The sequence below is a fragment of the Nocardia sp. NPDC023733 genome (genome assembly GCF_040639775.1).
In the GTDB taxonomy this organism is placed as follows: domain Bacteria; phylum Actinomycetota; class Actinomycetes; order Mycobacteriales; family Mycobacteriaceae; genus Nocardia; species Nocardia rosealba.
The window spans coordinates 516,317-573,987 of record NZ_JBFAAN010000003.1; the positions used below are offsets into that span (position 1 = coordinate 516,317).

At 68.3% G+C, this 57,671-nt stretch carries 49 protein-coding genes and 1 pseudogene (2 of these 50 running past the window's edge); 30 read left to right on the plus strand and 20 right to left on the minus strand.

Features of this window, described 5'->3' with window-relative positions; genetic code table 11:
• Nucleotides 1–983: the 5' portion of a YbhN family protein gene (locus AB0F86_RS17850; RefSeq protein WP_225281549.1), read on the minus strand. It extends 100 nt beyond the left edge of the window; 983 of the gene's 1,083 nt are visible here — the first part of the coding sequence; its start codon is at nt 981–983; its stop codon lies off the left edge, out of view.
• Between the two features lie 4 nt (nt 984–987).
• Entirely contained in the window at nt 988–2,508 is a 1,521-nt protein-coding gene (locus tag AB0F86_RS17855) for an adenylate/guanylate cyclase domain-containing protein (RefSeq protein WP_181699867.1), read from the minus strand.
• Nucleotides 2,509–2,580: 72 nt separating this feature from the next.
• On the opposite strand from AB0F86_RS17855, the gene AB0F86_RS17860 reads away from it, so the two are divergent.
• From AB0F86_RS17860 to AB0F86_RS17880, 5 genes are all read left to right on the plus strand, one after another.
• Nucleotides 2,581–3,819, plus strand: coding sequence for an AI-2E family transporter (locus AB0F86_RS17860; protein WP_181699855.1), 1,239 nt, complete (start codon nt 2,581–2,583; stop codon nt 3,817–3,819).
• The gene (locus AB0F86_RS17865) at nt 3,800–4,981 is read left to right on the plus strand and encodes a DUF5931 domain-containing protein (RefSeq protein WP_356985475.1); all 1,182 of its coding nucleotides are present in this window, start codon (nt 3,800–3,802) and stop codon (nt 4,979–4,981) included. The genes AB0F86_RS17860 and AB0F86_RS17865 overlap by 20 nt, the downstream gene beginning before the upstream one ends.
• Before the next feature lie 8 nt (nt 4,982–4,989).
• The gene (locus AB0F86_RS17870; RefSeq protein WP_356985476.1) at nt 4,990–5,640 is read left to right on the plus strand and encodes a response regulator transcription factor; all 651 of its coding nucleotides are present in this window, start codon (nt 4,990–4,992) and stop codon (nt 5,638–5,640) included.
• A gap of 60 nt (nt 5,641–5,700) precedes the next feature.
• On the plus strand, nt 5,701–6,384 hold the full coding sequence (locus AB0F86_RS17875; protein ID WP_181699860.1) for a DUF1707 domain-containing protein: 684 nt from the start codon (nt 5,701–5,703) through the stop codon (nt 6,382–6,384).
• A gap of 72 nt (nt 6,385–6,456) precedes the next feature.
• Nucleotides 6,457–8,826, plus strand: coding sequence for a DUF2339 domain-containing protein (locus AB0F86_RS17880; RefSeq protein WP_356985477.1), 2,370 nt, complete (start codon nt 6,457–6,459; stop codon nt 8,824–8,826).
• Nucleotides 8,827–11,211: 2,385 nt separating this feature from the next.
• On the opposite strand, the pseudogene AB0F86_RS17885 reads toward AB0F86_RS17880, so the two are convergent.
• The 3 genes and pseudogenes from AB0F86_RS17885 to trmB all read right to left on the minus strand — a co-directional run.
• Nucleotides 11,212–13,611: pseudogene (locus AB0F86_RS17885) on the minus strand (MMPL family transporter); the annotation flags it as partial.
• On the minus strand, nt 13,612–14,334 hold the full coding sequence (locus AB0F86_RS17890; protein ID WP_225281546.1) for an NYN domain-containing protein: 723 nt from the start codon (nt 14,332–14,334) through the stop codon (nt 13,612–13,614).
• On the minus strand, nt 14,331–15,074 hold the full coding sequence (gene trmB / locus AB0F86_RS17895) for a tRNA (guanosine(46)-N7)-methyltransferase TrmB (RefSeq protein WP_225281545.1): 744 nt from the start codon (nt 15,072–15,074) through the stop codon (nt 14,331–14,333). The genes AB0F86_RS17890 and trmB overlap by 4 nt, the downstream gene beginning before the upstream one ends.
• Before the next feature lie 186 nt (nt 15,075–15,260).
• On the opposite strand from trmB, the gene AB0F86_RS17900 reads away from it, so the two are divergent.
• The 3 genes from AB0F86_RS17900 (at nt 15,261) to AB0F86_RS17910 (ending at nt 19,857) form a co-directional block, all read left to right on the plus strand.
• Complete coding sequence (locus AB0F86_RS17900) at nt 15,261–16,355, plus strand: hypothetical protein (protein ID WP_356985478.1); 1,095 nt, start codon at nt 15,261–15,263, stop codon at nt 16,353–16,355.
• Complete coding sequence (locus AB0F86_RS17905; RefSeq protein WP_356985479.1) at nt 16,342–17,787, plus strand: hypothetical protein; 1,446 nt, start codon at nt 16,342–16,344, stop codon at nt 17,785–17,787. The genes AB0F86_RS17900 and AB0F86_RS17905 overlap by 14 nt, the downstream gene beginning before the upstream one ends.
• Before the next feature lie 240 nt (nt 17,788–18,027).
• On the plus strand, nt 18,028–19,857 hold the full coding sequence (locus tag AB0F86_RS17910; protein WP_067497193.1) for a phosphoenolpyruvate carboxykinase (GTP): 1,830 nt from the start codon (nt 18,028–18,030) through the stop codon (nt 19,855–19,857).
• A gap of 54 nt (nt 19,858–19,911) precedes the next feature.
• Here the strand turns inward: AB0F86_RS17910 and AB0F86_RS17915 are convergent, their stop codons facing one another.
• On the minus strand, nt 19,912–20,658 hold the full coding sequence (locus AB0F86_RS17915; protein ID WP_356985480.1) for an HD domain-containing protein: 747 nt from the start codon (nt 20,656–20,658) through the stop codon (nt 19,912–19,914).
• A gap of 100 nt (nt 20,659–20,758) precedes the next feature.
• On the opposite strand from AB0F86_RS17915, the gene AB0F86_RS17920 reads away from it, so the two are divergent.
• Nucleotides 20,759–21,709, plus strand: a complete 951-nt coding sequence (locus AB0F86_RS17920) for a helix-turn-helix domain-containing protein (RefSeq protein ID WP_225281540.1) — start codon at nt 20,759–20,761, stop codon at nt 21,707–21,709.
• 202 nt (nt 21,710–21,911) lie between these two features.
• Nucleotides 21,912–22,091 carry a hypothetical protein gene (locus AB0F86_RS17925; RefSeq protein WP_356985481.1) on the plus strand — a complete coding sequence of 60 codons (180 nt, stop codon included), beginning with the start codon at nt 21,912–21,914 and terminating at the stop codon, nt 22,089–22,091.
• Here the strand turns inward: AB0F86_RS17925 and AB0F86_RS17930 are convergent.
• Complete coding sequence (locus AB0F86_RS17930) at nt 22,088–23,533, minus strand: aldehyde dehydrogenase (RefSeq protein WP_225281538.1); 1,446 nt, start codon at nt 23,531–23,533, stop codon at nt 22,088–22,090. The genes AB0F86_RS17925 and AB0F86_RS17930 overlap by 4 nt on opposite strands.
• A 211-nt stretch (nt 23,534–23,744) precedes the next feature.
• Between AB0F86_RS17930 and AB0F86_RS17935 the strand changes: the two genes are divergently transcribed.
• The gene (locus AB0F86_RS17935; RefSeq protein WP_067497182.1) at nt 23,745–24,041 is read left to right on the plus strand and encodes a hypothetical protein; all 297 of its coding nucleotides are present in this window, start codon (nt 23,745–23,747) and stop codon (nt 24,039–24,041) included.
• Nucleotide 24,042: 1 nt separating this feature from the next.
• Here the strand turns inward: AB0F86_RS17935 and AB0F86_RS17940 are convergent, their stop codons facing one another.
• Entirely contained in the window at nt 24,043–24,834 is a 792-nt protein-coding gene (locus AB0F86_RS17940; protein WP_225281537.1) for a class I SAM-dependent methyltransferase, read from the minus strand.
• 139 nt (nt 24,835–24,973) lie between these two features.
• Between AB0F86_RS17940 and AB0F86_RS17945 the strand changes: the two genes are divergently transcribed.
• Nucleotides 24,974–26,146: a glycosyltransferase family 4 protein gene (locus AB0F86_RS17945; protein WP_356985482.1), complete on the plus strand. Its 1,173-nt coding sequence runs from the start codon at nt 24,974–24,976 to the stop codon at nt 26,144–26,146.
• Here the strand turns inward: AB0F86_RS17945 and AB0F86_RS17950 are convergent.
• Nucleotides 26,136–26,495, minus strand: coding sequence for a hypothetical protein (locus tag AB0F86_RS17950; RefSeq protein ID WP_356985483.1), 360 nt, complete (start codon nt 26,493–26,495; stop codon nt 26,136–26,138). The genes AB0F86_RS17945 and AB0F86_RS17950 overlap by 11 nt on opposite strands.
• 96 nt (nt 26,496–26,591) lie before the next feature.
• On the minus strand, nt 26,592–28,502 hold the full coding sequence (locus AB0F86_RS17955) for a hypothetical protein (RefSeq protein WP_356985484.1): 1,911 nt from the start codon (nt 28,500–28,502) through the stop codon (nt 26,592–26,594).
• 232 nt (nt 28,503–28,734) lie between these two features.
• Here AB0F86_RS17955 and AB0F86_RS17960 point away from each other — a divergent pair, with 232 nt between their 5' ends.
• Entirely contained in the window at nt 28,735–29,916 is a 1,182-nt protein-coding gene (locus AB0F86_RS17960; RefSeq protein WP_356985485.1) for a polysaccharide biosynthesis protein, read from the plus strand.
• A gap of 25 nt (nt 29,917–29,941) precedes the next feature.
• Here AB0F86_RS17960 and AB0F86_RS17965 read toward each other — a convergent pair whose 3' ends face one another.
• Nucleotides 29,942–31,132 carry a DUF3068 domain-containing protein gene (locus tag AB0F86_RS17965; RefSeq protein WP_181698849.1) on the minus strand — a complete coding sequence of 397 codons (1,191 nt, stop codon included), beginning with the start codon at nt 31,130–31,132 and terminating at the stop codon, nt 29,942–29,944.
• A 109-nt stretch (nt 31,133–31,241) separates the two neighbouring features.
• On the opposite strand from AB0F86_RS17965, the gene AB0F86_RS17970 reads away from it, so the two are divergent.
• A complete protein-coding gene (locus AB0F86_RS17970) occupies nt 31,242–32,405 on the plus strand; it encodes an acyltransferase (RefSeq protein WP_356985486.1) in 1,164 nt (387 codons plus the stop codon).
• Nucleotides 32,406–32,483: 78 nt separating this feature from the next.
• On the opposite strand, the gene AB0F86_RS17975 is transcribed toward AB0F86_RS17970, so the two are convergent.
• The 4 genes from AB0F86_RS17975 to AB0F86_RS17990 form a co-directional block, all read right to left on the minus strand.
• A complete protein-coding gene (locus AB0F86_RS17975) occupies nt 32,484–37,067 on the minus strand; it encodes an alpha-(1->3)-arabinofuranosyltransferase family protein (protein ID WP_356985561.1) in 4,584 nt (1,527 codons plus the stop codon).
• A gap of 34 nt (nt 37,068–37,101) precedes the next feature.
• Nucleotides 37,102–37,272: a DUF2613 domain-containing protein gene (locus AB0F86_RS17980; RefSeq protein WP_181698846.1), complete on the minus strand. Its 171-nt coding sequence runs from the start codon at nt 37,270–37,272 to the stop codon at nt 37,102–37,104.
• A gap of 67 nt (nt 37,273–37,339) precedes the next feature.
• On the minus strand, nt 37,340–38,458 hold the full coding sequence (locus tag AB0F86_RS17985; protein WP_356985487.1) for an isochorismate synthase: 1,119 nt from the start codon (nt 38,456–38,458) through the stop codon (nt 37,340–37,342).
• Between the two features lie 57 nt (nt 38,459–38,515).
• Entirely contained in the window at nt 38,516–38,983 is a 468-nt protein-coding gene (locus AB0F86_RS17990) for a universal stress protein (RefSeq protein WP_356985488.1), read from the minus strand.
• A 105-nt stretch (nt 38,984–39,088) separates the two neighbouring features.
• On the opposite strand from AB0F86_RS17990, the gene AB0F86_RS17995 reads away from it, so the two are divergent.
• The 3 genes from AB0F86_RS17995 (at nt 39,089) to AB0F86_RS18005 (ending at nt 42,155) form a co-directional block, all read left to right on the plus strand.
• Complete coding sequence (locus AB0F86_RS17995) at nt 39,089–40,258, plus strand: glycoside hydrolase family 3 N-terminal domain-containing protein (protein WP_356985489.1); 1,170 nt, start codon at nt 39,089–39,091, stop codon at nt 40,256–40,258.
• A gap of 85 nt (nt 40,259–40,343) precedes the next feature.
• Nucleotides 40,344–40,940: a TetR/AcrR family transcriptional regulator gene (locus AB0F86_RS18000; RefSeq protein WP_067497168.1), complete on the plus strand. Its 597-nt coding sequence runs from the start codon at nt 40,344–40,346 to the stop codon at nt 40,938–40,940.
• Between the two features lie 66 nt (nt 40,941–41,006).
• Nucleotides 41,007–42,155 carry a DUF5685 family protein gene (locus AB0F86_RS18005; RefSeq protein WP_356985490.1) on the plus strand — a complete coding sequence of 383 codons (1,149 nt, stop codon included), beginning with the start codon at nt 41,007–41,009 and terminating at the stop codon, nt 42,153–42,155.
• Nucleotides 42,156–42,162: 7 nt separating this feature from the next.
• Here the strand turns inward: AB0F86_RS18005 and AB0F86_RS18010 are convergent, their stop codons facing one another.
• Nucleotides 42,163–44,010 carry a VanW family protein gene (locus AB0F86_RS18010; RefSeq protein ID WP_356985491.1) on the minus strand — a complete coding sequence of 616 codons (1,848 nt, stop codon included), beginning with the start codon at nt 44,008–44,010 and terminating at the stop codon, nt 42,163–42,165.
• A gap of 306 nt (nt 44,011–44,316) precedes the next feature.
• Between AB0F86_RS18010 and gnd the strand changes: the two genes are divergently transcribed.
• The 4 genes from gnd to AB0F86_RS18030 all read left to right on the plus strand — a co-directional run bounded on the left by gnd (nt 44,317) and on the right by AB0F86_RS18030 (nt 47,604).
• Nucleotides 44,317–45,342, plus strand: coding sequence for a phosphogluconate dehydrogenase (NAD(+)-dependent, decarboxylating) (gnd, locus tag AB0F86_RS18015; RefSeq protein WP_356985492.1), 1,026 nt, complete (start codon nt 44,317–44,319; stop codon nt 45,340–45,342).
• Between the two features lie 234 nt (nt 45,343–45,576).
• Nucleotides 45,577–46,278, plus strand: a complete 702-nt coding sequence (locus tag AB0F86_RS18020) for a hypothetical protein (protein WP_356985493.1) — start codon at nt 45,577–45,579, stop codon at nt 46,276–46,278.
• Between the two features lie 23 nt (nt 46,279–46,301).
• Nucleotides 46,302–47,261 carry an alpha/beta hydrolase family protein gene (locus AB0F86_RS18025; protein ID WP_356985494.1) on the plus strand — a complete coding sequence of 320 codons (960 nt, stop codon included), beginning with the start codon at nt 46,302–46,304 and terminating at the stop codon, nt 47,259–47,261.
• A 112-nt stretch (nt 47,262–47,373) separates the two neighbouring features.
• On the plus strand, nt 47,374–47,604 hold the full coding sequence (locus tag AB0F86_RS18030) for a hypothetical protein (RefSeq protein ID WP_225281526.1): 231 nt from the start codon (nt 47,374–47,376) through the stop codon (nt 47,602–47,604).
• A 67-nt stretch (nt 47,605–47,671) separates the two neighbouring features.
• On the opposite strand, the gene AB0F86_RS18035 is transcribed toward AB0F86_RS18030, so the two are convergent.
• Nucleotides 47,672–49,003, minus strand: coding sequence for an acetyl-CoA C-acetyltransferase (locus AB0F86_RS18035; RefSeq protein WP_181698835.1), 1,332 nt, complete (start codon nt 49,001–49,003; stop codon nt 47,672–47,674).
• A 101-nt stretch (nt 49,004–49,104) separates the two neighbouring features.
• Here AB0F86_RS18035 and AB0F86_RS18040 point away from each other — a divergent pair, with 101 nt between their 5' ends.
• The 6 genes from AB0F86_RS18040 (at nt 49,105) to AB0F86_RS18065 (ending at nt 54,165) form a co-directional block, all read left to right on the plus strand.
• On the plus strand, nt 49,105–50,460 hold the full coding sequence (locus tag AB0F86_RS18040) for a 3-oxoacyl-ACP reductase (RefSeq protein ID WP_181698833.1): 1,356 nt from the start codon (nt 49,105–49,107) through the stop codon (nt 50,458–50,460).
• Nucleotides 50,460–51,329 (plus strand): MaoC/PaaZ C-terminal domain-containing protein, encoded by an 870-nt coding sequence (locus AB0F86_RS18045; protein ID WP_356985495.1) that lies wholly within the window; start codon nt 50,460–50,462, stop codon nt 51,327–51,329. Before AB0F86_RS18040 ends, AB0F86_RS18045 begins: the two co-directional genes overlap by 1 nt.
• Before the next feature lie 489 nt (nt 51,330–51,818).
• Nucleotides 51,819–52,274 carry a hypothetical protein gene (locus AB0F86_RS18050; protein ID WP_225281524.1) on the plus strand — a complete coding sequence of 152 codons (456 nt, stop codon included), beginning with the start codon at nt 51,819–51,821 and terminating at the stop codon, nt 52,272–52,274.
• Between the two features lie 121 nt (nt 52,275–52,395).
• The gene (locus tag AB0F86_RS18055; RefSeq protein WP_356985496.1) at nt 52,396–52,803 is read left to right on the plus strand and encodes a hypothetical protein; all 408 of its coding nucleotides are present in this window, start codon (nt 52,396–52,398) and stop codon (nt 52,801–52,803) included.
• A 488-nt stretch (nt 52,804–53,291) separates the two neighbouring features.
• On the plus strand, nt 53,292–53,471 hold the full coding sequence (locus AB0F86_RS18060; RefSeq protein ID WP_356985497.1) for a hypothetical protein: 180 nt from the start codon (nt 53,292–53,294) through the stop codon (nt 53,469–53,471).
• Nucleotides 53,472–53,718: 247 nt separating this feature from the next.
• A complete protein-coding gene (locus AB0F86_RS18065) occupies nt 53,719–54,165 on the plus strand; it encodes an HD domain-containing protein (protein ID WP_356985498.1) in 447 nt (148 codons plus the stop codon).
• 24 nt (nt 54,166–54,189) lie between these two features.
• On the opposite strand, the gene AB0F86_RS18070 is transcribed toward AB0F86_RS18065, so the two are convergent.
• The gene (locus tag AB0F86_RS18070; protein WP_356985499.1) at nt 54,190–54,774 is read right to left on the minus strand and encodes a cysteine hydrolase family protein; all 585 of its coding nucleotides are present in this window, start codon (nt 54,772–54,774) and stop codon (nt 54,190–54,192) included.
• 79 nt (nt 54,775–54,853) lie between these two features.
• Between AB0F86_RS18070 and AB0F86_RS18075 the strand changes: the two genes are divergently transcribed.
• From AB0F86_RS18075 to AB0F86_RS18085, 3 genes are all read left to right on the plus strand, one after another.
• Nucleotides 54,854–55,831 (plus strand): helix-turn-helix domain-containing protein, encoded by a 978-nt coding sequence (locus AB0F86_RS18075; protein ID WP_356985500.1) that lies wholly within the window; start codon nt 54,854–54,856, stop codon nt 55,829–55,831.
• A gap of 30 nt (nt 55,832–55,861) precedes the next feature.
• Nucleotides 55,862–55,984 (plus strand): hypothetical protein, encoded by a 123-nt coding sequence (locus tag AB0F86_RS18080; protein WP_255495422.1) that lies wholly within the window; start codon nt 55,862–55,864, stop codon nt 55,982–55,984.
• Nucleotides 55,985–56,103: 119 nt separating this feature from the next.
• The gene (locus tag AB0F86_RS18085; RefSeq protein ID WP_356985502.1) at nt 56,104–56,442 is read left to right on the plus strand and encodes a hypothetical protein; all 339 of its coding nucleotides are present in this window, start codon (nt 56,104–56,106) and stop codon (nt 56,440–56,442) included.
• 258 nt (nt 56,443–56,700) lie between these two features.
• Here the strand turns inward: AB0F86_RS18085 and AB0F86_RS18090 are convergent, their stop codons facing one another.
• Both AB0F86_RS18090 and AB0F86_RS18095 read right to left on the minus strand, forming a co-directional pair.
• Entirely contained in the window at nt 56,701–57,414 is a 714-nt protein-coding gene (locus AB0F86_RS18090; protein WP_067643721.1) for a helix-turn-helix domain-containing protein, read from the minus strand.
• Nucleotides 57,415–57,532: 118 nt separating this feature from the next.
• Nucleotides 57,533–57,671, minus strand: the end of a protein-coding gene (locus AB0F86_RS18095) for an SGNH/GDSL hydrolase family protein (protein ID WP_356985505.1). The gene runs 1,103 nt beyond the window's last position; 139 of the gene's 1,242 nt are visible here — the last part of the coding sequence; its start codon lies beyond the right edge, outside the window; the stop codon is at nt 57,533–57,535.

A 57,671-nucleotide genomic window follows, 5' to 3' on the forward strand; every position in this document is an offset into this window, starting at 1 on the left:
AGGATGAAACTCACGAACCGGTACACGAACGCGGCGGCGACCGCCTGCGCGGCGGGCAGGCCCGCACCGGCGGTGAGACCGTAGATCAGGGTGGCGTCCACATAGACGATGCCGCCGGGCGCGAACGGAATCGAACCCACCGCCTTGCCCGCGGCGAACGCGATGAGCAGACCGGACAGCTTGGGATCGGCGCCCACCGCGTAACACGCCGCGCCGAGACAGGCCACGTCGGCGAACCGGTGCACCAGCGCCCACACCCCCACCAGCGCGCCGTCGCGTTTGCCCAGGTCGACCGATTCCAACTGCGCCCGGATCTCGGCCAACTTGGCGATGCCGTGGCCGGCGGGCTTCTTCCGTAATCGGTTCACCAGCGCGAGCACCTTGCGCAGTATCGCCTCGAGCGTGCCCGGATGCCTGGCCAGATAATTGCCCGCCACCAGCACCACACCGAGCAGAACGAGGGTGGCGATGAGTTTCACGCCGATGCCCTGACCGACCAGGGCAGCGCCTGCGATACCGAGCAGCGCGAGCCCGGCCGCGGCGACCACACCGGAGAACACCAGCTGCCACGACGCCACGATCGGGCTGGCGCCCCAGCGCCGGGTCTGGCGATAGGTGAAGGCGGTGGAGAACACCTGGCCCGCGGGCAGCGTCAGCGACATGGCGGTGGCGCCGTACACCACCGACACCGACTTGCCCTGGCTCACGTCGACCCCGCCCGCGTGCAGCAGCTGCTTCTGCACCCGCCCGAACCCGCTCATCGACACGGCCTGGGTGAACACGCACAGCAGCACCCAGCCCCAGTGGATCTCGGTGAGCGTGCGCCACGATTCGTGCAGCCGGGGCCACAGGTACACGCCCTCGCCGACCAGCAGCGCGAGCAGGATCGCGCCGAGCACCCATTTCACCCAGCGAAAACGGTTGGGCCGGCGCACGACGGGATGCGCGGCGGGATCGCCTGCTAGGTCGCCGTCGGCCGTCACCATGTCAGCCTAGCGAACGCGACTGTTCTCCCTGGTCCACGCCGGACCTGGCCGCGACCGGCTTCGGCCAGGCCAGGCGGGTTTTTCTGCGTCTGCCACGTAGCTGGACCTCGTCGCCGGTCTCCCAATGGTCTTGCTCGCTTTCCGAGGCGAAGTACAGCGCGCTACCCGAAGCGAGAACGCGGCCGGGGTGCTCTTTGGCCAGTTCGGTGAGTCGCGACGCCTCGTTGACGGGGTCGCCGATCACGGTGTATTCGAAACGATTCGCCGCGCCGATATTGCCCGCGACAGCCAGCCCCGCCGACACGCCGATGCCGACATCGAGGGTGGTCACTTCACGCAGCGCCTCACGCAGCTCGCGGGCGGCGGCCAGGGCGGCGGTCGGTGCGTCGGGGCGGTCGAGCGGTGCGCCGAAGATGGCGAGGGCGGCGTCGCCGACGAACTTGTTGACGAAGCCGTGGTGGCGATCGATCACGTCGACGACCACCCGGAAGAACTCGTTGAGCAGGCTCACCACCTCGGTGGGCGGACGTTCGGCCGCGGCGGCGGTCGACCCCACCATGTCGACGAAAAGCACCGCGACGAAGCGGGTCTCACCGCCGAGTTCGGTCCCGTAGTCCAGCGCGCGCTGCGCGACTTCCTCACCGACGTGCTGACCGAACAGCTCCTGCAGCTTGCGGCGTTTGGCGGCCTCTTCCATCATCCGGTTGAAACCGACCTGCAGCAGCCCGATCTCGCTGCCGTCGTACACCTCCACCTGCACGTCACGCGCGCCCGCCTGCACCCTGTTGATGGCTTGGGACAGCTGACGAACAGGGTCGGAGATGGACGATCCGGTGAGCATCGACAGCGCGAGCGCCTGCAGGATCACCACGCCGCACAGCAGCAGGATGGAGATGGCCAGCGACTTCGCCGAGAACTTCACATCCGAGGAGATCTGGGTGACACACAGCAGCACGATCGCGATGGTCGGCGCGAACGTACCCATTCCCCAGGTCATCGCCATACGCGTACCGACACCGGGGGTGAGGGTGTGGTCGAAGGTGCCCTCGGTGAGCGCCTCGGCCGCGACCGGCCGCAGAATGCGTTCGCCGAGCATGTAGGTGAAGCCGAACACGATGGTGGCGGCCATACATTCGGTGACGATCACCGCGCCCGCCAGCTCCGGCGATTCGGCGATGATGAGCGCGGCGAGGATGGCGCCGCCGATGATCCACAGGATCAGGTGCACGATCGACTGCCGCAACGGCACGTGCAGCGCCGCCATCTGTTCGCGCCTGCTCGGCGGACCACCGCGCATCTGCCAGCGCATCACCGGGCGCAACATGATGGCGGCGGCGATGATGCTGAGCACCGCGGCGGCACCGAACACCACCAGCGGGGCAAGCAGACCCGCTTCGCGCACACCACCCTGATGACCCTCGGGGACCGGCAGGCCGTACTGGATGAACGCCCAGACCAGCACCGCGCCGAAGGCATTGGCCAGCAGTACTGAGGTCAGATACAGCGGCCAGCGCGTTCGCATGGTCTGTTTGACCGCTTCCAGAGGCGCCGACACGACAACCAATCTAGCGTTGCGACCGATAGGCTCTCTCGGGTGACCGTCCAGAAGCCGGATTCCGGGCCCGCGTCCACGCCGTGGCGTTCCGACGCCGAGGCAGTACATCCGCTGGTCCGTAAAACGGCCGCGTGGTGCTGGCGGCTGCTGATCATCTTCGCGGCGCTGATCGCCTTGGGCATGATCGTGCAGAAGTTCGCGACGGTCGTCATCCCGCTGGCCATCGCGCTGCTGGCGGCCGCGCTGCTCGCGCCGCTGGTCGACTGGATGCAGCGGGTGGGGATTCCGCGCGCGATCGGCGTGTCGGTGGCGCTGATCGGGTCGATCGGGTTGCTCGCCGGGATCATGACCTTCGTCGTCGAACAGTTCGTCGACGGTGTGCCCGCGTTGTCCAACGAGGTCACCAACAGCGTGCACAAGGTGCAGGACTGGCTCATCAACGGGCCCGCGCACCTGAGCGACCAGCAGATCCGCAGTGCGGGCGACACCATCGTGCGCACCATCCAGGACAACCGCGAAAGCCTCACCAGCGGTGCGCTCACCACCGCGACGACCATCGGTCACATCCTCACCGGCGCTTTCCTGATCCTGTTCATCCTGATCTTCTTCCTCTACGGCGGCGATCAGATCTGGAACTTCATCACCCGGGTGGTGCCCACACCGCATCGCGAAAAGGTGCGCACCGCAGGCGAACTGGGCTTCGGCACACTCGTCGGTTTCGTGCGGGCCACCGTGGTCGTGGCTGGTGTCGACGCGATCGGCATCGGTGCGGGGCTGGCGATTCTGCACGTTCCGCTGGCGCTGCCGTTGGCGTCGCTGGTGTTCATCAGCGCGTTCATCCCGATCATCGGCGCGGTCGTGGCCGGGTTCGTCGCCGTGTTCATCGCGCTGGTCACCAAGGGTTTCGTCACCGCGCTGATCGTGCTCGGCATCATCATCGCGGTGATGCAGCTGGAAGGGCATGTGCTGCAGCCGTTGCTGCTCGGGCGTGCAGTGAGCATCCACCCGCTGGCGGTGGTGCTGGCGATCACCGCGGGCCTGGTGGTCGGCGGGATCGCGGGCGCGCTGCTGGCCGTGCCGCTGATCGCGGTGGGCAACACCGCGATTCGCTATCTGCTGGCCGACACCCCCGACGAGGCGTACGGCGAGCTCGCCGGTGCCAGGGACGGCGGCCTGTTCGATGCCGAGCCCGACAAACCCGAGCCGGGCCGGTTCGACGTGACCGCGCGGTTGCGCAAGGCGACAGACGAGTCCGGCGATGCGGACCCACACAGCTGAGCTGAGCTCGGCCGACGCGGCGACCGCGCCCCTGTGGCGGGCCGCCCAGGCATTCCGGCTGGTCACGTTGCTGTACGCGATCGGTCAGCAGATCGCGTCGGTGCCCTACTACCAGCATCCACGGCTGAGCTGGGTGCTGATCGCGCTGATGGCGATCTGGTCGGGTACCTCGGCATTGATGTTGTCGCAGTGGTACTTCCCCGAGGCGACCAGCCGGATTCGCGGATGGGTCGTCGTCGGCGACCAGGTGGTGACGGTGCTGCTGATCGCCTCCACCCGGCTCGTCGCCGACTACGACTGGTATCACGGGCATCAGACCCTGCCGACCACGCTGTGGATCGCCAACTCGGTGATCTCGATGGCGATTCTGCGTGGACCCGTCGCGGGAGTTGTTGCAGGGCTGGTGATGTCGGCCGTCGTGGTGACCGTGCGTGACCAGTGGGGCCAGGACGTATGGGGTGATGCGACCGCACCTGTGCTGGTGTCGGTGGGGTTGGCGCTCGGATTGGCGGCCAATACGGCGCGGCGTGCGCAGGGGCAGCTCGAACGGGCGCTGCGGATGACCGCCGCCGCGCAGGAACGCGAGCGCTTGGCGCGCGAAGTGCACGACGGGGTACTGCAGGTGCTCGCCTACATCAAACGGCGCGGCGGCGAGATAGGCGGGGCGGCAAGCGAACTCGCTCAGCGGGCGGGCGAGCAGGAGGTGGCGCTTCGGGTGCTGCTCTCCGAACAGGGTGACCGGGCCGATTCCGGCGCGGCCGAGGTCGACCTGCGGCCGTTGCTCACCGCACGCGCGACACCGAAGGTCTCGGTGGCCACGCCCGGCGACCCGGTACTCGTCGGAAGGCGTGTCGCCCAGGAGATTTCGGCCGCGGTGGCGACGGCTCTGTCGAATGTCGAATTGCATGCCGGTGCGGCGGCGAAAGCCTATGTGCTGCTGGAGGACACCGGTGACATGCTGGTGGTGAGTGTGCGCGACGACGGTGTCGGCATCGCGCCGGGCAGGCTGGCCGAAGCGGCTGCCGAAGGTCGGATGGGTGTTTCGCGCTCGATCGTCGGGCGCATCTCGGCGCTCGGCGGCACGGCCGAACTGCTGAGCGAGGACTTCGGCACCGAATGGGAATTCCGGATCCCGCGCCACGCGGCGCACCGAGCGAGCTAGGAGCAGCGATGGGCGACATCAGCGTGATGGTGGTCGACGACCATCCGATGTGGCGCGAGGGCGTGTCGCGCGACCTCACCGAGGCCGGGTTCACCGTGGCCGCCACCGCCGACGGGGTCGGCACCGCCACCCGCCGCGCCGCCGCCGTGCAACCCGACGTGGTGCTGATGGACATGCAGCTCACCGACGGCAACGGGGCGACCGCCACCGCCGAAGTGCTGCGCGTATCACCGCACAGCCGGGTGCTCGTGCTCTCGGCATCGGACGAACGCGACGATGTGCTCGAGGCGATCAAAGCCGGGGCCAGCGGATATCTGGTGAAAAGCGCGTCGGCCGCCGAACTCATCGACGCGGTGCGCGCCACCGCCGCCGGTCAGCCGGTGTTCACGCCCGGCCTGGCCGGGGTGGTGCTCGGCGAATACCGGCGCATGGCCACCGCACCCGCCGAACCCGACCAACCCCACCGGCCGTCGCTGACCGACCGCGAGACCGAGGTGCTGCGGATGGTCGCCAAGGGGTTGTCCGCCAAGCAGATCGCCGCGCGGCTCAACCTTTCGCACCGCACCGTCGAGAACCATGTGCAGGCCACGCTGCGCAAACTTCAGCTCGCCAACCGGGTGGAACTCACCCGGTACGCCATCGAACAGGGCCTCGAGTAGGACACGGAATTGGGGGTTTGCCCTGATGCGCGGGTCGGTGTTCCTGGCTAGCCTCGAAACATGGGTGGTCCCGATTCCCTCTTCGCTCCCAGCGCCTTCGTCCCCGGCACGCCGACGGCGGGCCCGGTCGGCGATCGTGACCTGCGAGTATCCGATTCCGAACGCGAACACGTCGGCCAGCTGCTACAGCGCGCCGTCGGCCTCGGCATGCTGTCGCTCGGCGAGTTCACCGAGCGGATGGACACCGCGCTCGCGGCCAAGACGCGCGGCGAACTGAACGCCGTCCTCGTCGACCTGCCCGGCATGCGGATCGCGGGCGCACCCCAACCGGCCGCCATGCCGAAACCCCGGCACACCCCCGTACCGGGCGGCACCAACCCGGCCGTCATCCGCAGCAGGCTGTCCAGCGTGCAGCGGCGCGGGCCGTGGCAGGTGCCGCCGAGACTGCACCTCAACGGCCTGATGTCCGGGGTCACCCTCGACTTCACCTCGGCCGTGATGCAGACCCAGGTCGTCGAAATCCAGGTCGACGACTACTGCACGAGCCTCACCCTGCTCGTCCCCGCCGCCGCGACCGTCGACCTCAACGGCCTCACCCTCATCGGCTCCAGCGCCAACAACCGCGTCCGCACCGGCCCACCCATCGGCCCACTGCACCTGGTGGTCCACGGTCGCGTCCGCTTCGGCTCGGTCACCGCCAAGTACCCCCTCATGGTGCAGTGGCGGCGGTTCCTCGGGCAATGATCAGGTAGGAACCACCCCCATCCGGGTGGTTCTACTCATGCCCGGCGACCGTGGTGAGCGGACCATGGGCCTATGAACGCCATCGATCCTGCGCTGGTCGCACGCCTGTCTGACGAACTGACGACCCTCGGGGTGCGGTTGGGCCGTGTCGGGGCGGATCTGGGTGTTCTGCGTGAACAGTTGACCCTGCCTGGGCAGTCGCCGACTTGTGCCGGGCGATCGACTGGTACGCAGGCCGGCGTGGCGTCGGGTGGACGGGAATCCGCCGGGTGGTTGCTCGCGCAGGCTCGTTTGACGGCGGCTCGTGGTGGGCCGTCGAGGGAGAGCGAGGTTCGGCCGGGTTCTGGTACCGGCGATGGTGCCGATCGGGCTGGGTGGGGCGCGGTAGGCCATCCGGCCGGGCAAGGGCACGGAGGGTGGGAGAACGCCGCCGGAGGTCTGCCGGCGCAAGATCCGTCGAGCCCCGGTGGGTCCGCCGTCGGATCCAGCCCGCCTGAATCGAGGGCCGGTGCGATCGTGTCTGCGTCGGCTGGTTCGGCGTCATCCGTATCTGCAGGACAGGGCGCGGGGATACCCGGGTTTGCCGTGCAGGGCAATGTGGCGTCCGGGCCTGCGGTGCCGGGGCATGGGGTGGCTGGTTCCTCGTCGCCCTGGGATTCGGTGGCGAGCGGGGCCGAGGCGGCTGGATTTCCAGCGCCAGGGCTTGCTGTGCGAGAGTCGGCGACGGGTTATGTACCTGGGACGGGGACGCACATCCAGTCGCCGCACGGTGCTTGGACCGGTTGGGGGCCGGGCTTCGGGCAGCGTGGGCCGGTGGGGGCAGGGCGGGCGCCGGCAGAGCCTCAGGTTGCGTGGTGGCAGCGGGAAGGGGTGATTGCTCGGGTGTTGGCGGTGGCTGGGGCCGGGGTCACCTTGATCGGGGTGTTGATGTTGTTGGTGCTGGCCGCTCAGGCAGGGTTCTTCGGGCCGATGGCGAGAGTTGTTGCGGGTGGGGTGTTTTCGGTGGCGCTGGTCGGTGTGGGCTGCCGGGTGATGGGCCGAGCCGGTGGGCGGGTCGGCGGTTTGGCATTGGTTTCCACCGGCATCGCGGGCTTGTACCTGGATGTTGTTGCGGTGACCGGCTTTTATCGTTGGGTGCCGGGTGGGGTCGGGCTCGCGGTGGCGTTGGTTGTGGCGCTGGTGGGGCTCGGGCTGGCGATGCGGTGGCAGTCGCAGCCGTTGGCGGTGGGGGTTGTGGTCGGGGCGGCGGTGTTGTCGCCCGCGGTGGCGAGCGAGTTGATGCTGCTCGCGTTTCTCGTGGTGTTGCAGGCCGCCGGGGTGCCGGTGCAGCTGCGGCGGGACTGGCCGGTGCTGCATGTGGCGCGGACCCTGCCGGTGGTGCTGGCCGCGCTCGGATTGATCGCTGTCAGCAGCTTCGAGGCGGGGATTGCCGGGGAGGAGGCAGCGCAGCGGCAAGGGCTGCTGATGGCGGCGATCGCGTGTGCGGTGGTCGGGATCATCGGTGCTCTGCTGACGGTGCGGCATCGCGCCGGGGACATCACCGCCAGTGTGACCATCGCCCTCACCGCACTGCCGGTACTCGCCGCGGCGCCGCTGTTCGACCGAGCGGTTTCCGCATCCATCACCGGTATCCTGGCCTGCGTGCTGCTCGCAGTGGCCGCGACCGCGCTGCGACCGGACATGGCCGTGCGGCTGAACATCCCACGTCATACGGCGCTGGTCTCGGCGCTCACCGGTGCGTTTGCGCTGCTGCAGACCTGCACCACGGCGACCGGCGACAATCCGCATTTCCTGCCGACCGCGCTGTTCACGGCCGCGCTCGCGTTCCTCGGTGTCGCCGCAGCCGGCCGAAACCGGGTCTGCGCGGGACTCGGCGTTGCCTTCGCCCTGCTCGGCGGACTGGTGCTGTTCGCGATCGCCGACCCGGAAACCCTTGCGGCGCAAAGCCTCGCGATCCGCCATCTCGACGGCGCCACGGTGCTCGCCGCACTACTCGGCCTCGGCACCGCCGCGATGGTCGCCTGGACCGTGCGGCGACTGCCCGGCGGGAACGACGCGCTCATCACCGGAACATGGGTCGCCGTCAGCCTCGCCAGCCTGTACTTCGTCCTGGTCGCGACGGTGTCGACGGGTGTATCCCTCAGCGGCACACAGGGTTTCCTCATCGGCCACAGCATCGCGACCATCATCTGGATGGCAGCCGCGACGACCGCACTCTTCGTCGGCCTACGCAACCTCCGCACCGCCCCTGCCGTCGCTAAAGTGTGCCTGGCCTCCGGCCTCCTTGTGGTCGCGGCGGCCCTCGCCAAACTCTTCCTCTTCGACCTGGCCACCCTCTCCGGCCTCATCCGCGTCGCGGCCTTCCTCGCAGTCGGCACCCTCCTGCTCCTCACCGGCACCCGCTACGCCCAAGCCTTCGCCACCCCCGACCACAAGCCCTGACCCCGCCGAACCCCCACCTACCGCGCTCCCAACCACTCGACATCACCCCGCGCCCACTTGGTCAGGCGATCATCACGCTCTGGTGGCGGGAGCCACTCGCACGATGCCGCCACCAGAGCGTGGTGATCAGTTGTCCGGATCTCGCGGAGCTATCGGGCCACTCGGCCCCGGCGGATACCCGCTGGTTCGTCGTCGATCACCACGCTCATGGGGCGAGCGTGGTTCTCACGAGCCAGTCGGCGTCGGATCATGAGGATGTGCCGAGGAGACGACTCCGGCCACGGTGATCCCGGAGGGGCCGTGGCCGGAGTTCTTGTCGGAGGGGGCTTACGGAGTCTCGTCGTTGCGGCGGCGGAGGAGTTCGTTGACGCTCACCGTGCGGCCGTCGTCGCCGTGGTGGCGGCCTTCGTCGACCGGAGTGCTGCCGCGGCGGGAGGAACGAAGTTGCGCCATCCAGTTCTCGATCTCCGTGCGGGTGTCCGCCTGGGGATCGTCCTCCGGAGTTGCCGTCGAGCCGTTTTCCGAGGAGGCCGCACCGTTCGCGTCCGGGGCGGGCGGTGACGACGGTTCTGCCGCATCGGAATTCGGGATCGGAGTGAATCCGGGCGGCGCTTGCCATCCACCTGCCGTCTGCGAGCCTTCACCGGTCGCGTGACCACCGGTGGCGCCCTGGTCGCTCGCCTCGTCGGCTGCGGTGAAGGGGGCGGTTTCGGGATCGTCGTTCGCAGGAGTCACCGGCTCGGCCGGACGCGATTCCGGCGACGTGGCCTCCGCGGCAGACACCGGCGTGAATCCGGGCGGTGCGACCTGAGGATGCAGAACGTTCGGCGAGCGGCTCGTATCCGATTGTGCCGCAGACTGTTCCCGCGCGGCAGGGTCCTGCGGCGTACGGCTCTCGGCCGATTGCGCGTTGTCCGGGGAACCTATTTGCGCGGAACGTCGCGCATTGTCGATCGACGCCCACATCGACGACGCACCGGCCGACATCGGCGGCTCCGCTGCCTCGGCGGTCGGCGCATCATCCGGGACACCGTCGGTCCACGGGAGTTGCTGTGGGTCGACGGGAACCGGAGTGCCGAAGACGTTCTGGGCAGCCGGGGTCTGCGGTTGCGCGTCGCGTTCGTCGGGCGCGGGGCGGCGCATCGGGAGATCCGGGAATTCCGGAAGGTCTGACGCAGGCTCGGCGGCCTGCTGCGCATCCGCGCGGTGAGCACCGGGAGTCGCGGTCAGATCGGGCTGGGGCGGAACGAAACCCTGCGGACGTGAGTCCGGTTGGCGTGCAGCATCTTCCGTAGCGGGTCGGCTGATCCGGTCAGCGGCGGGTGCCTGCGGTTCCGGTGCATCCTGCGATGCGCGACCCGCGTCCTCGCCGGTTCGCGGGAGCGGAGTGAACCCGTTGAAGGTTCCGCCCGCCGGGAAATCGGAAGGACGCGACACCGGATGCGGTGTCGGCGGGTGCGTGATGCTGGGCGGTGGCGTCACCGGAGGCGGCGTGTTCACGATGCCCGATGGCGGTGTCACGGGAGGCGGCGTGTTCACGATGCCCGATGGCGGTGTCACGGGAGGCGGCGTGTTCACGATGCTCGGCGTCACCGGCCGCGGCGTGTCGGTGCTCGGCCGAGCGGGCGCGACGATGCTCGGTCGGGATTCGGGTGTGCCCGTGGGGAATTCATCACCGACAGGCGTGCCGGGCGTCGAGATACGAGGCGTCGTCGGGCTGTATCCCGCAGGCGGCATGACTCGCTCCGAACCGCGCGGCGCGGGCCCGCTGCCCCTGGAATCGGGCAGGTCGAGACCGCCGATCACACCATCGACGGGGCCTGCCACATCGGCCGGTCCGGAACCGCCGATCACGCCGTCGGCACCGAATTCCGCACGGCCCGAATGGTTCTCCGCGGCTGAATCGACGGGTGTCGAGCTCGGGTAGCTCTGATCGTCTCCGGCAGCCGAGTCGTGGGCGGGCGTGCCGGGACCTGTGCCGAAAGCCTGGTGGTGGGAACGGTTTCCAGCTGCCGGATCCACAGGCGCGACCGCACCATGATCCGGCCGGATCGCAGTCGACTCCCCGGAAGCGCCTGTATCCCCACGTCCCGATCGGAACGCGGTCGGGTCCCCAGGGGCGCCTGTTTCCCCATGTTCCGATCGGAACGCGGTCGGCTCGCCAGGGGCGGCCGTACCCCCACGGTTCGACCCGTCTTCGGGCGATCCGGTAGACATGCCCGAATCCCCACGGCCAGGACGATTTTCGCTGCCCTGCTCAGGGGCGGGGGAATCCGGCTTCACCGCAGGCAGCATCTGCGTCGGCTCGTCGTCGGCGCCGACAGGCTTCGCCGAACCGGGCTGCACAACCGGCAGCACCCGCGTCGGCTCACCCGAAAGCATCGACGCGCGCGGCCGCGTGGGATCCGGCGACATCGGCTTGCGCGGCCGAGCCGGTTCGGCGGACTCGGTGATCTTGTCGATGCGCTGAGTCGGCGCCTCGGCCTCGATCTCGGCCACCGTGCGCGGACGACGCGGTGTCTTGGCCAGTTTGGCGTCGGGGACGGAGACCATCTGCATGGTCGGGGGGTCGGTGATCGGGGTGGTTTTCACCAGGTCGACGACCGCGCCCTTGTCCGGGCGCTCGTCGTCGAGAATGGGCTCGCCAAGGCCGACCTTCTCCTGGATCCGCTTCATCCACTTGGGCGCCCACCAGCAGTCGTCGCCCAGCAGCTTCATGATCGCGGGCACGAGCAGCATGCGCAGGATGGTCGCGTCGATGAACAGCGCCGCGATCATGCCGTAGGCGATGTACTGCATCATCACCAGATCGGAGAACGCGAACGCACCGGTGACGACCAGCAGGATGAGCGCGGCGGCGGTGATGATGCGCCCCGTCTGGGCGGTACCGATGCGTACTGCCTCGGTGGTCGACGCACCTTGCGCGCGGGCCTCGACCATGCGCGAGAGCAGGAAGACCTCGTAGTCGGTCGACAAGCCGTAGATGATCGCGATGATCAACACCAGCACCGGCGCACTGATCGGTTGCGGAGTGAAGTTCAGGATGCCGGACCCGTGACCGTCGATGAAGATCCAGGTCAGGATGCCGAGCGTGGACCCGAGACCGAGTGCGCTCATCACGGCGGCCTTGATCGGCAGCACGAGTGAGCCGAAGGTCAGGAACATCAGAATCGTGGTGACAAGCAGCACCAACGCGATCATCAACGGCATGCGATCGAGCAGCGCGTCGATGCTGTCCTTCATGATCGCCGGCTGGCCGCCCACGTACATCTGCACGTTGTCGGGGGTTTCGATCGCCCGCAGGTAGTCGATGGTCTGATTGGCTTCGTCGGAGTCGACGAGCGTCGCCGAAGTCCGGTAGATCGTTTTGTCGGTGGGGGCCGTGGACGGCACCCCGAATGGACCGACCAGCCCGGGAGCCTTGTTCGCGGCCTTCCAGGCGGCGCCGATCGCGTTGGTGTCTTCGCCGACGAACACGATCTCGATCGGATCGGTCTTCTTCATCGGGAACACCTCGTAGAAGTGTTCGAGCGCCAGACGAGTCTCGTTGTCGGGCGGCAAGTACTTCTCGTTGATGCCGCCGAAGGCCAAGTCCTTCACCGGGATGATGAGCAGCAGCAGACCGATGGTGATCGGGATGGCGATCTTGAGCGGATGCTTCATCACCCACCGGGTGAGGTTGCCCCAGAAGCCGTTCTCGATCTCCTCCGCGGTTTTGTCCTTGCGGAAACGCTTGAGACCGAGCATGTCCACGCGCGGACCGAGAATGGCCAGCATCGCGGGCAGGATGGTGATGGCGGTGAGCGCGGCCAAGGTGACGGTCGCGATGGTGCCATAGGCGATGGACCGCAGAAAGCCCTGCGGGAACAGCAGAATGCCGCCGAGGCTGGCCACGATCATCGTCGCCGAGAACACGACGGTCCGACCGGCCGTCATCACCGAACGCCGTACGGCGGCACGCGTGTCGTAACCCTCGGCCAATTCCTCCCGGAACCGGCTGACTATGAAAAGCCCGTAGTCGATCGCCAGACCGAGACCGATCATCGAGACGACGCCGGTGACGAATGAATTCACCTCGGTGACATGAGTCAACGCCATGATGATGCCGTTGGCGCCGAGGATGGTGAGCCCGCCGATGATCAGCGGAAGCGCGGCCGCGACGATGCCGCCGAAGATAAAGAACAACAGCACGCCGACGGCGGGAATCGCCAGCAATTCCATGCGTTTGGTGTCGTGCGCGATCGTGTCGTTGAGCGTGCCCGCCATGCCCTGCAGACCGGAGACCTCGGTGTCGACGCCAGGAACGTCGAAGGCGTCCTTGGTCGCGCGGTAGCTGCGCAGAGTCTCGGTGTCGTTGTTGCCCTTGAGCCGGATGGCGGTGAAGGCGTGCTTCTTGTCCTTGGACCCGAAGGTCGACGGCACGGTGGGCACCTTGCCGTCGATACGCCAGTACGCACCGACGATACTGTCGATCGAATCCGGGTATTTCGCCGTCAGACCGGCCAGATTTTCGACAATCTTCTGGCTGAATTCCGGGTCGTCGATCGTTTTGCCCTCGGGGGCGTTGTACATGACGACGATGTCGGAATCGTGGTTACGGCCCCACGCCCCATCGGAAATCCGCGCTGCCTGCGAGGATTCCGAATTCGGATCGTCCAACCCGCTGGAACTGAGGTGGTCCTCCAGCCCGAAGCCGAAACCACCGAGCGCCAACAAGGCGGCCCCGACCACACCGATGACGGCGAATCGGAACCGATAGACCAGATCGCCCCAGCGGGTGAACACTTAAGCGACTCCTTGACCAGGGCGAGATGTGAGTAGCGCAGAAAGCGGCCGGAAGGGCTGCAACCATGCGCCCTCGTCGGGCAGCGAATCGAGGCTCACCCGCGGTAGCGGTTCCCGGAAAACTCCCGGGATGTCCTCGAGGTCGACGAACTCGAGAGTATCGGAAGTGACAGCCCAACTCGCGTGCTCACGGAATCCGAGCACGTGAGCTGGGGTTCCCTTGGCGGCGATGGCTTCCAGTGGTTCGCGGAAGGCTTGGCCGTCGGCGGAGGCGACCATGATGCCTGCCAGTCCGCCGTGCCGTGCCCGCATGGCGATGTGGGCGAGCATGTCGGCGTCGACGTCGGAGTCCTCGTCGATCTTCGGCTTGGCGAAGACCGCGAAACCCACGTTGCGCAATGCCTCGACCCAGGGGCGGACCACGTCGGCGGTGCCGGGGGCGATATTGGTGAAGACGGTTGCTTCGGCTTCGATGCGGGTTTTGGAACCCACCGACAGCTCGGCGGTCTTGGCGAGCAGCCAGCGGCCGAGCGCGTCGAAGCGGGGACGATAAGCGGCCGTGGGACGTCCACCGAGAATGGCGCCGAGTCCCATGTCGAGGTTCGGCGCGTCCCAGACGAGCAGGACACGCCGGACATCGGGCCCGGAACCGCTCAACGCCTCGGCGCCGGCACCTGACTGATCGAGTTCCGGCATCTCGGGGGCGATCTCACTCACGCTCATCTCTCGATCTTCCCCCATATGAACTCGTTGATGACGCTTCCGGCACGCAGGCCTTTGCCCTCGAACTTGGTGACCGGCCGGTCGAAACCGATCGGCGCGGTGTCGCGGTTGGCCGCGCTGTCGCCACCTGTGGTGTCGTTCAGGCCGGTGAGCAGCGGTTCCTGTGAGCCTACTTCGAGAATGTGTTCGGCGTAGTCGGCGTGGTCGGTCGCCACGTGCAGCACACCGCCCGGCTGCAGCCTGCTCGCGATCAGCGCGAAGGTCGGCGCCTGCAGCAGCCGGCGCTTGTGGTGGCGGGCCTTGGGCCACGGGTCGGGGAAGAACACGCGCACACCGGTCAGCGACTCCGGGGCAACCATGTTCTCCAGCACGTCGACGGCGTCACCGCGCAGCAACCGGATATTGCCGATCTCCTCGCGTTCCACCTGCTGCACCAGCTGGGCCAGACCCGGTTTGTAGACCTCGATGCCGATGAGGTTCAGGTGCGGCTCGGCCTTGGCCATGGCGGCCGTGGCGGTGCCGGTTCCGCAACCGATCTCGATGACCAGCGGGGCGCTTCGTCCGAACCAGGCGTCGGCGTCGATGGGCTCGTTGGACACGTCCCGGCCGATCACCGGCCAGGTACGTTCCCAGGAGGCCTGCTGGTTGGGCGTCAATGCCCCTCGGCGCGAGCGGAAGCTCGTCACGCGGGGGTAGAGCCGGGATCCGGTGGTCGAGCGGCGGCCCGCTTCGTTCGGCATCTCCGAGAGCTTCAGGTGCTCCGGGGCAGTGGACGGCGGCCCGGGAACCGACTCGACAGGGTGGTTGGCGGCGTCGTTCACGTCGTCCATTGTCCAGCATGCGCCGAGTTACGTCGCAGCCGCCTCACGCCGGATCTGACAGAATGCCCTCCGAAAAGGGGGTGCGCGCAAATGCCGACAGGGACCATGACCGCACAGACACGGCCGTCCGACCAGCTCGATCAGCTGATCTCGGACCTCGGCGCAGGCGGGGGAACCGACCCGGTGATCGCCGAGCGGCTCGTCGAGGCAGTACACCGCAGACGTAGGCCGCTGCGGATCCAGGTGGCGGGGCGCGCGCTCAGCGGCCGGACCACCGTCCTCGCGGCGCTGGCACTGCTGTCCGCGCAGGAGACCGACCCGGTCGACCAGCCCGAGCTGCCCGATCCGGTGCTCGACGGTGATCTGGTGGTGTATGTGCTGGCAGGCGCGCCGCAGGCGGCCGATTTGCGGGTACTGGAAACGCTGCCCAGGGACCGCAGCATCGTGGTGCTGAACAAGGCGGACGCGATGGGTGCGCGCTGGGGCGACGCCGTGGCGGCCGCCGAACGGTTCGCCCGTGAGCTGCGCTTGCCGGTGGTTCCGGTGGTCGCCTCGCTGGCGGCGCGTACCCGCGCGGGCAGTGTCGACGCGGCTGATCTGAGCGATCTGCGCAGGCTCGCGGTGGGCCCGGACGTGCCGTCGGTGCTGGCCGCTGACCTTTTCATCGGTGCCGGTTCCGATCAGGACGCCCGCAGGCGCCTCATCGAGAACTGGGACCTCTACGGCGTGGACTGCGCGCTCACCGCGCTGCGCGCCGACCCGGATCTCACCTCCGCCGCGCTGATCCAGATCCTGCACTCCGCAGGCGGCATCGACCCGCTGCACCGGCTGGTCCACCGCCGCTACGAGCAGGTCGAAGCCGTGCGCGGGGGCGAACTGCTCGACGAGCTGGTCCGGCTGGCCGCGCGCGCCGTCCCCGGTGACGGCGGGCGCGCCCGCGCGCTGATCGAGCAGTACCTGGCCGGTGACGAGGCCTTGTGGATCGGTTTGTGCGCGGGTCTGGCCTGCCCGCAGGTCGCCCACCTGGCCGCCGGATATCCCTCGCCCGCGCCCGGCGACGCCGACGAGGCGCTCTCGCGCGCCACCCGCTGGCGGGCCGTGGTGTCGAGCGATATGCCGCCCGCCGCCCGCCGCGCCGCCCTGCGCGTGCACAACGGGTACATCAGAGCCTGGGAGCGGATGAGCAGTGCCGGACTCTGACGAGGCCGCACTGCCCGCCGACGTCGACGCCGTCATCGAACGATGGAATCCGCAGGGCAAGGCGCTGCTGCGGGCGATGGCCGGTTCCGGCGCCGCCGCGAGCGTGCTGTTCTACGCCCCCGACGACGCCAACACCACCCTGCTGCGCACCGAACTGGCCCGCTTCGAACCGCGCATCGACCTGATCGACCCGGCCACCCCGACCACCGAACCCGCCCCGGCCCTGATCCTGTTCGACGCGGGCAGCGTGATCGGTGCCGACCTGCTCGCCCTCATCGACCGCCTGCGCGGCGCGGGCGCCCCGATCCTGCTCGCCATGAACGGCTTCCACGCCTACCAGGACTGGCGTGCGATGCGCGAACGCAGCCTCGCCCTGCTCGCCGCCCGCGGCAGCGACGACCTCGACATTCTCGCCGTCTCGGCCCGGCTGGCCGCCGCCGCCCGCACCGCCGACGACTCCGCCCTGCTCGACCGCTCCGGTCTCGGCGCCCTGCACGCCGCCCTCGCCGCGGCCACCGCACAGACCCCGGTCGACGGCGCCCGACGCCGTGCCGCCGTGCTCGCCCGCGTGCTCGCCGACACCAGGGCGCGCATCGCCGAGCAGATCGCGGCACTGCGCGCGGGCGCCGAGACCGCACGCATCAGGGAGGAACGGGTCGCCCTGCTCGCCGAACGCGACGGCGGCCGCCAGACCGGTCTGGCAGCGGTGCGCAGCCAGGTGCAGCTGGCGCGCGTCGACCTGTCGACCGAGGTCGGGGCCATGGTCCGGGCCCTGCACATGCGCTCACGCACCGAACTCGACCGCTGCGACCGCACCGAACTGCGCGCCTACCCCGAGCGCTTGCAGCAGGCCGCCGGTGAGCTGTCGGCCGCGGTCGACGCCGTCATCGACGAGCGCGTACTCGAGACCGCGCGGCGTGTCGGCACCGCCGCACCCGCCCAGCGCCGCTACGACGCGGCGCCCCGAGTGGGTCCGGAACCCACGCCGAGGCATCGTGGTGTCGAAGATCACCTGGTGATCGCGCTCGGCGCGTCGGCCGGTGTCGGTCTAGGCCGGTTGATCGTCGCGCCGCTGTCGCTGGTGCCGACGCTCGACGTGGCGAGCGTGCCGGTGGCGTTGCTGCTCGGTGCCGGTGCGGCGGCATGGGTGGTGCGTGCGCGCGGACAACTGGCCGAACGCAGTCACATGTCACAGTGGGTGTCGGAGGCGCTGGTGAATGTGAAAGCCCAGCTCGAGCAGCGTGTCGCGGCCGTCCTGGTGGACGTGGAGGCGGAGCTGGCCGAACATGTCGTCCGCGAATCCACGACCCGCGCGGTGGCTGTGGACCGGCGTATCGCCGAGCTCGACACGCTCGTCCGGCGCCTCGCCGCCGAGCGGCCTGCACAACTTTCCGCTTGCGAACGCGATATCGAGACACTCGACAAGGTGTGACGAGAACGATTGGTCCACCCGCCGATGGGTACTAGGTTGGGCGAACCCGATTCCTTATCGATCGTCATATCGCGTTAACCTTTAAGCAGGAACCTGGGCGTCCTGCTCCGTGCCAGTCGATGCGCGGCCTCCGTCCGTGTACGGCCCTGTACGCCGTCCATTGGGGTTGTGCGGTGGCTGGTTCGCTGCCGGACGTCTTCCCGCCACGGTGGCGCCCCCGCCCATCTCAGGAGAGTTTTCATGACCTCAGCGACCATTCCTGGTCTTCGTGGATCCGACGGCACCGCGCCGACCGAGCACAGTGAACTGCTCGCCTGGGTACAGGAAGTCGCAGAGCTCACTCAGCCTGACCGCGTTGTCTGGGCCGACGGCTCCGACGCGGAATGGGATCGCCTGACCACGCAGCTGGTCGAAGCGGGCACCTTCAAGAAGCTCGACGAGAAGAAGAAACCGAACTCCTTCCTCGCCCTGTCCGACCCCTCCGATGTGGCCCGCGTGGAATCGCGCACCTACATCTGCTCCAAGACCGAGGCCGACGCGGGCCCGACCAACAACTGGGTCGACCCCGCCGAGATGCGCGCCACCATGACCGAGCTGTACCGCGGCTCGATGAAGGGCCGCACCATGTACGTGGTGCCGTTCTGCATGGGCCCGCTCGGCGCCGAGGACCCCAAGCTGGGCGTGGAGATCACCGACTCCGAGTACGTGGTGGTCTCGATGCGCGTGATGACGCGGATGGGCCAGGCGGCGCTGGACAAGCTCGGCACCGACCGTCCGTTCGTGAAGGCGCTGCACTCGGTCGGCGCTCCGCTGGCCGAGGGCCAGGCCGACGTGCCGTGGCCGTGCAGCGACACCAAGTACATCACCCACTTCCCCGAGGACCGCGAGATCTGGTCCTACGGCTCGGGCTACGGCGGCAACGCCCTGCTCGGCAAGAAGTGCTACTCGCTGCGCATCGCCTCGGCGATGGCCCACGACGAGGGCTGGCTGGCCGAGCACATGCTGATCCTCAAGCTGATCTCGCCCGAGAACAAGGCCTACTACATCGCCGCCGCGTTCCCCAGCGCCTGCGGTAAGACCAACCTGGCGATGATCCAGCCGACCATTCCCGGCTGGCGCGCGGAGACCCTCGGCGACGACATCGCCTGGATGCGTTTCGGCAAGGACGGCCGCCTCTACGCGGTGAACCCGGAGTTCGGTTTCTTCGGCGTGGCGCCGGGCACCAACCACAGCTCCAACCCCAACGCGATGGCAACCATCGACGCGGGCAACACCGTCTACACCAACGTCGCCCAGACCGACGACAACGATGTGTGGTGGGAGGGCCTGGAAGGCGACCCGCAGCACCTCATCGACTGGAAGGGCAACGACTGGACCCCCGAGTCCGGCACGCACGCCGCGCACCCGAACTCGCGCTACTGCACCCCGATGTCGCAGTGCCCGATCCTGGCCCCCGAGTGGGACGACCCGCAGGGCGTGCCGATCTCGGCCATCCTGTTCGGCGGTCGCCGCAAGACCACCGTCCCGCTGGTGACCGAGTCGTTCGGCTGGGAGCACGGCGTGTTCATGGGCGCGACCATGGGCTCGGAGCAGACCGCCGCCGCCGAGGGCCAGGTGGGCACCGTCCGCCGCGACCCGATGGCGATGCTGCCGTTCCTCGGCTACCACGTGGGCGACTACCTCGACCACTGGATCGAGCTGGGCAAGAACGCCGACTCGACCAAGCTGCCGAAGATCTTCTACGTCAACTGGTTCCGTCGTGGCGCCGACGGCCGCTTCCTGTGGCCCGGATTCGGTGAGAACTCCCGCGTGCTGGAGTGGATCGTCGGCCGCATCGAGGGTTCGACCGGTGCGTCGTCCACCCCCGTCGGCCACGTCCCCACGGCCGCCGACCTCGACCTGGACGGCCTCGATGTCGACCCGGCCGACGTCGACGAGGCCCTCGCGGTGAACGCCGACGAGTGGCGCCAGGAGATCCCGTCGATCGAGGAGTGGTTCGAGTTCATCGGCGACCGCCTCCCCTCGGGTGTCCGCGACGAGTTCGAGGCCCTCAAGCAGCGCCTCGGCTGATCCCCCCCGAACAACGAACCGCCCGCACCGATCTCCGGTGCGGGCGGTTTCGTTCTATTCGGGGAAAGGCGCGAACCTGACGAACTGGGTGAATCCGGTCGACGTCAGCCAGGCCACCCGCCCTTCGGGGACCGCGGCGGCCTCGGCGGCGAACACCGCGGCGAGGTGCTTCTTCAGCTGGTGGCGCGGGTGCCGGGCGAGCAGTTCGCCGACCCATCGGGGATCGAGGTCGGCCAACCGGTCGCCGAGCACGTCCACCGACGCGCCCGCGGAGACGAAACCACCCGGATCGCCGAGGTCCGCCGCGATGCCAGGGGTGAGATGGGCGGCGATGGCCGCACCGATGATCGCGGCCCGTTCGGCGGAGGCGCCGTGGCGCTGCGCGAGGCCGACCGCGCTCTCCCCGCCGACCACCGCGAAACACCGTCCAGGCGTTGGGGTTTCGAGGGCGATGTCGTGCAGCAGGCAGGAGACGTAGGCGATTTCCTCGTCGTACTCGGCGCCGTCGAGGTCGGCGAGGGCGCGACCGAAGAAGTAGGTGCGGAACGAATGCGCGAGCAATGCCTCCGAAAGCTGTTCGCGCGCATGTAGTTCCGCCTCTCTGGCGAGCCGGGTGTCCGGGAGGCGCACGTCGTCGACGCGTCCGGTGCCGCGCAGGCCGAGTGCCAGGCGCAGCCGTCCCGGCACGAATTTCGGCACGGTGCGCGCGAGTACGGTCAACAGCCGACGGCGCTGCGCCGCGGTGAGGTTTCCGCCGGTGCGCTGTGCCCAGGTCCAGTCGAGGCCTGCCGGATTCGTCATCAGATCTCCCTTGTCGCTTACGTCAAGCAAAGCCGGACCGGAGCGACGGAACGAGTGGCAGACATGCCAGCACTGCCCGGATTCGTGCCAAACTCGTGGAGTGATCTCGGTGGCCGCACTCGCCCTGGACGGCGTGATGACCTACGACCTCGCCTGCGTGGTCCAGATCTTCCGCCACGGACCTGGCCGAACCGGCGAGCCTGCCGGCTTCGACATGCGCACCTGCGGTGTGCGTCCCGGCCCGGTGTGGACGCCGAACGGCTTCGAGCTGCGGGTGGAGCACGGCCTCGAGCTGCTCGCCGACGCCGATCTGATCGTGGTCCCGGGCATCGGCCTGCCGACCATGCCGACCCCGCAACCGGTACTCGACGCCTTGCGCGCGGCCGCCGCCCGCGGCGCCACGATCGCCAGTATCTGTGTCGGCGCCTTCATCCTGGCCGAGGCCGGGCTGCTCGACCGCCGCCCGGCCACCACCCACTGGGGCTACTGCGACGAATTCGCCCAGCTGTACCCGGCCGTGAAACTCGATCCCACCGCCCTTTACGTCGACGACGGCGACATTCTGACCTCGGCGGGCCTGTCCGCCGGATTGGATCTGTGCCTGCACATCGTCCGCCGCGAACTCGGTGCCGCGGCCGCCGCCGACCTCGCCCGCTGGAATGTGGTGCCGCCGCACCGCGAAGGTGGTCAGGCGCAGTACATTCCGCGGCCGATGGCCCGCGTCGCAGCGCACGGTGGTCTGGCGGCCACGCTCGATTGGGCAGCGGCTGATCCCGAGAGCGCGGTGGATGTCTCCGCGCTGGCCGCGCACGCGCTGATGAGCGAACGGACTTTCATCCGCCGCTTCAAGGCCGAGGTCGGCACCACACCGCGTGCCTGGCTCGACGCGCAACGGCTCGGACGGGCCAGGGAACTGCTCGAGCGAACGACGTTCACCGTGGAGACGGTTGCCCAGCGATCGGGCTTCGGAAGTGTGACGGCCCTGCGCGAGCACTTACGTGCGGCCACCGGGCTTACCCCGTCCGCATATCGACGTTCATTGCGTCAGTGACCCACTTTCCCGACGCGGAGTTTCCTTTCGGGCACAAAATAAGACGATTCCCCCGTGTGAATTTCGGGTATCTATTTCGATGACAGAGAGTCGCTGGGGCAAGGGAATCGCCGTCACCTATATTCCCAGTCAGGTTTCTGTGAACGTCGCACCATCCCCCGAGCAAACTCCGTTGAGATCGACGCTGAGAGGTGGTTGACGCATGACCGATCTGGTGATCCGCCCGGAGGACGACACCTGCTCGAGCACACCACTGCACCGGGTGGCAGGTCGCCTGCAGCGAGTCCTGCCACCCGGATGGCGCGTCGACGTGGTCGACCTGCCAGCCAACGGTGAGGTACGGGCCCAGCCGGTGCTGCGGGTAGCGATGCCGGAGGACTAGCCGGTCCAGCCCATCGGCATCAGCACCGACTTCTGCTCGCAGAAGGCGTCCAGGCCCTCGGGCCCGTTCTCGCGGCCGATGCCGGAACTCTTGTACCCACCGAACGGCGCGGTGGGGTCGAAGGCATACCAGTTGATCGCGTAGGTGCCCGTGCGCACCCGTGCGGCGATCTTCGCGCCGCGTTCGATGTCGGTGGTCCACACCGAGCCTGCCAGGCCGTACACGGAGTCGTTGGCGATGGCGACGGCCTCGTCCTCGGTGTCGTAGGGGATCACCGACAGCACCGGCCCGAAGATCTCCTCCTGGGCGATGGTGCTGGAGTTGTCCACGTCGGCGAAGATCGTCGGCTCGACGAACCAGCCGCGCTCCACGCCCTCGGGCCTGCCGCCGCCGAGGACCAGCCGTGCCCCCTCGGCCTTGCCCTTGGCGATGTAGCCCTCCACACGCTCGCGCTGCCGCTCGCTGATGAGCGGGCCGAACTGCACCGACGGGTCGGTCGGGTCACCGGTCTTCAGGGTGCTCACGTGGGCGACGAGCGCGTCGAGGATCTCTTCGTAGCGGCTGCGCGGTGCGAGGATGCGGGTCTGCGCGACGCAACCCTGGCCGCTGTTCATCAGCCCGGAGAAGGCGAGCACGGGAATGCTCGCGGCGAGGTCGACGTCGTCGAGGATGATGGCGGCCGACTTACCGCCCAATTCCAGCGAAACGGTTTTGAGTTGTTCGCCCGCGACGGCCGCGAGTTTCCGTCCGACGGCGGTACTTCCGGTGAAGGTCACCTTGTCGACGCCGGGATGACCCGCGAGGTATTCGCTCGCCTCGGCTTCGGCGGGCAGTACCGAGATCACGCCGTCCGGCACGCCTGCCTCGGTGAAGATATCGGCGAGGATATTCGCGCTGAGCGGGGTGAGTGGCGACGGTTTGAGCACAATGGTGCACCCGGCGAGCAATGCGGGCGCGAGTTTGTTCACCGCGAGGAACATCGGAACATTCCACGCGGTAATAGCGGCGACGACACCGCGCGGTTCCCTTGACACACGGGTAGTTCCGAACGGGCCGACCCGAGTCTCGTTCCAGGGGAAGGTCTCAGCGAGCGAGACTATCGCGTCGAGCGCCGCCACGGCGGGAATTTGGTTGAATGTCAAGGCGCCTACCGTAGTTGCGCCCATCTCGGCCGTGAGTGCGGCGAGCAATTCCGGGGAACGCTGCTCGATGAGCCGCGCGGCCTTGCCGAGCACCTCGGCTCGTTCCAGTGGATCCTTCTTCGGCCACGGTCCGCTGTCGAAGGCGTCGCGCGCCGCGGCGACCGCGGCGTCGACATCGTCCTTCGTTACCGCGGGCACGCTGCCCACGGTCTCCTCGGTGGCCGGTGAGACCACGGGAATGCGGTCACTACCGGCCGGGGTGGTCCACTTGCCGCCGATGAACAGACTGTCGTAGTGCATGAGAACACGTTACAGTTTCGCGGCCGGATTGTCTGCAACACGTTCTACTTTGCCTGGTCGCGGGCACTCTGAAGTGCACGAATTCCAACCCGTCGGTTCGCTTTTCGGGAAAACGCACTATTGCGTTCTCGTGGTGAAAAGGGGATGCTTTAGCTACTGATCAGCTCGCTCGATTCATCGGACCTTTACAGCGAATTGGGGAGACCGACTCATGGCTGTGCAAGTGATCGGCCGATCGTTGATGACCAGCGACCAGACCGACCATCAAGCGAAGAGTGTGGGCAGTGGAGGATGGGTTGTGTCATTCCTTCCGGGCCGCACACTGACGATCGAGCAGGCAACTGCCGCCATTCAGGCCGCTGAGGCGGTCGCGATGGTCGGGGCGCTCGCCGATCAGGTCGGCCTGACCACGTTGGAGACCGTCGGCCTCGCGATTCAGGAATCCCCCTGGGCCAGTGCGTTACCCGAGCCGGTGCGCCGGACGCGGCGATTGAGCTGGCTGGCCTGAATCACCGTTTCGTCGCCACCACAACGAGATTGCTCACGAGTAGCTCGCGAATCACCGGAATCCGAACCAACCACCACGCCCAGCGCGGGTGATAACGAGGGAAAACGGTTCGCACGTCCGCCGGTGTCGTTGCCGCCCAGCGCAAACCGTCGGCGGCGGTGACAGCGAACAGCGACCTGCCGAATCTGTTCTTGGGTTCACGACCGTGCTTACGGAAGTACCTTCGGGCCGCGTACTCGCCGCCGAGGTAATGCCACAGTCCGGTCTCGTGCCCACCGAACGGCCCGTGCCACACCGTGTACGAGTAGACGATGAGCCCGCCGGGCTTGGTCACGCGGACCATCTCGTCGGCCATCGCCCACGGCTCTGGGACATGTTCGGCGACGTTGGAGGAGAAGCACACGTCGAAGGCGTTGTCGCGGAACGGGAGTGCCATGCCCGAGCCGCGCACCGAACCGGCCACCCGCAGGCCGGCGGCGTGCATCTCCGACGGGTCGGGTTCCACCGAGATATAGCGCGCACCGCGTGCGGTGAACTCGTCGGCGAAGTAGCCGGGTCCGCCACCCACGTCGAGCACCACGGTTCCGGTGAGATCGCGGCCGGTGATGTCGGCGTAGAAGTCGTCGATCAGCTCGGCGCTGTCGGTGGCGATGCCGCCGTAGAACCTGGCCGGGTCGGACTGCTCGAACCGGAAGCTCGTCAGCAGGCGCAGGGAGCGGCGCAGCGTGGCGCGACGGGCGAAGCGGGGGGCTCGGCCCGGCTGGTCGGTTCTAGGCAGGGATGCGGTCGGCACGGCAGGAGTTTAGGGGCTCGGCGGCGGCGCATCGCGGCCGTGTGCGGGTTCGGTGGTGATATTGCCGTGTCGCGTGGGCCACACCCGCTAGGGTGGTGGCCGACGTTTGTCCGAAGCCGATCCGATTGCGAGCCCGACCGTGCGTGAAGTCCTCCTGTTGTGCTGGCGTGACACGGGGCACCCACAGGGCGGCGGCAGTGAGCGGTACCTGGAGCAGGTGGGTGCGCAGCTGGCGGCCCGTGGGGTCAAGGTCACCCTGCGTACGGCCGGGTACCCCGGTGCGCCGCGCCGCGAGCGGGTCGACGGTATCGACATCAGCCGCGCCGGTGGCCGCTTCACCGTGTACCCGCGCGCGCTGGCCGCCATCCTCGCCGGTCGGCTCGGTGTCGGCCCGCTGCGCGGTGTGCGGCCCGACGTGGTGATCGACACCCAGAACGGCATCCCGTTCTTCGCGACGGTAACCGGTGTGCCGTCGGTGGTGCTCGTGCACCACGGCCACCGTGAACAGTGGCCGGTCGCCGGGCGGCTGGTCGGGCGGATCGGCTGGTGGATCGAGTCCAAGCTGTCGCCGCGCGTGCATCGCGACAACCAGTACCTCACGGTGTCGCTGCCCTCGGCCGAGGAACTCTCGGTGCTCGGGGTGGACCGCGAACGCATCGCCGTCGTCCGCAACGGTGCCGAGCCGGTGCCCGCCGAGGTCGTCCCCGGCGGCGCGAGCACCCGCGCCACCCACCCACGCATCGCCGTGCTGTCCCGTCTCGTTCCGCACAAGCAGATCGAAGACGCCCTCACCGCCGTCGCCACGCTGCGCGAACGCTTCCCCGACGTGCACCTGGACGTGATCGGCGACGGCTGGTGGGCGCCGAACCTGCGCGCATGCGCCGAGGAGCTCGGCATCACCGACGCCGTCACCTTCCACGGCCATGTCGACGAACGCCGCAAGCACGAGATCCTGTCCACCGCGTGGGTGCACGTGATGCCCTCCCGCAAAGAGGGCTGGGGCCTGGCCGTCATCGAAGCCGCCCAGCACGGCGTACCCACCATCGGCTACCGCAGCTCCCGAGGCCTCACCGACTCCATCGTCGACGGCGTCACCGGCCTGCTCGTAGACGACGCCCCCGCCCTGGCCCGAGCCGCCGCCGACCTCCTCGCCGACCCGGAAACCCGCGCGATGATGGGCGAAAAGGCCCGCGCCCGCGCCCACGAATTCTCCTGGGAACAAACAGGTTCCGGCGTCTACGAAGTCCTCGCCGCCGCAGCCCGAGGCACCTACACCACCGGCCTCGTAGCCCCCTCAACCCTCAATCACTGAACACATCGTCGACCGTCTGCGCCCCGATCGCCCGATCGAGCCATTCACCGAGCTGCGCGCGGTCGTGACACGACACGATCTTGCTTTCCGCCGCAGCGGAAACAGCGATTCCGCGCCGCCGCAGAATTCGAATGATGCTCTCTGAGACGCCCTCTTCGCGCCCCTCTTCGCGAATCCGCTGTGACGTCTCGGAGCGGAAGAACGACAGGTCTACCGACATCAACTTCCTCCAGATTCGGGCGCCTCGCGTACGGCCGAGGCCCAGTTCGACAAGTTCGGCATAGATCTGTGCATCGTCCCCGGTCACCAGCGAGCCGCAGCGCAGCGGCCAGCGCTTCCAGTATCGCACCGATCTCAGGACTCGTGGCGTGGGTTATCGCTGACAGGGCCGCCAGAGGTAGGTCTTCGGCAGCCGCTTCGGCAGGGCTCGCCGGATGACGCTCCGTCAGTTGGGGTTTCGGCGGAGGGTGGCTGTGAGGAGCGCGCCGAGGAGGAGGGTGGCCCAGAGGAGGTGGGCGGTGGCGGAGATTCGGCGTTGGGTGGGGGTTGCGGTGTCGGTGGGGGTTGGGTTGGGGACTCGGTAGAGGGCCAGGTCGGGGTCTTCGTAGGTGAGTTGGGTTGTGGTCAGGGTGGATTGGGAGGCGCCGAGGGGGCCGGGGGTGGTGCGTTCTATGAGGATCCAGCCGACGCCGAGGGCGGCGAGGTCGGTGGCGGGGGCGCCTTCGAGTAGAGCGGTTTCGACTGTGCGGGCGCGGTTTCCTTCGCCTGCTACGGCGTAGCCTCGGACGCGGAGTTCGCCTGTTTGGAGGACGTCGTCGGGGAGGATTCGGGGGGCGGGGTCGAGGACGGGAGCTGTTCCGCTGTAAGGGAATCGGCGGAACATGCCTGCGGGGAGCACGGCTACATCGCCCGGTGCGTCGATGTGTTCGACGACCTTCTCCCAGCCTGCGGGGTAGTGGACGGGGCGCATCTCGCCGCCGACGCCCCAGGCCAGGTCGGGGAGAGGGAGAATCAGCAGTCCGATGAAAAGGGTTGCGACAGCGGCAGTTCCGGTTCGTACGCCGTCTTGGCTCGTCGGCGCGAACCTGCGGGCGAAGGTGAGCACGGTGGTGCAGGCGGCCGCCGCACACAACACATACGCGGGCATCGCGAGCGCCACGTATTTCTGGCTGTCGCGCAACAACCCCGCACCGGGCACGTGCACGACCAACCATTCGCCGACCGCGATCCCCCCGCTGGTCGCACCGAGCGCGGGCACGACCACGGCCACCACCGCGATGATCAACAGCGCCCGGTGCCCCCGCGGCCACACCGCCCGCACTCCGAGCGCGACTATCCCGAGCAACAACATCGTGGCGACGAACGCCACCGGCGTTGTCCGGCTGCCCGGAACCGCCTCCGCGTTCCAGATCCCCCCGAGCCCGGCCAGGCTCCCCAACGTCCCCAACCACGGCTCCGCCCGCGCCGCGAACGCCGATACCCCCTCGGGATCCGACGGCTCGGCCCCGGCTCCCAATGCGGTCGCCGTCAACCACGGCGCACAGGTGAGCACCCACAGAACGCCCGCGGGCAGCATCTTCCGCCACCCGATCAGTGCCAGTCCGATGATGGCCGCCAGCAACGACCCGGTCGGCGTCAACCCGGCTGCCGCGAACGCCGCGACCAGCGCAGCCCACGCACCGACACGTGCTCCCGCCCGGGAACGGCGGGCCTGAACATCGCTCCATGCACGTCCGAAGATCGACCCGGACGTACCACTCGCACGTGCCGAGTCGACCTCGCTGAGGCTGCCCGATGATCCTCTGCCGCTGCCGGACTCGGCGGTCGACTCTGTACCACGGGCGAGGCTCGCCTCGGTGTGGCCGTGCCCGTACGACCCGACGCCGACTGACGAATCGACGTCCGGCTCGCGCAGACGCGTTGCCGCCAACGCCACCCAGGGCAATGCCGCATATCCCGCGAGCAGGCTCCAATGCCCTTGGAGAAGGCGTTCGGCGACGAAGGGGTTCCAGAGGGCCAGGGTCGCGGCGACGAGTTGGGGGCCGGTGGTCGCGCCGACGAAGCGGCGGGCGAGGACGGCGGCGCCGTAGCCTGCCGACCACAGGGAAACGATCAGGATGGTTTTGACGAGGATGCCGCCGTCGACGGCAGGAGAGAGGAACGCGAGCAGGGCGTCTTGGGGCACCGCGCGGGGTGCGGCCGCGCCGAGTCCGAGTGCGGAGTCGGTCAGGTAGGAGCGCGGGGTACTCACCGCGTCGCGCAGCAGCAGGTACCCGGAGCCTGCCAGCGGGCCGACGATCACAGCCGTGAGGAGCGCGCAGTACGCGGCAACCCAGAGCCTCGCGCTACCTGTCACATCAGAGCACCCTAGATGCTGCGGGGAGCGCAGCGGGGCCCGCCCTGATCCGGCCTGACCGGAGGGCGCGACGAAGGAGTGCCCCGAACCCGAACGGCTCAGGGTGAGTCCGCTCGGACTCACATTTCGGGGTACCGCCCACCGCATGGGCGACGAGGTGCGACGATGGGGCGTGTCTTCGGTCCGCCGCCCCCCTGTTGTTGCCGATCTGACCTGGGTCACGGCCGGCGCGATGACCGCCAATGTCGCCGGTTACCTGCTGCAGATGTTGGCCGGTCGCTGGCTGGGTGTGGCCGGCTTCAGCGAGTTCGCGAGTCTGCTCGCGGTCCAGTTGTTGTGCGCGGTGCCCGCCTTGGCGATGCAGAACGTGGTGGCGCGCGAAGTGGTGCGCGGTGCCGGTCTGCGCGCGGTGCGGGCGATGCAGTGGCGGTGTGCGGCGCTGGTCGCGGCGGTCGCGGTGGTGCTGATCCCGGTCGTCGCGACGGTGCTGCACGTCGGCGTGCTGGCCTCGGCCGCTGCGCTCGGCGCCGCGCCCGCCCTGGTGATCCTGTCCGGTGAACAGGGAATCCTGCAGGGCGCCAACCAGTTCCGCGCCCTGGCGACGGTGCTCGCGCTGGCGGGAACCGCTCGCGTGGCACCCGCGCTGATCGCGCTCGCCCTCGGCGGCGGTTCGGCGGGCGCCCTGCTCGCCGCGGCGTGTGGACTCGTCGCCGCCGCGTCGGTCGCGGGCCGCATCGTTCGGTCGGCTACCGCGAGCGATTCAGCAGACCTGTCGATCGGTGGGCGAGCCGCTACCGTCGAACCACACGAGCAGGCGATCGGTGTCCTCCCGGTCCTGCGTGCCGTCCAAGTGCAGGCCGCGCTGATGGCCCTGTCCTCGGCCGACCTGATCGTCGTGCGCATCGTCCTCGATGACGCCGACGCCAGCCGCTACTCCCTCGGCACCATCGCCACCAAGATCGCCTTCTGGCTCCCGCAGGCGGTGGGCGTTGTGCTGTACCCACGCATGGCCCAGCCGACGCATTCGGCCCGCGCCATCCGCGACGCCCTGTCGGTGCTGTCGCTGATCGGCATCGTCGCGGTTGTCGGCGCTGCCCTCGCCGCCCCGCTCGCGCCCTTGTTCGCGGGTCAGGACTACGCGCCCATCCAGGGCATGCTGTGGATTTTCGCGCTGCACGGCGCCATGCTCGCAGTCCTGCAGGGCGCGCTGCTGTCGGCGATCGCGGTGGAACGCACCGGCCTGGCGATGGTCACCTGGGTGGGTCTGGCCGTGGAGGTCGCCCTGATGCTCGCCTTTGCCGACAGCATCGGTTCGCTCATCGGCATCGCGGTCTGCGTTGCCGCCGTCACCACGACGATCGTCGCCTTGGTCGTGCTGCGCACCGCGCGAAACGACGACGGCCCCGGTCGGTGACCGGGGCCGTCGTGAACCGCTTGCCTCAGGGGCGTTTGTTCGTGTCGATCTGTTCGGTTGGCGAATCGTAGTCACCGCGCGGGAACTGGGTGGTCGGCGCTTCGTCGCCGTCCCAGCGGGTGGCACCGGTATCGGCGGCCGTGGGCGCAGGCGTCGGCCGGGTGCCACGCGGCGAGGCGTGGGCCGGGGCGCTACCACCACGCAGGCCGAGGAACAGGCCGGCCAGCAGCGCGATCACGCCGAGGATGCCGAGCACGATCGGCACGACGCGCCCGAACAGCGACAGCTTGTCGGTGTTCTCCTTGGCGATGGCCAGCTGCGACTCGACGGTCGACTCGTCGAACACGATGTGCGACTTCAGCGCGGTCACCTCGGGCTTGTCGGCCGTGCGCGCGTAGAACAGGTGGATCGATTCGCCACCCTTGACGACGGTGCCGGTCTCCGGCTCGACCCACAGGTCACGCACGTTGGTGTAGTAGCGGGTCATGGTGACCGGCGCGTCGGCGGGCACGTCGGTGACGCCCCACTTGGCGGCGGGCAGGGTGAGCCGGTTGGTCGGCGACTGCACCACGTCCCAGGTGCTGGTGACCGGCGCGATCATCTGGAACCGGTACACCTTGGTGCTGTTGATCTCGGTCTCTTCGATGAAGTTGGCGTCGAAGGACTTTCGCACGTTGATGTCGAAGTACGGGTACGTCTTCTTCTCGGTGCCGATCGGGAAGCGGTAGCCGATGCCGGTGTGCTGCACCGGTTCCATCACGCTGCCGTCCTTGTTGACGGTGACCGCGATGGAGCCGTTGGGCTCTTCGTCGACCGGCATGCCGGTGGTGCGCGAGATGGTGACGCGGTCGATGGCCGCGGTGAGCAGGCCCGTGTCACCCTGCACATCGGTGCGGCGCAGCGTCTGACCCGCCTGCAGCGTCATCTTGTCGGCGTCGGAGGGCTCCTCGACGGTGACGAAACGTTGCGAGATCAGCGGCACGTTCTTGTTGACAACGGCCGGACCGTCACCGGAGGTCAGCGACTTGGAGTCGAGGACGAGACTGTCCTCGCCCGGCTGGTTCTCCGCGATGGTGGTGATCTCGAGGTCGAGCGGAGTCTTGGCCACCTTGCTCACGGTGTAGGTGGGGATCATGAGCGCGGCAACGAGCAATGCCGCGCCCAGACCCACGAGCACGCAGGCGACCGTCCTTCTGGTACCGGCACTCAGTGCCATGCAAACTCTCCTCGTCGTTCGAACACGGATTGAGCCGACACTAACAGCCCATGACGACGGAAGGCGGCGCTGTGCCCGCTAAATCGCCGACACGGCAGACTGGACCCCGATGACGAGCCCGCACGCCCCCGTTCCGCCGCCGCGCACCTTCATCCCCGCCCTGGAAGGAATGCGTGGGATGGCGGCGCTCGGCGTGCTCGTCACCCATGTGGCTTTCCAGACCGCGGCATCCGGAACACCGGTGCTCGGGCCGATTCTGGAGCGCTTCGACATGGCGGTCGCGGTGTTCTTCGCGCTGTCGGGTTTCCTGCTGTGGCGTCCGCACGCGGCGGCCGCGCACGGGGTGGGTGCGGCGCCGTCGACGGGTCGGTACCTGCTGCATCGTTTCGCCAGGATCATGCCCGCGTACTGGGCCGTCGTGGTGTTCGTGCTCGTGCTGCTGCCCGGCGCCGCGCAGACGGCGAACCTGCGGGTATGGGTGTCGAATCTGTTTTTGCTGCAGGTGTTCGTCCCCTTGACACTCACCGACGGCCTCACCCAGATGTGGAGCCTGTCGGTGGAGGTGGCCTTCTACCTGGTGCTTCCGGTGCTCGCGTTGGCGTTCGTCCGGCTGCGTGGCCCGTCGGCGCGGTGGCGGGTCCCCGCGCTGTGCGCGCTGGCCGCGGTGAGCCTGACGTGGAACCTGTGGCCGGTGCCGACACCCGACGCCATCCACGCCGACAACTGGCTGCCCGCCTACATCCCGTGGTTCGCGGCGGGCATGCTGCTCGCCGAACTGATCTACCGCCTGCGCACCGATGCCCGCTGGCCGAAGCTGCTGGCGAATCAGCCGCTGATGTGGGGCTTCGCGCTGGTCGCGTTCCTGATCTCGGCGACGGAGTTCGGCGGACCGGCCGGTCTGGAACGTGCCGAGCCGTGGCAGTACGCGGTGAAAATGCTGCTCGGGGCGATCATCGGGTTCGGTCTGCTGGCGCCGCTGGTGCTGCGCCCGGCCGACGCGCCACCGCATCGCTGGCTGGAATCGCGCACGGCGGCGGTGCTCGGCCGGTGGTCCTACGGTGTGTTCCTGTGGCACCTCGTCGTGCTCTCCATGGTGTTCCCGGTGTTCAGCCTGCTGCCGTTCAGCGGCAATTTCCTGTATGTCCTCGTGCTCACCACCGCGCTGACATTGCCACTGGCGGCCGCCAGCTACGCGCTGATCGAGGAACCCGCGCGCCGACTGGTCCGGCGCTGGGACAAGCGGAGGGCTGTGAAAGAAACCGCCCGCGTCTGAGCCGGTGAGCGGCATTGTCGGGCGACATCCCGCCTGTCGTACGGCCCGTCCGGCCCGATGGAGTCGGCCGGCCTCAGGTCAGCGCCGGCGAGGAAGTGCGGCGACTCCCACCGCGACAACAGCGATGACCGCGGGTGCCTGCGCCCAGATCGAGCCACCCATATAGGTAACCCCCGACCGCCACGTGCCGGTCGACAACGCCGCCACAGAGACCAACGTCCCGACACCGGCGACCCAGGGCAGCACCCGACTCGTCACAGCGGGCCGGAAGTGACTGCACGCCACCGCGACAACGGTGCACACCACCCCGAACGGACTGGAGACCACCGCCACCGCACCGGCGAGTCCGAGCGCGGCAAGTGGGCGGGTACCCCAGGTGGTCGGTGCGGGGCCGACGTCGGGAACCGGTCTCCGACGCGGAATGGCAAGTAGCACAAGTGGAATCAGTAGCAGCAGGCCACCGAAGATCGCCAGCCGGTACCACCGGTCGTCCGGGAACGACACAGTGATCTCCCCGCTCGTCCCCGCCGGAACAAGCCAAGCCTGCTGCCAACCGTCGACCACGACGGGCTTCAGCAGCTGCCCGTCGGAGGTGTGTGCTTCCCAGCCGACGTTGGTGCTCAACGGCAGTACCAGCAAGCCTGCCTTCGTCGGATCGGCTGCCGGCGAAGCGGGGCCTTCGTGGGTCGCATCGCGGGTGGGGGCTGAACCCCGAGCGCCTGATTCGCTGGTTGAGCTGTCGACGTCGGTCGGGCTCGCTGGCGCGTCAGCCGCACTGTTCTCGTCGATCGGCTCGCTGGGCCCGCCGGCAGTGCTGTTCTCTTCGGCCGGGCCGGCGGGATCGCCCCTACTGCTGTTCTCGCCGCCAGGGCTCGATTCGGAAGAATCGCTTGTCCCGCCGAGGACCGGGGCGGCCGCGAGATCGGGGCGCGGCAGCCGAATTCGGTCGACCGTGAACAGTTCCGTCGGCACGACGGTGAGGTCGGGCTTGCCGGGCAGCAATTCGATATCGGCCGCGTCCAATTCGCAGGGACGTGCGGAAACCGGTGCACCCGAACGGAGTTCGTCGGCGGTCGCGGTGACGGTCGTGTGCACTGCGCGCCCGCCGATGGCGATCACCGGCCCGGCCTCGCAGCCGATGGTCACGAGCCGGTCGCCGGGTGCGCGGGCCGGGTAGTCGGGGCCGAGTACTTCCACTTCGGCGAGACCGGCCGGTTGGGTGAGGACGAAGCCGAGCGCGGTGCGATCGAGCACCTCGTTCCACTGCTGAATGCTCACCTCGACCCGATCGGTGACGGTGGGGTGCAGCGAGATCCGTGCCGGTTCGCCGTGTTCGCGTTCGGGCAGCTCGCGCATCTGCGGCCCGTTGCCGAGGTTCACCAGCACGGAGGTGGCGGTGGCGGGCAGGCCGCCGAGGGCTGTGGTGATGTCGAGCCCGGTCACCAGCGCGGGTTCCGGAAGTTCCAGCACCAGTGTGGGTTTGGCGCCCGCGAGTCCGCGGACGGTGGCTTCCGGTGCGGTCCAGGTGGTTCGGGGGTCGCCGTCGGTGGCGGCGAAGGCGGCGCCGCGCAGGTCGGCCACATCGGCCTTACCGCGCGCGATCGGCCTGGTCGGGTCGGTGAGCAGCGCTTCCAGAGCCGGTCCGGGCCGGGTGCGCACGGTCAGATCGGTGCTCACCCGCATCGGTTCGGGCACCGAAAGCGTCCGCCCGAAGACGCCGGGTTCCTCGGCGGGCAGGCCGAGCCCCTTGCTGCAGTGCACCCGCAGAGGCCCATCGAAACACGCTGTGCGACCGGGGAATTCCTGTCCGAGGTCCCAGCCGGTCACCGTGGTGCCCGCCGGAACATCGGGGAGCACGACTCGATGCCGGATATCGACGCGTACCGGTGCCTCGCGTACCGAATAGTCGTCGAGGGTGAGCTCGCTGATACCGAATTGCCCACCGCGGGTGCCGGTTTCGGTGCGCGCGGCGGTGATCATCACCCACTCGGTGCGGCCCGCGGGCAGGGCGACGGTGACCGGCGCACCGGGTTCGGTGATCCGGGCCGACACCGTCCCACGCGATGTGCGCACCTCCACCCACTTCACCGGATCGCCGAGCGCGGCGGCGGTCGTGGTGAACTGCAGCGAACCGCTGGTGATCGGCTTGTCCAGATCCAGCCGGAGCCACTGTCCCAGTGCGGATTCCGCGCCGTTGCTGATCCATGCGGTGCTCGGATCGCCGTCCACGGCGGCGGCGGTGGAACTGCCGGGCGCCGCGCCGCCGATCTGGGTGGCGTCGGCCGCCGAACTCGAGGTGGTCACCTTCGCACCGGACCACTGGCCACGGACGAGTTCGGTGCCGTCGACGGGGTAGTCGGGGACGAGGTTGTGGGTTCGGCGAGCGTCGTCCGGAGCGCGGACAGCGGAGTTGTGGTTGTCCACCCGCCCGAAATCCGATTCCCGGTCCATGGGTGTGTCGGTCAGCAGCACCGGTTCGGCCGGGAGTCCGGCGCGCGCGGCATCGGCTTCGAGAAGCACTGGGGCGCTTGCCCCGTCACGACGAACACGCTCGAGCACCTCGGGTCCGCCGCGCACGACGGGCACCGAGTCGAGTCCCACCGTGTAGGCGCCGGGGATCGAGTCGGGCGCGCCGGTGCCGCTGCGCACCTGCGTCGGCGTGCCCGGCGTCGCGGGGTCAACCCGGTAGATCTCGATGGCCGGGTACGACGGCAGCAGGTCGTTGTCGACGACCAGCCCGGCGTCGTCGGCGCGCGGTCCGATGGGCGAGCCGAATTCGGCGACCTTGGTGAGCCCCGGCGAACCCTCGATGGCCTGGTGCGCCAGCATCGGCCGGGTCGAGCGGGAGGTCTCCGGGTCGAGGTCGTTGCGCAGCACCACGATTCCGATGCCTTGGTTCGCCAAGGTGGTGGCCAGCCCGGTCGACGGTCGACCGTCGGCGATGAGCCGCTGCACCGAATCCATGGCGCGGATGGTGCCCGGCGGATTCAGCGGTACCGAATCGCGCACGGCCCACGGGGTACTCGCCAGCGCCTGCAGTGGTTCGTCACGGGTGAGTCCCCAGATCTGGCTGCCGAAGGGCGCCCCGGGGACGACGAGTGCACGGGTGTCGGCGGCATTGTCGGCCAGCCATCGCGCGGTGTCGGTCCAGTAGGCGGGCACCCGGTCGTAGGCGCCCCGCGGGGCGAGCCTGCCGGTCCACGCCAGCGAGGTCGCGAGGGTGAGCGCGGCCAGAACCAGGGCCGCCACGGCCACGACACGATCGCGCTCGGGATGGGCGAAAGCATTGCGCCACACCGGCATCGGCACCGACGCGGGCAGCGGCACCCGGCCGAGCAGGTGCGCGAGCCCGACCACCAGCGGCAACCGGATCAGCGGCTCGAGCTTGTGCACATTGCGCAGCGGCGCACCACCGGAGTCGAGGAAGATCCGCACCGATTCCGCGAACGGCCCACCGAGCGTGCCGACATACCCGGCGCAGATACCCGCCAATCCCACGCACAGGATCAGCACGAACCGCCCGCGATACGGCATCGACGACCGCGCGAGCCCCGCCATTCCCGCCGCCGCGAGCAGCCCGGTGGCGAGCACCGCGGCGGGCTGGGTCACCAGCACGGCCCCCGCGATCCGCTCGGGCGACACGAACGGCGTCCAGCTGTCGGTACCGCGCAGCACCTCGCTCAGCGCCGCCCACTGTGTGGTCACCCCCGACGACTCGATGTAGTCGAGGAACGGCGGACTCACCTTCCCGAGCAGCAGCAGCGGCACCACCCACCAGAACGTGGCGAGCACGAGCAACGGAATCCACGCCCGCGTGAACCGCCACCACCGCCGATTCGGCCGGTAGGAGGCCCACCACAGCGCGGCGGGCAGGAACGCGGCCACCGTCGCGACAGCATTCACCGACCCCATCAACGCGAGCGCGAGCGCACTGCCGGCGGGCGAGAGCATTCCGCCGCGTGTGGGTCCAGACGCAACCGAGCCGCGACCGACCCGCACCCCTCGGCCACGCAGGCGACCGACTTCGCCGGGCTCGGCGTTCCCGACCGCGCTCGCCGCAGTGCCGGTGGTGACAGGCTCGACCACGCTGTCGTCCGGCGCGTTGTGGCCTGGACTGTCGGGCCGCGGACTTTCCGGCGCCGTGTCGACCCGCGTGGACTTACCGCGCAGTGCGACGCCGAGCGCGGCGGGCGCGAGCAGCACCCACGGCGCCAGCATCATCGGCAGCGTTTCCGAGGAGATCGACCCGAGCGTGGTGAGCACCCGTGGCGACAACGCGAACGCGACACCCGCGATCACCCGCGACCCGCGCGCCCCGATACCGAGCGTTTCGCAGAGCTTGACGATGCCCCAGAATCCGGCGAGCAGCAGCAGCGCCCACCAGACGCGCTGGGTCACCCACGCGGGCACATGCAGCAGGTGACCTGCGGAGAAGAACGCGCCGTGCGGGAAGAAGTAGCCGTAGGCCTGGTTCTGCACCTGACCCATGGGCGCCTGGCTGCTCCACAGGTGCGCGGCGCGCGCGAGGAAGCCGAGGGGGTTCTGGGCGAGGTCGTATTTGGTGTCGGCGACGGTGAGGCCGGGCGCCTGCGCGAAGGTCAGGACGAAGGCGGCTACGACCGAGCCGACGAACCAGCGCCAGCCCAGTGGCGCCTTGTTCAGGTGCCCCGAGGGGCGCGACGCACGGGCCTGCGCGTCAGCGGCTGCCGTATTCAGGAGCGTTGAGCAGCGAGGAGTCCTTGTCACCGCTGCGGTCGATCGAGGGAGCCGAGTTCTGCTGCACCGCTGCCGTGATTGCGAAGACGGCGATCGCGCTCAGCAGGGCGCCGCCGACCGCGCTGGCAACAGCCGGAACAGCAAACTTCATCGCGCACTCCAATACGTCGACGTCGGGGCCTGTCTGGTGGCCAACCTAGCAGGTGTGCGCCGGTAGGTCAGCGTTCGGGCAGTTCGCAACGCAGGGCGGCGAGCAGAGTGCGGAATTTGGCGGTGGTCTCGGCCAGTTCCTCGGCCGGATCGGAGTCGGCGACGATCCCGCCGCCCGCGCTCGCCCGCAGGACGCGCCGGTCGGCCGACAGTTCCCCGCCCCGGATGGCGACCACCCATTCACCGTCGCCGTTGCTGTCGCACCAACCCACGGCCCCGCCGTAGAAACCGCGCTGTTCGTCGGCGGTGACGGCGTCGAGCGCCGCGGCGAAGGGGGTGCCGTTCACGGCGGGCGTCGGATGCAGCAGCAGCGCCAGCTCGAGCGCGGTGGTCGACGGGTCACGCAACACCCCGCTGATGGGGGTGGCGAGGTGCCAGACCTGTTCGGTGCTCAGCAGTTCGGGCCCGTCAGGGATGTGCAGTTCAGCGCACACGGGCGCCAGCTGCTGCCGGATCCACTCGATGACGAATCCGTGCTCGTCGTTGTTCTTGCTGCTGGACAACAACTTACGGGCCTGCGCCGCGTCGGCTTCGGCATCGGGCAGGCGCGGCAACGTGCCCGCGAGCGGATGCAGGCTCACGCGATCATCGTGGCGCGTGACCAGTACCTCGGGCGTGGCACCGAGCAGTGTCTCCGCCGCCCGGCCCGCCACCGACAGGTCGACCGCGTACACATTGGCCGTCGGATGCCTGGTCAGCAGATACCCCGCGAGCACTTCGGGATCCAACGGCTCATCGGCTTCGACGACGACGCTGCGCGCGGCGACTACCTTGCGTAACTCGTCGGCCGGATCGGCCAGCCGTTCCACCAGCTTCCGAACACGCGCCACATGCTCTGCCGCACTGGGTGATCGGGCGACAACGCGCATCTGCGGCAACGGCGGCAGCGCGGCCGGACGCCATGGTCCGGTCGTGTGCAGGGCGGTCTCGGGCTGCCACAGCGCGGCGGGTTCACGGGGATCGAACGGCAACGCGCCGACGACCAACCCAGGTGCCCCGTCGCAGGCCGATCCGCCGTCGCGCCACCCGCGCAGCGCCGCGACCGCCGCCGTGGGATCGGCGAAACGCGCGCGCACCCCCTCGGCGCGCAGCACCGCGTCCGGCCGGGCCAGCAGAAATCGGTTCATAGTGCTTCGACCATAACGCCGGGTACCCACCGCCGAACCGCGAGAGCGACGCAACTCTCAGTGCTCGGGCGGCACCAGGAACACCGGCCGGTGCGCGTGCTTGAGCACCGCCTCGGCCACACTGCTGTGCAGCAGTGCACGTAAGCCGGTAGTACCACGTGTACCTGCGACGATGATGTCCACATCGAGCTCGTCGGCACAGTCGACGATGGCGTTCCAGATGGTTGTCGTGCACTCAACGGTTCGCGCCTCGGCATCGATACCCGCCTGCTTGGCCAGCTGCACGCCCTCGGCATTGATCTTGCGGGCATCGGTGTAGGCGATGTCCTCGATCTCCTCGTCGGGCACCCATTCCGGCTGCATCACCCCGGCGAGCCCGGAGATGCGGGCGGCCTGGCGGACCATCGGTTCCCAGGCGGTGAGCAGAATGGCGCGTTCGGCGGAGAGGAACCGGCCCGCGTACTGCACGGCGCGCTTGGCATGTTCGGAACCGTCGTAGGCGATGAGCATCCGATCGCACGGCATGACGACCTCCTGCGCAGGGTCTTTCCCCCAGGTTACCCGGCCATTTGCCGCTTGAACCGAACCTGACGGCGCCACCGGTTCCGGTCCGGGTCTACCGTGGAGTGCATGCGGAAATCGCCTGTGGTCGTGTTCGCAGTTGTCGCCGCCGTCGCCACCGCGTGTTCGGGAGGGTCGTCGACCGAGACGACCACCGCCGCGAGCAGTAGCGGCACGGCGCCGTCGTCGGAGGCCGGCGCCCCGGTCGCCACCACCGGAGCCCAAAAACCTTGCGGGGCCGACTATCTCGGTACCTTCTCGCAACGCGAGAAGCTCGCCCAGCTGCTCACCGTCGGCATCACCGGCGCCGACGACGCCACGAATGTGGTGACCACCGAGCAGGTCGGCGGCATCTTCGTCGGTAGCTGGACCGATCCGGGCCTGCTCGATCGCGCCCAGCTCGACGCGGTGAAAGCTCTCGCCAAGGCGCCCCTGATGGTGACGATCGACGAGGAGGGCGGGCGTGTCTCGCGCGCGTCGGCCGTGATCGGTGAGGCGCCCTCGGCCCGGGTGGTCGCCCAGACCCAGACACCCGAACAGCACTACCAGAACACGCTCACCCGCTCGAAGGCGTTGAAGGACCTCGGCATCACGGTCGATTTCGCGCCCGACACCGATGTGAGCGCCCAGCCCGACAACAGCGTCATCGGCGACCGCTCCTACAGCGACGACCCGCAGGTGGTCACCGAGTACGCCGACGCCTACATCCGCGCCTCCAACGAGGTGGGCCTCGGTTCGGTCATCAAGCATTTCCCCGGTCACGGCTCCGGTTCCGGCGATTCGCACACGGGTGCGGTGCGCACGCCCCCGATCGACGAGCTGAAGACCAAGGACCTGGTGCCGTTCCGCAATCTGGTGAACTCCGGCGCCGCCGTGATGGTCGGCCACCTCGACGTGCCGGGCCTCACCGAACCCGACACCCCGGCCAGCATCAGCCCGGCCGTGATGTCGCTGCTGCGCCAGGGCACCGGCTACGGCGCCGCGCCGTTCAACGGCCCGATCTTCACCGACGATCTGGGTGGCATGGCCGCCATCACCGACCGCATGACGATCGCCGAAGCCGTCGAGGCCGCGCTCGTCGCCGGGGCCGACAACGCGCTCTGGATCACCACCGATGCGGTGCCGCAGGTACTCGACCGCTTGGAGCTGTCGGTGTCGAGTGGCAAACTGCCCGCTGATCGAGTCGATGCGTCGGTGCTGCGGATGGCCCGCTACAAGGGTGTCGCACTGGGCTGCTGAGCGGCGTGGCGACTGTGCGGCAAATGGGCACGGGTGGAACTTACCTTGCAGTAAGATGGAGTCTCACCCTGCGGTAGGAGAGTGGATGGCAGGCGGGACGAAGCGGCTTCCCCGGGCGGTTCGCGAGCAGCAGATGCTCGATGCCGCCGTCGAGGTATTCGCGCGCAAAGGCTTCCACGACACATCGATGGACGCGATCGCCGCCGAGGCGAAGATCTCCAAACCCATGCTCTACCTGTATTACGGCTCCAAGGACGAACTTTTCCGCGCGTGCATCCAGCGCGAGGGACTTCGCCTGATCGAGGCCGTCGCGCCCGCGGGCAACCCCAAACTCAAGCCGCACGAGCAGGTGCGAACGGCGCTCGAGGGCTTCCTCGATTTCGTCGACCGCAACCGGCAGTCCTGGCAGGTTCTCTACCGGCAGGCAATCGGTCAGCAAGCATTCGCCGCCGAGATCGAGAACGCCCGCGAGCGCGTCATCGAACTCACCGCGAAGCTGCTGGAATCCAGTGCCAGGCACGCCGAGCCCGGCACCAATTTCGAGGTCGTCGCCGCCGCCGTGATCGGTGCGGGGGAGGCCATCGCCGACCGGGTCGCCGGTGGCCGGATCGAGGTGGCCGAGGCGGTCGACCTGCTCGACGATCTGGCCTGGCGCGGTCTGGCGGGTCGCAAACCCGAGTAGCGGTTGCCCCGGCCGTCGCGACCTGCGATCGTGCTTGTCTGGTAGTTCACGAACGACGGGGTGGCAGTGTTCGGAGTGTTGAAGCCGTGTGCGCACGGTGCGGCGAAGTACGGCATCGATCCGGACCAGTGGCAGGCGCACATGTGCGGGCTGTGTCTCGGCCTGCGCGACGGTCACGGCCAGCTGGCCCGAGCGGCGACCAATACCGATGCGATCGTGCTCAGCGTGCTCACCGAGGCGCAGGCAGGCACGGGTTCTCGGACGAACGCCGCCCCCTGTCCGTTGCGCGGCATGCGCCGGGCCTCGGTGGTCGCGGCCGACGCACCGGGTGTGCAGCTGGCGGCCACGGCGTCACTCCTGTTGGGCGCGGCCAAGATTCGCGATCACGTCGACGACGGTGACGCGGGAGCGTTCGCGCGCCGCCCGATGCGCAAGATCTCCGATTCGTGGGCGACCCGTGCACAACGCCAGGCCGACGCCATCGGCCTGGATGTGGCCCCGCTGCTGACCGCGATCGCCGCACAGCCTGGACTCGAAGCGCGTGCGGCCGAAGGGTGCCTCGAAGACCTCACCGGTCCCACCCAGCTGTGCGCGGCCACCCTGTTCGGTCATACCGCCACCCTGGCCGGCCGCCCGGAAAACGTTGCGGCCCTGCAGGAAATCGGCCGCCACGTCGGCCGCATCGCCCACCTGGCGGACGCGATCGAAGACCTCGACCGCGACCGCGCGCGTGGCCGCTTCAACCCGCTCGACGCGACCGGCACCGACATGCCGCGCGCCTACGAACTGGTCCGCGAGAGCGAGGCGAGCATCCGCCGGGCGGCGGTCGAGGCCGAACTCGACCAGGTGCCGACGGTGCGCTGGGCGCTGCTCGATCCGCTCGCGGCGCTCCTGCGCAACCTGGGCCGCGGGCTCGGGCTCATCACCGGGCACACCTGTCGCGCCTCGGCGAATCACGAGCCCTACCGATTCCCTTCCGCGCCGGAGCAGAAGTCGTCCGGACCCGGCCCGCTGAAGGCGATCGGCCAGATCTGCGGCGTCTACTGCACCGGTGCGGCGTGCTGCGTCGACCACAACAGTCCTTGCGACGGCAGGCGAAAGAAAGCCTGGCGCAAGAAATGCAAGGACTGCTGCGACGCGTGCGAGTGCTGCGGCAACTGCGGCGAGTGCGGCAAATGCTGCGGCGACGGTTGCTGCTGCGACTGCAACTGCTAGGAAAACCTCACTCGCACTTCACGATCGGGATGGGGTCGTACTTCACGGTCCGCGTGTGCCGCGAGATCTGTTGCCCCGTCTTGCGATCGGTGATCACCCGGGTGTCGGAGATGGTGAATCCGGGTGCGCCCTCGGAGGCGATGCAGTCCTTGCCCTTGGGCAGGGTGATCTCGGTCGGCTCCGTCGGCTTGGACTTCTCGCCGGTGATCGACTCCACATCAACGGTTTTCGTTCCCCACAGCCGCACCGTGATGTCGGACCCGGTGGCGACGGCCTGGATGAACACACCGTGTTCGGAGTTGTTGCGGAAGGCCAGGTCGATCGCGCCGTCGAACACCGTCGCCTCGCGCGCGGCGGGGTAGCGCGAGATGTAGTAGCTGTGCTCGGTGTGCCCGGCGTCTTCCATGCCGGCGAAGTAGGCGGCGTTGTACAGCGTGGTGGCGAACTGGCTGATGCCGCCGCCGACCGCCGTGCTCGGCCTGCCCTTGTCGATGATGCCGGACTCGACATACCCTTCCGCAGCGGTGCGCGGACCGGTGAAACCGTTGAGCGAGAACGTATCTCCGGGTTTCACGACGGCACCGTTCACCTTGGCGGCCACGGTACGGATGTTCACCCCGGAGGGTCCGCTGAACCCACCGGTGGTGAATTCGCCGATGGTTTCGTTGATGCCGAGTTTCTCGGCGGCCTCGGTGGTGAGCTTCGGTTCGATGCGCTGATAGACGGCCTCGAACGCTCGCTCACCCGGCTGGGTGAGCAGCGCGGGCAGCTTCTCCAGCGTCTTCGCCCAGTCGATCTTTTCGCCGACCACGGCAGGTACCACCGTCGGCTTCCCGGCGCCGACGGTGAACGTGGCGTCCTTGGGTTCGATCTCGGTGGTCACCACCTGTGGTCCGAGCAGCCCGATCACGGCGTCGTTGTCGATCTGCGGGGCGAGCCCGCCCTTGCCGTCGGGTACGAAACTCAGCACGCTCGCGATCTGCTCGGGCGTGAGGGCCACCCGGGTGTCCTTGGCCGCCAACGTGATCGGCGAGGCGACAGCGGGCGTGGCGATATCGCGCAACGCCGCCTGCACCGCTTCGGTTCGCACCTCCACCGGCGCCGCGACGACGGGCAGATCGAGCAGGCTCACCTCGGCCCAGCGCTCGGTGATGGTGCTGCGCGCACCGTCGATGTCGAGCACCCGGCCCGGGACCGGCGGCACCGCGACAGGCGCACCGTTCTCGAAGCGAACGGTGCCTTCCACGGTGGGGTTGTCGTGGGTGCGGAACGTGCTCAGCTGCTGATCGAGCGCCGCGTTGTCAACGGTGCTGGACACGGGGACCTCGCGCGTCCCGAACAGTGAGACCAATCGGCCGACCGGGTTCAGCGGCTGACCGCCGACGGCGTCCCAGGTGGCGTCCCAGTCGATGCCGAGACCGGCCGCCGAGGGCACCATGCTGGCCTGCACATCGCCGATGCGCACGGGCAGCGGTTGGTCGGCGCGCGGTCCGAGGACGCTGCGCAGCTTGGCGTCGGCCTCGCCCTGATCCATCCCGCCGACCTCCACGCCGGCGATGACGACGCCGCGCGGCACCTCGCCCACGTTCAGCGCTAAGTCGGCCAGGTAGGCGGCGGTGCCGACCGCGAACACGGCACCGACGGCGATCCCGATCCGCTTGACCAGCTGCTGGTCGCCCGGCGGGGTCGGCTGGGGCGCCTGTGGGCGGTGGTCACGGGCGATGGTGCTGATGGGCTGGGTGGGCAGGGCGGTGGTGTCGGCATCGAAAGTGCGATTTGCTTCGAGCAGCTTGCGTAGTCCGACCTCGCCCCGCCCTCGGTCCGCCGGTCGTCCGGCGGTCGACTCGCTGGGCACGGAGGTCCTTCCGTTTCATGGGCCCCGTTGGGTTTACCGGGTGCTCGCCAAGGGTAACGGCCCGGCGCGCACTCGGCAGCCCGGCGAAGTGGGGCAGACAACAGGAAGGCCCCGTGTAGTTGCCGGGTCGGGGGTCTGGCAACTACACGGAGCCGATCTGTTTATCGGCGCCCTCACCGGGGCGTTACAGCCGATTTTCGGCTGATTTCGACCGGGCACACGATGCCGCCGGGCAGGTGGGCTCCGCCGCGCGCGACAATCAGGGGTGAGACTCGCCACCAGGGACCGGACAACGAGGGAGAACTGATGCAGTTGGGAATGATCGGCCTCGGCCGGATGGGCGCCAATATCGTGCGCCGCATCGTGCGTGACGGGCACAGCGCCGTCGGGCACGAGCGCCACCAGGGCCACATCGACGAGCTGGCCGCCGAGCTCGGCGACAGCTTCCGGGGCAGCACCGACCTGAAGGAATTCGTCGGGATGCTCGACGCGCCACGGGTGGTGTGGGTGATGATTCCCGCCGGTGCCACCGGTGCCGCGATCGACGAGCTCGCCGACCTGCTCGAGCCGGGCGACACCATCATCGACGGCGGCAACAGCCGCTACCACGAGGACATCAAGCGATCGAAGGCGCTGGCCCCCAAGGGGATCCACTACCTCGATGTCGGTACCTCGGGCGGCGTCTTCGGTCTGGAGCGTGGCTTCTGCCTGATGATCGGCGGCGAGGACGAACAGGTGCGTGCGCTCGAGCCGCTGTTCCAGTCGATCGCGCCGGGCGTCGATGCCGCACCGCGCACCCCCGGCCGCACCGGTGAGCCGACCCCGTCCGAGCAGGGCTGGCTGCACTGCGGCCCCGCGGGCGCGGGCCATTTCGTGAAGATGGTGCACAACGGCATCGAGTACGGCGCGATGAGCGCCTACGCCGAGGGCCTCAACATCCTCAAGCACGCCGACATGGGCGCCGATCACGGCGGCGAGCACTCGGCCGAGGAGACCCCGCTCGAGCACCCGGAGTACTACCAGTACAAGCTCGACATCCCGGAGATCACCGAGGTGTGGCGGCGTGGCTCGGTGGTGGCCTCCTGGCTGCTCGACCTCACCGCGGGCGCGCTGTTCGCCGACCCCAACCTCGATTCCTTCAGCGGCCGGGTGTCCGATTCCGGCGAGGGTCGCTGGACCATCGACGCGGCCATCGATACCGCCGTCCCGGTTCCGGTGCTGTCGGCCGCGCTGTTCCAGCGCTTCTCCTCGCGCGGGGAGGCCGAATACGCCGACAAGATGCTCTCGGCCATGCGCAAGGCGTTCGGCGGCCACATCGAGCTGCCGAAGTAGTCGTCCGCACCCGGCCTCCCGTCACCACGGGAGGCCGGAGCGGGGCACAAACTTCCGGAGATTACCTGGTCAAACAGGCCTTCAAGAGTAAAACAAGGATGTTCCACAAATATTGGAACGTGTTCTTGTTTTCCAGGACAACTGTCCAATTCCACCGTTACCTTGTCGCCAGAGGGGGAGCACCACTCGATGAGGATTCGCCCCACCCGTCCAGGTGGGGCTTTGGAGGAAATCATGTTCCGGACTTCGCGCACCGCCGCGGGAATCGCCACGACCGCGCTGGTCGTCGCCTGCGCGGGCGTCGCCCTCGGCTCCGGCGTCGCCGCCGCCGACACCACCTGCTCGGTGCGTAGTCACGCCGAGAAGCGCGACGCGAGCACCGTCGGCGTCACCCACGTCTACGACAAGATCGCGAGCGCCGAGGAGATCGGCGTGGGCACCACGGTCACCTACAAGGTGGTCGTCGGGACCACCGGTATCGGCAATCCCTACGTCAACACCATCACCGACTTCCCGCCGAGCGGCTTCGGTGCCCCCGTCAAGACCACTGTCACCGCCTATCACGCCATCGGCGGCCAGGTCACCGAGGATGTGACGCCCGAACCGAACGCGGGCGGCTGGAAGGTCACCAGCACCGGCTGGTTCGTGAACTCGGGCAACCCCGTGACCCTCACCATCACCTACCCGGTCCCGTCCTCGTTGCAGCCCGGTCAGCAGGTGACCAGCGGTGGTGTCGGAGTCGCGGGCACGGTGGGCGTGAGCAACGAAATGCCCAACCTCACCGCGTGTTTCACCGCGCGGGGCGCCAATGCGGGCGAGACGGTGATCGGCAGTCTCGGCGAGAACGGCCTCGGGTCCTCCGACGGTCAGCTGAGCTCCACCGGTTCGGCCACCGACATCCTCTCCGACGTGCTGCGCAACCTGATCGGCAGCTGATGTTCGCCCGGCTGTGTTCGATCGTGGCAGCGATCTCGGCGTCGATCGTGCTCACGGTCGGCACCGCCGGGGCCGACGTCTCCCGCCTCGACAGCGTCGAGCGGCCCGGCCAGCGGCAGCAGACGCTGCACGTGTACTCCGCGTCGATGGACCAGGTGATCCCGCTGCGGGTCATCACACCCTTCGACACCAGCGAACCCCGCCCGACCCTGTATCTGCTGAACGGGGCGGGCGGGGGCGAGGACCTGGCGAACTGGTACGACCAGACCGACATCGTCGAGTTCTTCGCCGACAAGAACGTCAACGTCGTCACCCCCGCCGCAGGCGCGTTCTCCTACTACACCGACTGGCAGCGCGACGATCCCAAGCTCGGCCGCAACAAATGGCAGACCTTCCTCACCGAGGAACTACCGCCGATCATCGACACCACCCTCGGCACCACCGGGGTGAATGCCGTTGCGGGCCTGTCCATGTCGGCCACCGCTGCCCTGAACCTGGCCATCGCCGCCCCTGATCGCTACCGTGCCGTCGGCGCTTTCAGCGGCTGCGCCACGGTCGAAGATCCGATGAGTCGCGCGTTCATCGATCTGGTGCTGGCCCGAGCGGGTGCCGATCCGGTGAACATGTGGGGCCCGCCGGACGATCCCGCCTGGCGTGCCAACGACGCCTACCTCCACGCGGATCGACTGCGCGGCAAGACGATCTACTTGTCCAGTGCCTCCGGACTCCCCGGGCCGGCCGAAACCCTTCCGCCCGGCGCAACTCCCGGCAAAGCCCTCGGCCTGGCCAACCAGATCATGCTCGGCGGCGCCATCGAAGCGGCGGCCAACTTCTGTACTCAGCGGCTGGCCGCTCGCCTCACCGAGTTGAACATCCCCGCGCACACCGTCTTCCGGCCCGCAGGCGCGCACACCTGGCACTACTGGGAACAGGATCTACACGCTTCCTGGCCGTTGCTCGCCGCCGCCATCGGCGCGGAATAGTCAGTTACACAATAAGTTTCGGCGAGTCAAGCCCCCACAAGTTTCGGAAACGCTCTCGCTGAAACCCCCGATGTGACAGTTAGCTCTGCTCAGTTACCCGAGAGGTTCCCCCATGCACCGTCGAATGATCCGAGTCCTCGTCACCACCGCTGCCGTCGCGGGCATCGCCGCGGGCGCCACCTCCCCGGCCCTCGCCGCCCCCGCGCAGCCTGCGGTCATCGCCGAGTCCGGCTCCGCGGGCACCGGTTCCGCCCTCATCGACTTCCCCCTCGGCATCATGAAGCTCATCATCTGCGGTCCCTGGGGCGCTGCCGAGCCGCACCCGAACCCGATGTGCCGCTGACAAAGGCCCGAGAACAACTGCGGCGGCCCCGGATTCCGGGTGCCGCCGCAGCTGTTTCAGCGTGTGACTACCGCTCGATGATCGCGACGACGCCCTGGCCGCCCGCGGCGCAGATGGAGACCAGCGCGCGGCCGGAACCCTTCTCCGCCAGCATCTTCGCCGTCGAGGCGACGATGCGGCCGCCGGTCGCGGCGAACGGGTGGCCCGCGGCGAGCGAGGAACCGTTCACGTTGAGCTTGCTGCGGTCGATCGAGCCGAGCGCACCGTCGAGACCCAGGCGCTCCTTGCAGTAGGCGTCGGACTCCCACGCGGCGAGCGTGCACAGCACCACCGAGGCGAAGGCCTCGTGGATCTCGTAGTAGTCGAAGTCCTGCAGGGTCAGGCCGTTGCGGGCCAGCAGACGCGGCACCGCGTAGGTGGGCGCCATCAGCAGGCCGTCGGGACCGTGGATGTAGTCCACCGAGGCCACCTCGGAGTCCACCAGGTGCGCGAGCACCGGCAGCTTGCGCTCGGCGGCCCACTCGTCACTGGACAGCAGCACCGCCGACGCGCCGTCGGTGAGCGGGGTGGAGTTACCCGCGGTCATGGTGGCGTCGCCCAGCTTGGTGCCGAACACCGGCTTCAGCGTGGCCAGCTTCTCGACGGTCGAACCGGGACGCAGGTTGTCGTCGCGGGTCAGGCCGAGGAACGGGGTGATGAGGTCGTCGAAGAAACCACGGTCGTAGGCGGCGGCCATGTTCTTGTGCGAGAGGTAGGCCAGCTCGTCCTGCGCCTCGCGGGAGACACCGAATTCCTTGGCGGTGATGGCGGCGTGCTCACCCATCGACAGCCCGGTGCGCGGCTCGGCGTTGCGCGGGATCTCGATACCCAGCATCGAGGGCCGCAGCTGCCCGACCAGCTTGAGCCGGTCCTTGTTGGTCTTGGCGCGGTTGGCGTCGAGCATCCACTCGCGCATGTCCTCGCTCACGCCGATCGGCGCGTCGGAGGTGGTGTCGGTACCGCCGCCGATGCCCGCTTCGATGCGGCCCATCGCGATCGCGTCGCCGACGGTCGCCACGGCCTGCAGGCCGGTGCCACAGGCGAGCTGCAGGTCGTGTGCGGGGGTGTAGGGCGAGAGCTTGGAGCCGAGCACGCTCTCACGGATCAGGCTGTGCTCGCCCACGCGCTTGAGCACGGCGCCGCCGACGACCATGCCGAGGCGTTCGCCCTGCAGGCCGAAGCGGCTGACCAGCCCGTCGAGGGTGGCGGTGAACATGTCCTGGTTGGACGCGTGCGCGTAGGCCTTGTCGGAGCGCGCGAACGGAATTCGGTTACCGCCAACGATCGCGACCGGGCGCTGCGTCTTCGCGGTTTTGGCGGTACTTGCCTTGGCCGCCGTCGAGCGGGCTTTGCTTGTCACTCGAGTTCTCCATGGTCTCGTCGGGTGATCGGTTGTCATCCAACTTACTCTGGAGTAAGTTCGTTGTCGACACCGTACCCGCGAATGTGAAGGTAGGAACAGTGGCAGCCAAGAGCAAGGGCGCACCCAACCTCTACGGATCCTTCATCCACTCCGCCCCCGGCGCGTTCCTCGCGAGCAAGCTGGGCCTGCCCCAGCCCGCGGAGCTGCGCCGCTACAAGGCAGGCGAGCCCGCGCTTCCGGGCCCGGTGCTGCTCGGCGGCAAGGGTCGCCTCGCCGAGCCGATCCGTGCCCTGCTCACCGATTACACCATCGCCGACTCGCTCGAGTCCGGAACCAAGTACGGCGCGCTGGTCTTCGATGCCACCGGCATCGACTCCATCGAGAAGCTGTCGCAGCTGTTCGAGTTCTTCCAGCCCGCCATGCGCAGCCTCGCCCCGTCGGGCCGCGTCGTGGTGCTCGGCAGCACGCCGGAGCTGGTCGGCTCGGTCGACGAGCAGATCGCCCAGCGCGCGCTCGAGGGCTTCACCCGGTCCGTGGCCAAGGAACTGCTGCGCGGCGCCACCGCCCAGCTCGTCTACGTGCACCCCGAAGCCGGCTCCTCGGCCACGGGTGTCGAGTCGACCCTGCGCTTCCTGCTCTCGGCCAAGTCGGCGTTCGTCGACGGTCAGGTCATCCGCGTCGGCAAGGCCGATTCCGTGGCCCCCGCCAGCTGGGACAAGCCCCTCGCGGGCAAGGTCGCCGTGGTCACCGGTGCCGCGCGCGGTATCGGCGCAACCATCGCCGAGGTGTTCGCCCGTGACGGTGCCACCGTGATCGTCGCCGACATCCCCGCCGCCGGTGAGGCGCTGTCGGAGACCGCCAACAAGGTGGGTGCCACCGCCCTGGCGCTCGACGTCACCGCGCCCGACGCCGCCGAGCGCCTCGCCGAGTTCGCCACCGAGCGTTTCGGCGGCATCGACATCGTCGTCCACAACGCCGGCATCACCCGCGACAAGCTGCTCGCCAACATGGACGAGGGTCGCTGGAGCTCGGTCATCAACGTCAATCTCGCCGCCCCGCACCGCATCACCTCCGGCCTCGTCGCCAAGGGTGTGCTCAAGGAGGGTGGCCGCGTGATCGACGTGTCCTCCATCGCGGGCATCGCGGGCAACCGCGGCCAGACCAACTACGGTGCGTCCAAGGCGGGCGTCATCGGCATGGTCGACGCCGAGGCGCCGCTGCTGTCGGAGAAGGGCATCACCATCAACGCGGTGGCCCCCGGCTTCATCGAAACCGCCATGACCGCCGCCATCCCCGTCGGCACCCGCGAGGCCGGCCGCCTGATGAGCTCGCTGCTGCAGGGCGGCCAGACCGTCGACGTCGCCGAGACCATCGCCTTCTTCGCCAGCCCGGCGTCGAACGCGGTGAGCGGCAACGTGGTTCGCGTCTGCGGGCAGAGCCTGATCGGCGCCTGATGACCCAGACCATCACGCTCACCGAGATCCCGAGCAACGGCGCGCTGTACGCGAAGGCGGCCCTCGGCGCCGTCCCGCTGCCCGCGCCGCTCTCGGGCCGCAAGCCCGCGCTGCCCGACCGCCGGGTCGCCATCGAGGGCGTGCGGGTGGACCCCGACCACCTCGCCGCCTACTGCCACGCCACCGGCCTGCGCTTCGGCGACACCCTGCCGCTCACCTACCCGTTCGTCCTGGCGTTTCCGCTGATGATGGAACTGCTTGTGGCACGGGACTTCCCGTTCACCGCGGTGGGTTCTGTGCACTTCTCGAACGTCATCGAACGCACCCGGGAGATCTCGGCGGCCGAGCCGTTGGACTTCACCGTGCACACCGAGAACCTGCGCGAGCACCCGAAAGGCCTGCTGGTAGACGCGGTTACGGAGATCCGCGTCGGCCGGGAACTGGTGTGGCGTCAGGTGGCGACCATGCTGCACCAGCAGCGCACCTCGCTGTCCGGCGGTCCGAAGTCCGCACCCCCGCCGGAGGAGGTGCCCCCGCCGCCGCTGCGCGTGCAGCGTGTCGATCAGAAGATCATCAACCGCTACGCCGCCGCCTCGGGTGACCGCAACCCGATCCACGTCTCCGGAATCGGCGCCAAGGCAATGGGTTTCCCCACCACCATCGCCCACGGCATGTGGTCGGCGGCCACCATCCTCGGCACCATCGAGGGCCGGGTGCCCGAAAAGGCCACGTACACGGTCAAATTCGGTAAGCCGATTCTCCTGCCCTCCTCGGTGAACATCTACGCCGAGAAGGCCGGTACCGGCTGGGACCTGTCGATGCTGCACCCCAAGAAGGGTTTCCCCCACCTCACCGCCACTGTGCGCTGAGTTCTTCATTGGCGGAAGGCCGCGTATCCCATTCGGGATATGCGGCCTTTTCCGTTGCGAACGTGGTTATATGGCGGGCAACCAGTAGCTATACAGTGTCAATCAAACCGGTTGCGCGACAATCGTTCTGGCTGATCGTTCTGTTACCGGTCCTACGTGTGACATCAATCATGGTGTACGCCAGGTATTAGCTGGGTAACAAGATGAGTTCGGCGCCGTGACGAAAGATCGCGAGCGCGTGGTGCTTCGGGCCGAATCCGCCTCGGAGCTGCAACCGACCGCTTGTACTGCAGTGTTCAACTTTTCCAGCTGGCATCGAGTTCTGGATTCCGAACGATCGTTCTGAAACCCTCGCACCGCTCTCGGATTATCTCCACCTTGACGGCAAATGTTCAGCATTGCCCTGGCAAGTGCCCCGAAAACAAGTGTCTGCGGAACTGTCCGCCCCCCGTGTTAGAAACTTTCCAGTCGGCAACGCAGTCGGCAATCATGCTTAATACCAAGGGGTTCCACTTCATGAAGAAGATCCGCACGCTCGGTTTCGGCATCGCCCTCGCGGCCGGTATCGCCATGTTCGGCACCGGCGTGGCCTCCGCCGCCGAAGAGCCCGCAACCGGCTCCTCCGAAAGCCTGGCCGCCATCGTAGAGGCCCTGTCGTCCGGTTCGGCCGCTGCGGAGGACCCGACCGATCCGGCCGACATCGCCGAGGAGCCGGCGGAGACCCCGGACACCGGTTCGGCTGACAGCCTGGCCACCATCCTCGAGGCCCTGTCCTCGGGTTCGGCCGGCGCGGAAGAGCCGACCGACCCGGCCGACATCGCCGAGGAGCCGGCGGAGACTCCGGACACCGGTTCGGCTGACAGCCTGGCCACCATCCTCGAGGCCCTGTCCTCGGGCTCCGCCGGTGCCGAAGAGCCGACCGACCCGGACACCACCACCCCCTGATTCATCAGCACGTAGAAAACAAATGCCCCGTCCCGCGACGGGGCATTTGCCATACCGGCACAGCATCGGCCGCTGCGTCAGCCGAACCACTCGATCCCGCAGGAGATGCTCGATGCCAGGAATGCCACTCGACCGCCACGGGACGCTCGACACAGAACTCGGCGGCTCGGTCCTGGCCGAGATGACGGAAGAGGACCTTGTCGCCGAACTACACATCAGCACATCAGGGCGAGGCGAATTCCGCGTCTCCCTGCAGTCGACCTGTCAACCATTCATCATCCCCTCCGACGACACCCTGACACTCGCGGGCCGAATCGTAGACCTGCACGCTGAGCACCAGACCAACCTCGAAGATCTCTGGTACCGCTACTCGAAGTTGCCGAAAGGCCAGTGGAACATGGAGTCCCGCTTCGCATACGGCGCCTCCGAATCCAGGAACTCAACGGCCGCCGTCGACAACCCTCACCGAGCACGGTCTTCGTCGGCAGTGCGTTTCCGGCGCTTCTTCGGTCAGTCCGGCAGCTCATAGGGAAACTCTGGTGTCCGCACCGTGTTTGCCGCGCGCGTTCAGACCACCTCTCGTCGAATATTGCGGGGGCGTGCTCGGATCATTAATCATTCGGAGGATCAGCTGTGTACAAGATGAGGGCATTTGGGTCTGCTGTCGCGGTGGGGCTCGCGTTGACGTTGTTGGGTGCTCAGGCTTCGGCGGTTCCCGGCCTGCCCAGCGGTTCGTCGGAGGCCGTCACACCGACCGCCGAATCGATCAGCGCTGCGTTTCCGCGGTTGGTTCCGCGGAGTGCGGAAAGTGAAATCGGGTACCGGGGTGCGACTTGCTGGCAGACCGATCGCGGATACGTTCCCAGCGCCAATGCGGGTGACCCGGAATTCGGGAACTGGGCGTGGCAGTGGCGGTGTTATGACGGAGGGGATGGCAACGACCCCTTCTATCGGATCTACGCCTACCACTCCTCCGTCGACGTTCAGTCGGTGGTCGCCGGCCTACCGCCGTCATCGATGACAACAGACGTCAATCACGGCCGCGAGTACACGAACCATCAGTACACCGATAACGGAAACAAGATCATCACCACCTTCTCGGGCGACGCCCAACGCGCAACCTTCCTCATGTTCACCGACGGATACGGCACACCGGGCGAGGTCATGAACTGGTGGCGCGATGCCCCGCTGAACTAGAACCCGCTCACCCGGCGGACGCCCGCCGCACAGACGAATTCACCCTTTGCCTGGTTACGCGCTGATCGATATCGGTCAACCTCGGCATCACGCTCGAAAAGGTCGCCGTTGAGCCGCATTCTTCTGCAACATGCTCTGACTGACCCAGGGCTCAGGACGCTGCCCACGCGAGTAGAGGATCTCCTTCGAAACCTCGCGGCTCCACCTCGTCTGGCCGCTCACCTCCGCGCAGTGCACGAGGTGGCGTGTGAGCTGGGTCGACTGGGTCGACAGCCACTACCGAGGCTTGTTGTTCGACCGCGATGCTGTGTTGTTCGGCGCGGTGACACATGACATCGGCAAGATTCTTCATCCCGGCGAGTTGTCCGGGCCGGGCTCGGCCCACGAGCAGGCTGGGTATGAACTGCTTGTGGCGCAGGGCTTTACCGAGGATTTGGCGCGCTTTGCGCGGACGCACGGCTCGTGGGCCACGCCTGAGGTGCGGATGGAGGACCTGCTCGTCAGCCTGGCCGACAAGGTGTGGAAGGCAAAGCGCATTCCTGAACTCGAGGAGTTGGTGGTGCGGCACCTGGTTGTCGCGGAGGGCCAGGCATCTTGGCAGGTATTCATGGCACTCGACGACGAACTCGACCGGATCGCCGCCGATGCCGACCGGAGACTCGCATTCCAGGCACGCTATCCGGTCAGCGCATGACCTCGCGTCGTGCGATCTGGCGGGTTATCCGACGGTGAGGTCGGCTGGCGTCGGGACTACCACTCCGTAGATGTCGCCAATGGTGGCGAGAGCGCTGGCGTGGAGTTGGGGGGCGGTGACTTCGGCGAGGGGGCGGGTGGCGCAGGCGTTGGCTACGACGGTGGGTTTGTTGCCGCGGAGGAAGGCGCCTTCGGCGGTGAAGGTGACGCACATGTGGGTCATGAAGCCGGCGATGACGACGGATTCGTTGCCTGCGGCGTCCACCAGGTCGCCGAGTTCGGTGTCGACGAAGGAGTTGGGGAAGGACTTCACCACGACGGCTTCGTCGGCGGTGGGGGTGAGCTTGGGGTGGATCTGGCCGATATCGGTGGTGATGTCGTAGGGGCTGCCCTCGCCACTGTTGTGCATCACGTGGATGACGGTGGCGCCTGCTTGCCGGGCCTGCTCGAGCAGGTCGGCGGCGGCGTCGATCGCCTGCTCCCAGCCGGTCAGTTCCATGACACCGCGGGTGTAGGTGTTCTGGTAGTCGACCAGGATCAGGGTCGAGGTGGCGAGGGCGGCGGGGGTTTCGTCGAGGCCGCTGAGCTGGCGCAGGGTTGTGGAGGTCATGGGTTCCACGCTATGGCCACGCGGAGATGTCTGCAATGTCATGTAACCTGCAGATTCGGACATCGTCAGGAGGTGGATGGTGGGACGGCTCATTGTGGTGGTGCTGTTCGAGGGGGTCGACCTGCTCGACGTGACGGGGCCGCCCGAGGTGTTCTCGCTGTTGCAGCGGGAGATGGACGAGCCGACCGGCTACGAAGTGGTGCTGGCCGCCGAGACGCTGGATCCCGTCACGACCTCGGCGGGTGTCCGGGTACTGCCCGACGTGACGTTCGACGGGTTGACCGGGCGGCGGATCGACACGATCGTCGTGCCGGGCGCGGTCGAGACCGATGAGCGGCGACAAGTCCGCGCAGTGGTGGAACCTGTCGTGGTCGAGGCGGTTTCGATGATGGCAGCCGGTGCCCGCCGGGTGGCTTCGGTGTGTGTGGGGGCGCATGTGCTCGCGGCGGCGGGGTTGCTCGACGGTAAGCGTGCCACCACGCACTGGTCGACCGCGCACCAACTCGCCGCCGAGCATCCGGCGGTGCGGGTAGACGCAGATCCGATCTATATCCGCGACGACAATGTGTGGACCGGTGCGGGGCTCACCGCCTGTCTCGACCTCACGCTGGCCCTGGTCGCCGACGATTTCGGTGAGGAACTCGCGCTGCGCGTCGCCCGCCAGCTGGTGATGTTCCTGAAGCGGCCGAGCGGGCAGAGTCAGTTCAGTGTTTCGCTCGAGCCGGTCTCCACCACCCGCCGCATCGACGAGCTGCGGCACTACATCGCGGGCAACATCGCGCGACCACTCACGGTGACCGACCTGGCCGAACAAGCGCATGTGAGTGAACGCCAGCTCACGCGGATTTTCCGGACCGAGCTCGGGATGACGCCTGCCGCCTATATCGAGGCGGCGCGAGTGGAGGTCGCGCGGCAACGGCTCGAGACGAGCGACGAAACGCTGCAGCGCATCGCGGCCACCTGTGGATTCAATACCGTCGATACGTTGGCGCGCGCTTTCCGTCGAAGGCTCGACACCACCCCTGCGGAGTACCGGAATCGGTTCCGCATCGGGTGATCACTAAGCTGTCGACTTTACGGTGAATTGATGAGTAACAAGGGGTTTCGGGTGTTCGGTATCGCGGAAGAATGGCCGACGTGGCCGGTTACGACAATGCTGTGGGCGATGACGGGTCTGATACGCCTGCTGACCAGCGGTTCGGGCGCCTGAGCAAACACTCGGCAGCCGTCTTGCCCCCCTTTCAGACGTCTGCCGCGCGAGCCTGACGCGGTGTTAGACATCTTGTGCGGCGGAAATTCGCCGCAAATCTGAAAGATGAGGGGTTCACAATGGCAAAGATTCGTGCATTCGGTGTGGCGATGGTCGCGGCGGCTGGCATGTCGATGATGGGCATGGGGGTCGCGGCCGCCGAGGAACCGGCCACCGGGTCGTCGGAACTGCTGAGCGGGCTCACCTCGGGCACCGCGGAGACCGAGCCGGTCGCGGAGGAGCCGACGGGCTCGCTCGAGGGCCTTGACCTGGCAGCCCTGCTCGCGCTGCTGAGCAGCGGTTCGGGCGAGGCCGAGACCGTGGCGGAGGAGCCCGCCACCGGTTCTGCCGAAGGGCTGGATCTGGCCGCGCTGCTCGCGCTGCTGAGCAGTGGCACCGCCGAGACGCCTGCCGAGTAACAACCCCGGGCCGGGTGCGAACGCACCGACGGGACCGGCCGTCGGTGACGATGAGTTCTTCTCACGTTCATCCGAATTATGTGCTGCGTAATTCGGCACTGATAAGAAGTGACTATTCGTCTAGAAGGAGAAGCATGTTCGACACCCTGGTCCAGATTCTGCCCCTGCTCGCCGCCTTCGCCTCCGGGTCGGCCGGCTGAGCATCGAGGTAGTTCAACGCGGCGCCCGTCGGATTTCGACGGGCGCCGTTTTGTGTGTTTACCGCGACGGGATCATCCGGTACAGCCACCACGGACGGGTGGGGAAGGCCGGGTCGTAGATGCGAAGCAGGTAGCGCCGTTCGACGCCGGTGGTTCGGTCGCGTACGCGGACGTGTCGGCGGGCGACGTCCTGCGGCCGGATCTCGCTGGCCCACACCGCATCCCAATCGGGTGAGACCGCACAGGCGGTGGTGATCGCGGTGACGCGCTGAGTGGGAGCGAGCGGCGACAGCATGCGGAAGGCATGCACCAGCACCTGGGCTTCGGTGGTCCAGTCGAGCAGCGCCTTCTTGGCGGCCGGGTTCAGGAACATCCATTCGAGCAGGTTCACCCCGGCGCCGGTGCCGGGGAAGATGCGCTGGTACTCGGCGTTCGCGGCGAGCAGGTCCATGGTGGGGAAGCGCTGGTAGCAAGCCGGATGGGTGAGACTGCCGAGGTCGGCGAGGTCCTCGGTCGAGGGTGCCGTCGGCGCGGCGCCGGTGTCGACCGACGGCAGACCGAGCACGAGAATGTGCTTTCGGTACCACGGCGGCACATCGAGACTGTCGAAAAGCCGTTGCAGCATCGCGGTATTGGGCACCAACGCCCCGGTCTCGATCTGTGTGACCAGCAGCGGCGCCATCTGCGCCCGAGCCGCGAGCTCCGCCCGCGCCAACCCCGCCGCCAACCGCCGCTCGCGCAAATACACACTGAGCGCAGAACTTTCAGCCATCCCAACCCCCGAGCCTCACCCCGACGACGGTAAAACCAAGAGTACGCCGCAAAGATCACCCGGAAACAACGAAACGGCCCGGAGCTCGAAAGCTCCGGGCCGTGCGGGAGAGATGAACCTAGAGGGTGTTCAGGTCGATTGCGGCGGCCATTGCTCGGTAGCCTGCCGCGTTCGGGTGCTTGTGGTCGCCGGAGTCGAAGGCGGGGTTGAGGCGTTCCGGGTCGGCCGGGTCGGCGACAGCGGTGTTGAAGTCGGCG

Bases quoted from the DNA above. Each gene is read 5' to 3' on its own strand.
- AB0F86_RS18070 (WP_356985499.1), bottom strand. From the start codon at position 54,774: ATGACCTCCACAACCCTGCGCCAGCTCAGCGGCCTCGACGAAACCCCC.
- AB0F86_RS17970 (WP_356985486.1), top strand. From the start codon at position 31,242: ATGACGAGCCCGCACGCCCCCGTTCCGCCGCCGCGCACCTTCATCCCC.
- AB0F86_RS17875 (WP_181699860.1), top strand. From the start codon at position 5,701: ATGGGTGGTCCCGATTCCCTCTTCGCTCCCAGCGCCTTCGTCCCCGGC.
- AB0F86_RS17910 (WP_067497193.1), top strand. From the start codon at position 18,028: ATGACCTCAGCGACCATTCCTGGTCTTCGTGGATCCGACGGCACCGCG.
- AB0F86_RS17865 (WP_356985475.1), top strand. From the start codon at position 3,800: ATGCGGACCCACACAGCTGAGCTGAGCTCGGCCGACGCGGCGACCGCG.
- AB0F86_RS17980 (WP_181698846.1), bottom strand. From the start codon at position 37,272: ATGAAGTTTGCTGTTCCGGCTGTTGCCAGCGCGGTCGGCGGCGCCCTG.
- AB0F86_RS17915 (WP_356985480.1), bottom strand. From the start codon at position 20,658: ATGACGAATCCGGCAGGCCTCGACTGGACCTGGGCACAGCGCACCGGC.
- AB0F86_RS17965 (WP_181698849.1), bottom strand. From the start codon at position 31,132: ATGGCACTGAGTGCCGGTACCAGAAGGACGGTCGCCTGCGTGCTCGTG.
- AB0F86_RS18085 (WP_356985502.1), top strand. From the start codon at position 56,104: ATGGCAAAGATTCGTGCATTCGGTGTGGCGATGGTCGCGGCGGCTGGC.
- AB0F86_RS17880 (WP_356985477.1), top strand. From the start codon at position 6,457: ATGAACGCCATCGATCCTGCGCTGGTCGCACGCCTGTCTGACGAACTG.
- AB0F86_RS18045 (WP_356985495.1), top strand. From the start codon at position 50,460: ATGACCCAGACCATCACGCTCACCGAGATCCCGAGCAACGGCGCGCTG.
- AB0F86_RS18090 (WP_067643721.1), bottom strand. From the start codon at position 57,414: ATGGCTGAAAGTTCTGCGCTCAGTGTGTATTTGCGCGAGCGGCGGTTG.
- AB0F86_RS18000 (WP_067497168.1), top strand. From the start codon at position 40,344: ATGGCAGGCGGGACGAAGCGGCTTCCCCGGGCGGTTCGCGAGCAGCAG.
- AB0F86_RS17890 (WP_225281546.1), bottom strand. From the start codon at position 14,334: ATGAGCGTGAGTGAGATCGCCCCCGAGATGCCGGAACTCGATCAGTCA.
- AB0F86_RS17960 (WP_356985485.1), top strand. From the start codon at position 28,735: ATGACCGCCAATGTCGCCGGTTACCTGCTGCAGATGTTGGCCGGTCGC.
- AB0F86_RS18060 (WP_356985497.1), top strand. From the start codon at position 53,292: ATGACAACAGACGTCAATCACGGCCGCGAGTACACGAACCATCAGTAC.
- trmB (WP_225281545.1), bottom strand. From the start codon at position 15,074: ATGCCGAACGAAGCGGGCCGCCGCTCGACCACCGGATCCCGGCTCTAC.
- AB0F86_RS18055 (WP_356985496.1), top strand. From the start codon at position 52,396: ATGCCACTCGACCGCCACGGGACGCTCGACACAGAACTCGGCGGCTCG.
- gnd (WP_356985492.1), top strand. From the start codon at position 44,317: ATGCAGTTGGGAATGATCGGCCTCGGCCGGATGGGCGCCAATATCGTG.
- AB0F86_RS17855 (WP_181699867.1), bottom strand. From the start codon at position 2,508: ATGCGAACGCGCTGGCCGCTGTATCTGACCTCAGTACTGCTGGCCAAT.
- AB0F86_RS18080 (WP_255495422.1), top strand. From the start codon at position 55,862: ATGAGTAACAAGGGGTTTCGGGTGTTCGGTATCGCGGAAGAATGGCCG.
- AB0F86_RS17935 (WP_067497182.1), top strand. From the start codon at position 23,745: ATGGCTGTGCAAGTGATCGGCCGATCGTTGATGACCAGCGACCAGACC.
- AB0F86_RS18020 (WP_356985493.1), top strand. From the start codon at position 45,577: ATGTTCCGGACTTCGCGCACCGCCGCGGGAATCGCCACGACCGCGCTG.
- AB0F86_RS17990 (WP_356985488.1), bottom strand. From the start codon at position 38,983: ATGCCGTGCGATCGGATGCTCATCGCCTACGACGGTTCCGAACATGCC.
- AB0F86_RS17995 (WP_356985489.1), top strand. From the start codon at position 39,089: ATGCGGAAATCGCCTGTGGTCGTGTTCGCAGTTGTCGCCGCCGTCGCC.
- AB0F86_RS17985 (WP_356985487.1), bottom strand. From the start codon at position 38,458: ATGAACCGATTTCTGCTGGCCCGGCCGGACGCGGTGCTGCGCGCCGAG.
- AB0F86_RS17900 (WP_356985478.1), top strand. From the start codon at position 15,261: ATGACCGCACAGACACGGCCGTCCGACCAGCTCGATCAGCTGATCTCG.
- AB0F86_RS17930 (WP_225281538.1), bottom strand. From the start codon at position 23,533: ATGCACTACGACAGTCTGTTCATCGGCGGCAAGTGGACCACCCCGGCC.
- AB0F86_RS17925 (WP_356985481.1), top strand. From the start codon at position 21,912: ATGACCGATCTGGTGATCCGCCCGGAGGACGACACCTGCTCGAGCACA.
- AB0F86_RS17870 (WP_356985476.1), top strand. From the start codon at position 4,990: ATGGGCGACATCAGCGTGATGGTGGTCGACGACCATCCGATGTGGCGC.
- AB0F86_RS18030 (WP_225281526.1), top strand. From the start codon at position 47,374: ATGCACCGTCGAATGATCCGAGTCCTCGTCACCACCGCTGCCGTCGCG.
- AB0F86_RS18050 (WP_225281524.1), top strand. From the start codon at position 51,819: ATGCTTAATACCAAGGGGTTCCACTTCATGAAGAAGATCCGCACGCTC.